Origin of the sequence: Nocardia sp. NPDC005366, from assembly GCF_040606855.1 — a bacterium.
Classification (GTDB): Bacteria; Actinomycetota; Actinomycetes; order Mycobacteriales; family Mycobacteriaceae; genus Nocardia.
Genome location: NZ_JBEXFQ010000014.1, coordinates 114,990 through 172,660 on the forward strand (window position 1 = coordinate 114,990; position 57,671 = coordinate 172,660).

Annotated in this window: 51 protein-coding genes and 1 pseudogene (2 of these 52 cut by a window edge); 20 read left to right on the forward strand and 32 right to left on the reverse strand. The window is 66.7% G+C overall.

All coding sequences use genetic code 11. The annotated features are described in order from the left end of the window. A protein-coding gene (locus ABZS43_RS18115) for a hypothetical protein (RefSeq protein ID WP_355037047.1) crosses the window boundary here: on the reverse strand, window positions 1-640 show its 5' portion. It extends 458 nt beyond the left edge of the window; only the first 640 of its 1,098 coding nucleotides appear in the window; the start codon lies at window positions 638-640; the stop codon falls past the left edge of the window. Beyond that, the gene (locus tag ABZS43_RS18120; RefSeq protein WP_355037048.1) at window positions 640-1,488 is read right to left on the reverse strand and encodes an SDR family oxidoreductase; all 849 of its coding nucleotides are present in this window, start codon (window positions 1,486-1,488) and stop codon (window positions 640-642) included. The genes ABZS43_RS18115 and ABZS43_RS18120 overlap by 1 nt, the downstream gene beginning before the upstream one ends. Before the next feature lie 113 nt (window positions 1,489-1,601). On the opposite strand from ABZS43_RS18120, the gene ABZS43_RS18125 reads away from it, so the two are divergent. From ABZS43_RS18125 to ABZS43_RS18135, 3 genes are all read left to right on the forward strand, one after another. Beyond that, complete coding sequence (locus ABZS43_RS18125; protein ID WP_355037049.1) at window positions 1,602-2,264, forward strand: TetR/AcrR family transcriptional regulator; 663 nt, start codon at window positions 1,602-1,604, stop codon at window positions 2,262-2,264. Between the two features lie 555 nt (window positions 2,265-2,819). Beyond that, entirely contained in the window at window positions 2,820-3,920 is a 1,101-nt protein-coding gene (locus ABZS43_RS18130; protein ID WP_355037050.1) for a hypothetical protein, read from the forward strand. Window positions 3,921-3,971: 51 nt separating this feature from the next. Next, window positions 3,972-5,429 carry a S8 family serine peptidase gene (locus ABZS43_RS18135; protein ID WP_355037051.1) on the forward strand — a complete coding sequence of 486 codons (1,458 nt, stop codon included), beginning with the start codon at window positions 3,972-3,974 and terminating at the stop codon, window positions 5,427-5,429. Window positions 5,430-5,504: 75 nt separating this feature from the next. Here the strand turns inward: ABZS43_RS18135 and ABZS43_RS18140 are convergent, their stop codons facing one another. After that, window positions 5,505-6,212 (reverse strand): SDR family NAD(P)-dependent oxidoreductase, encoded by a 708-nt coding sequence (locus ABZS43_RS18140; protein WP_355037052.1) that lies wholly within the window; start codon window positions 6,210-6,212, stop codon window positions 5,505-5,507. A gap of 95 nt (window positions 6,213-6,307) precedes the next feature. Continuing rightward, window positions 6,308-7,735: a rifampin monooxygenase gene (rox, locus tag ABZS43_RS18145; protein ID WP_355037053.1), complete on the reverse strand. Its 1,428-nt coding sequence runs from the start codon at window positions 7,733-7,735 to the stop codon at window positions 6,308-6,310. Between the two features lie 306 nt (window positions 7,736-8,041). Between rox and ABZS43_RS18150 the strand changes: the two genes are divergently transcribed. After that, window positions 8,042-9,874, forward strand: a complete 1,833-nt coding sequence (locus tag ABZS43_RS18150; RefSeq protein WP_355037054.1) for a hypothetical protein — start codon at window positions 8,042-8,044, stop codon at window positions 9,872-9,874. Between the two features lie 280 nt (window positions 9,875-10,154). Next, the gene (locus ABZS43_RS18155) at window positions 10,155-11,579 is read left to right on the forward strand and encodes a three-helix bundle dimerization domain-containing protein (protein WP_355037055.1); all 1,425 of its coding nucleotides are present in this window, start codon (window positions 10,155-10,157) and stop codon (window positions 11,577-11,579) included. Between the two features lie 16 nt (window positions 11,580-11,595). Here the strand turns inward: ABZS43_RS18155 and ABZS43_RS18160 are convergent, their stop codons facing one another. The 9 genes from ABZS43_RS18160 to ABZS43_RS18200 all read right to left on the reverse strand — a co-directional run bounded on the left by ABZS43_RS18160 (window position 11,596) and on the right by ABZS43_RS18200 (window position 21,414). Further along, window positions 11,596-12,876, reverse strand: coding sequence for an acyltransferase (locus ABZS43_RS18160; protein WP_355037056.1), 1,281 nt, complete (start codon window positions 12,874-12,876; stop codon window positions 11,596-11,598). Then, window positions 12,873-13,799 (reverse strand): SGNH/GDSL hydrolase family protein, encoded by a 927-nt coding sequence (locus tag ABZS43_RS18165; protein WP_355037057.1) that lies wholly within the window; start codon window positions 13,797-13,799, stop codon window positions 12,873-12,875. The genes ABZS43_RS18160 and ABZS43_RS18165 overlap by 4 nt, the downstream gene beginning before the upstream one ends. A 15-nt stretch (window positions 13,800-13,814) precedes the next feature. After that, complete coding sequence (locus tag ABZS43_RS18170) at window positions 13,815-14,201, reverse strand: hypothetical protein (protein ID WP_355037058.1); 387 nt, start codon at window positions 14,199-14,201, stop codon at window positions 13,815-13,817. Between the two features lie 345 nt (window positions 14,202-14,546). Then, window positions 14,547-15,158 carry a recombinase family protein gene (locus ABZS43_RS18175; protein WP_355037059.1) on the reverse strand — a complete coding sequence of 204 codons (612 nt, stop codon included), beginning with the start codon at window positions 15,156-15,158 and terminating at the stop codon, window positions 14,547-14,549. A 208-nt stretch (window positions 15,159-15,366) separates the two neighbouring features. Beyond that, window positions 15,367-16,362 (reverse strand): sigma-70 family RNA polymerase sigma factor, encoded by a 996-nt coding sequence (locus ABZS43_RS18180; RefSeq protein WP_355037060.1) that lies wholly within the window; start codon window positions 16,360-16,362, stop codon window positions 15,367-15,369. Window positions 16,363-16,378: 16 nt separating this feature from the next. Further along, entirely contained in the window at window positions 16,379-16,720 is a 342-nt protein-coding gene (locus tag ABZS43_RS18185; RefSeq protein WP_355037061.1) for an EthD family reductase, read from the reverse strand. Between the two features lie 156 nt (window positions 16,721-16,876). After that, the gene (locus ABZS43_RS18190) at window positions 16,877-17,215 is read right to left on the reverse strand and encodes a hypothetical protein (protein ID WP_355037062.1); all 339 of its coding nucleotides are present in this window, start codon (window positions 17,213-17,215) and stop codon (window positions 16,877-16,879) included. A 150-nt stretch (window positions 17,216-17,365) separates the two neighbouring features. Continuing rightward, window positions 17,366-18,358: a zinc-binding dehydrogenase gene (locus ABZS43_RS18195; RefSeq protein ID WP_355037063.1), complete on the reverse strand. Its 993-nt coding sequence runs from the start codon at window positions 18,356-18,358 to the stop codon at window positions 17,366-17,368. Window positions 18,359-18,477: 119 nt separating this feature from the next. Beyond that, window positions 18,478-21,414: a Tn3 family transposase gene (locus ABZS43_RS18200; protein WP_355037064.1), complete on the reverse strand. Its 2,937-nt coding sequence runs from the start codon at window positions 21,412-21,414 to the stop codon at window positions 18,478-18,480. Window positions 21,415-21,626: 212 nt separating this feature from the next. Here ABZS43_RS18200 and ABZS43_RS18205 point away from each other — a divergent pair, with 212 nt between their 5' ends. Further along, on the forward strand, window positions 21,627-21,833 hold the full coding sequence (locus ABZS43_RS18205; protein WP_355037065.1) for a helix-turn-helix domain-containing protein: 207 nt from the start codon (window positions 21,627-21,629) through the stop codon (window positions 21,831-21,833). A gap of 90 nt (window positions 21,834-21,923) precedes the next feature. On the opposite strand, the gene ABZS43_RS18210 is transcribed toward ABZS43_RS18205, so the two are convergent. Further along, window positions 21,924-22,754: an alpha/beta hydrolase gene (locus ABZS43_RS18210; RefSeq protein WP_355037066.1), complete on the reverse strand. Its 831-nt coding sequence runs from the start codon at window positions 22,752-22,754 to the stop codon at window positions 21,924-21,926. A gap of 14 nt (window positions 22,755-22,768) precedes the next feature. On the opposite strand from ABZS43_RS18210, the gene ABZS43_RS18215 reads away from it, so the two are divergent. After that, the gene (locus ABZS43_RS18215; protein ID WP_355037067.1) at window positions 22,769-23,359 is read left to right on the forward strand and encodes a helix-turn-helix domain-containing protein; all 591 of its coding nucleotides are present in this window, start codon (window positions 22,769-22,771) and stop codon (window positions 23,357-23,359) included. A gap of 91 nt (window positions 23,360-23,450) precedes the next feature. Here the strand turns inward: ABZS43_RS18215 and nuoN are convergent, their stop codons facing one another. The 15 genes and pseudogenes from nuoN to ABZS43_RS18290 form a co-directional block, all read right to left on the reverse strand. Beyond that, entirely contained in the window at window positions 23,451-25,076 is a 1,626-nt protein-coding gene (gene nuoN / locus ABZS43_RS18220) for an NADH-quinone oxidoreductase subunit NuoN (RefSeq protein ID WP_355037068.1), read from the reverse strand. Window positions 25,077-25,153: 77 nt separating this feature from the next. Beyond that, entirely contained in the window at window positions 25,154-26,800 is a 1,647-nt protein-coding gene (locus tag ABZS43_RS18225) for an NADH-quinone oxidoreductase subunit M (protein ID WP_355037069.1), read from the reverse strand. Beyond that, window positions 26,797-28,683: an NADH-quinone oxidoreductase subunit L gene (nuoL, locus tag ABZS43_RS18230; RefSeq protein WP_355037070.1), complete on the reverse strand. Its 1,887-nt coding sequence runs from the start codon at window positions 28,681-28,683 to the stop codon at window positions 26,797-26,799. The genes ABZS43_RS18225 and nuoL overlap by 4 nt, the downstream gene beginning before the upstream one ends. A 1-nt stretch (window position 28,684) precedes the next feature. After that, window positions 28,685-28,984 carry an NADH-quinone oxidoreductase subunit NuoK gene (gene nuoK, locus ABZS43_RS18235; RefSeq protein ID WP_063048808.1) on the reverse strand — a complete coding sequence of 100 codons (300 nt, stop codon included), beginning with the start codon at window positions 28,982-28,984 and terminating at the stop codon, window positions 28,685-28,687. Then, window positions 28,981-29,832, reverse strand: a complete 852-nt coding sequence (locus tag ABZS43_RS18240; RefSeq protein WP_355037071.1) for an NADH-quinone oxidoreductase subunit J — start codon at window positions 29,830-29,832, stop codon at window positions 28,981-28,983. Before ABZS43_RS18240 ends, nuoK begins: the two co-directional genes overlap by 4 nt. Then, window positions 29,829-30,428, reverse strand: coding sequence for an NADH-quinone oxidoreductase subunit NuoI (gene nuoI / locus ABZS43_RS18245; protein WP_355037112.1), 600 nt, complete (start codon window positions 30,426-30,428; stop codon window positions 29,829-29,831). Before nuoI ends, ABZS43_RS18240 begins: the two co-directional genes overlap by 4 nt. Continuing rightward, window positions 30,402-31,703 (reverse strand): annotated as a pseudogene (gene nuoH, locus ABZS43_RS18250) (NADH-quinone oxidoreductase subunit NuoH); the annotation flags it as partial. The gene nuoI and the pseudogene nuoH, both read right to left, overlap by 27 nt. Beyond that, window positions 31,696-34,179: an NADH-quinone oxidoreductase subunit G gene (locus ABZS43_RS18255; RefSeq protein WP_355037072.1), complete on the reverse strand. Its 2,484-nt coding sequence runs from the start codon at window positions 34,177-34,179 to the stop codon at window positions 31,696-31,698. The pseudogene nuoH and the gene ABZS43_RS18255, both read right to left, overlap by 8 nt. Continuing rightward, entirely contained in the window at window positions 34,176-35,510 is a 1,335-nt protein-coding gene (nuoF, locus tag ABZS43_RS18260) for an NADH-quinone oxidoreductase subunit NuoF (protein ID WP_355037073.1), read from the reverse strand. Before nuoF ends, ABZS43_RS18255 begins: the two co-directional genes overlap by 4 nt. Next, on the reverse strand, window positions 35,507-36,217 hold the full coding sequence (gene nuoE / locus ABZS43_RS18265) for an NADH-quinone oxidoreductase subunit NuoE (protein ID WP_355037074.1): 711 nt from the start codon (window positions 36,215-36,217) through the stop codon (window positions 35,507-35,509). Before nuoE ends, nuoF begins: the two co-directional genes overlap by 4 nt. Then, entirely contained in the window at window positions 36,214-37,545 is a 1,332-nt protein-coding gene (nuoD, locus tag ABZS43_RS18270; RefSeq protein WP_355037075.1) for an NADH dehydrogenase (quinone) subunit D, read from the reverse strand. The genes nuoE and nuoD overlap by 4 nt, the downstream gene beginning before the upstream one ends. Then, window positions 37,545-38,321 carry an NADH-quinone oxidoreductase subunit C gene (locus ABZS43_RS18275; RefSeq protein WP_355037076.1) on the reverse strand — a complete coding sequence of 259 codons (777 nt, stop codon included), beginning with the start codon at window positions 38,319-38,321 and terminating at the stop codon, window positions 37,545-37,547. The genes nuoD and ABZS43_RS18275 overlap by 1 nt, the downstream gene beginning before the upstream one ends. After that, complete coding sequence (locus ABZS43_RS18280; RefSeq protein ID WP_355037077.1) at window positions 38,318-38,872, reverse strand: NADH-quinone oxidoreductase subunit B family protein; 555 nt, start codon at window positions 38,870-38,872, stop codon at window positions 38,318-38,320. Before ABZS43_RS18280 ends, ABZS43_RS18275 begins: the two co-directional genes overlap by 4 nt. Window positions 38,873-38,927: 55 nt before the next feature. Beyond that, the gene (locus ABZS43_RS18285) at window positions 38,928-39,308 is read right to left on the reverse strand and encodes an NADH-quinone oxidoreductase subunit A (RefSeq protein WP_355037078.1); all 381 of its coding nucleotides are present in this window, start codon (window positions 39,306-39,308) and stop codon (window positions 38,928-38,930) included. A gap of 523 nt (window positions 39,309-39,831) precedes the next feature. Beyond that, window positions 39,832-40,281 carry a hypothetical protein gene (locus ABZS43_RS18290; protein WP_355037079.1) on the reverse strand — a complete coding sequence of 150 codons (450 nt, stop codon included), beginning with the start codon at window positions 40,279-40,281 and terminating at the stop codon, window positions 39,832-39,834. A 106-nt stretch (window positions 40,282-40,387) separates the two neighbouring features. Here ABZS43_RS18290 and ABZS43_RS18295 point away from each other — a divergent pair, with 106 nt between their 5' ends. The 6 genes from ABZS43_RS18295 to ABZS43_RS18320 all read left to right on the forward strand — a co-directional run bounded on the left by ABZS43_RS18295 (window position 40,388) and on the right by ABZS43_RS18320 (window position 46,362). Then, the gene (locus ABZS43_RS18295) at window positions 40,388-41,929 is read left to right on the forward strand and encodes a hypothetical protein (RefSeq protein WP_355037080.1); all 1,542 of its coding nucleotides are present in this window, start codon (window positions 40,388-40,390) and stop codon (window positions 41,927-41,929) included. 3 nt (window positions 41,930-41,932) lie between these two features. Beyond that, window positions 41,933-42,376, forward strand: coding sequence for a hypothetical protein (locus tag ABZS43_RS18300; RefSeq protein WP_355037081.1), 444 nt, complete (start codon window positions 41,933-41,935; stop codon window positions 42,374-42,376). A 56-nt stretch (window positions 42,377-42,432) separates the two neighbouring features. Next, window positions 42,433-43,713, forward strand: coding sequence for an FHA domain-containing protein (locus ABZS43_RS18305; RefSeq protein ID WP_355037082.1), 1,281 nt, complete (start codon window positions 42,433-42,435; stop codon window positions 43,711-43,713). 126 nt (window positions 43,714-43,839) lie between these two features. After that, entirely contained in the window at window positions 43,840-45,084 is a 1,245-nt protein-coding gene (locus ABZS43_RS18310) for a lipase family protein (protein ID WP_355037083.1), read from the forward strand. A 266-nt stretch (window positions 45,085-45,350) separates the two neighbouring features. After that, window positions 45,351-45,482, forward strand: coding sequence for a hypothetical protein (locus tag ABZS43_RS18315; protein ID WP_355037084.1), 132 nt, complete (start codon window positions 45,351-45,353; stop codon window positions 45,480-45,482). A 13-nt stretch (window positions 45,483-45,495) separates the two neighbouring features. Next, window positions 45,496-46,362 (forward strand): RNA polymerase sigma-70 factor, encoded by an 867-nt coding sequence (locus ABZS43_RS18320; protein WP_355037085.1) that lies wholly within the window; start codon window positions 45,496-45,498, stop codon window positions 46,360-46,362. A gap of 12 nt (window positions 46,363-46,374) precedes the next feature. Here the strand turns inward: ABZS43_RS18320 and ABZS43_RS18325 are convergent, their stop codons facing one another. Together ABZS43_RS18325 and ABZS43_RS18330 are read right to left on the reverse strand one after the other, a co-directional pair. Next, window positions 46,375-47,235, reverse strand: coding sequence for a haloalkane dehalogenase (locus ABZS43_RS18325; protein ID WP_355037086.1), 861 nt, complete (start codon window positions 47,233-47,235; stop codon window positions 46,375-46,377). 121 nt (window positions 47,236-47,356) lie between these two features. Further along, window positions 47,357-48,226, reverse strand: a complete 870-nt coding sequence (locus ABZS43_RS18330; RefSeq protein ID WP_355037087.1) for a LysR family transcriptional regulator — start codon at window positions 48,224-48,226, stop codon at window positions 47,357-47,359. Between the two features lie 142 nt (window positions 48,227-48,368). Here ABZS43_RS18330 and ABZS43_RS18335 point away from each other — a divergent pair, with 142 nt between their 5' ends. The 7 genes from ABZS43_RS18335 to ABZS43_RS18365 all read left to right on the forward strand — a co-directional run bounded on the left by ABZS43_RS18335 (window position 48,369) and on the right by ABZS43_RS18365 (window position 56,743). Beyond that, on the forward strand, window positions 48,369-49,811 hold the full coding sequence (locus ABZS43_RS18335) for a form I ribulose bisphosphate carboxylase large subunit (RefSeq protein WP_355037088.1): 1,443 nt from the start codon (window positions 48,369-48,371) through the stop codon (window positions 49,809-49,811). Window positions 49,812-49,821: 10 nt separating this feature from the next. Further along, window positions 49,822-50,244, forward strand: a complete 423-nt coding sequence (locus tag ABZS43_RS18340) for a ribulose bisphosphate carboxylase small subunit (RefSeq protein WP_355037089.1) — start codon at window positions 49,822-49,824, stop codon at window positions 50,242-50,244. After that, window positions 50,234-51,268 (forward strand): AAA family ATPase, encoded by a 1,035-nt coding sequence (locus ABZS43_RS18345; protein ID WP_355037090.1) that lies wholly within the window; start codon window positions 50,234-50,236, stop codon window positions 51,266-51,268. The genes ABZS43_RS18340 and ABZS43_RS18345 overlap by 11 nt, the downstream gene beginning before the upstream one ends. 15 nt (window positions 51,269-51,283) lie before the next feature. After that, a complete protein-coding gene (locus ABZS43_RS18350) occupies window positions 51,284-52,363 on the forward strand; it encodes a class 1 fructose-bisphosphatase (RefSeq protein ID WP_355037091.1) in 1,080 nt (359 codons plus the stop codon). A 39-nt stretch (window positions 52,364-52,402) separates the two neighbouring features. Continuing rightward, window positions 52,403-53,281: a phosphoribulokinase gene (locus tag ABZS43_RS18355; protein WP_355037092.1), complete on the forward strand. Its 879-nt coding sequence runs from the start codon at window positions 52,403-52,405 to the stop codon at window positions 53,279-53,281. A gap of 103 nt (window positions 53,282-53,384) precedes the next feature. After that, on the forward strand, window positions 53,385-55,409 hold the full coding sequence (locus tag ABZS43_RS18360; protein WP_355037093.1) for a hypothetical protein: 2,025 nt from the start codon (window positions 53,385-53,387) through the stop codon (window positions 55,407-55,409). 167 nt (window positions 55,410-55,576) lie between these two features. Next, window positions 55,577-56,743 carry a thiolase family protein gene (locus ABZS43_RS18365; protein WP_355037094.1) on the forward strand — a complete coding sequence of 389 codons (1,167 nt, stop codon included), beginning with the start codon at window positions 55,577-55,579 and terminating at the stop codon, window positions 56,741-56,743. Window positions 56,744-56,745: 2 nt separating this feature from the next. On the opposite strand, the gene dinB is transcribed toward ABZS43_RS18365, so the two are convergent. Beyond that, window positions 56,746-57,671, reverse strand: the 3' portion of a protein-coding gene (dinB, locus tag ABZS43_RS18370; RefSeq protein WP_355037095.1) for a DNA polymerase IV. 376 nt of this gene lie beyond the right edge of the window; 926 of the gene's 1,302 nt are visible here — the last part of the coding sequence; its start codon lies beyond the right edge, outside the window; it ends in the stop codon at window positions 56,746-56,748.

Genomic DNA, 57,671 nt, shown 5'->3' on the forward strand with positions numbered 1-57,671 from the left:
CGACATACCAGGCCCACTGCATGGGGTGCATGGACTCGAAGGTGCCCAGTTCCCGGCGGTGCACGAGCAGTTTGGCGTTGGGGAACAAGGGCTTGCGCGGTTCGGTCTCGCCTTCGATGGGCTCGCTGCTGCCCACGATCATGCGCGGGTCCTGGACGTGGAGGTGGTCGAAGCTGATGTAGTCCACGTCGTCGTTGGTCAACCCCAGACGCGGCAGCACCTGATCGGGGTCGTTGTAGTACTTGACGAACAGCGATTCCAGGCCGACGCGGCGGCTGAAGCGCTGCAACTGGCCGTAGAACGGGGCTTCCGCGGAACCGGCGGCTACGGTGGGTTCCCACACCAGGGTCTTCAGTTCGCCGTCGAAGCCCTCGAACTGGATCACGAACATGCGGTTGATGATCGAGATGAAGGGGTTGAGGTTGACCGAGTAGTTCTGGAACGCGTACTGCGCCGGATACGGCGCGGCGGCGATGTCGAAAGTCTTGACCGCTTTCACCTGCTCCTGGCGCAGAAATCGTTCCCGGTAGCTCAGTGCCGCTTCGCGAACGGCGTCGAGCCGCCGGCCCCGGGGCCAGATGTCGTGGACGCCGAAGAACTCCGGGATCGGGCGGACGGTGTCGGATTCGATGTTGGTCATCAGGATTCCTTCGGGTCGGTGGTCTCGGTCAGGGCGCGATGTTCGTAGCCTGCGCGGGTGTTCGAATTCCGTGTTGCCTCGACTTGGTTGGGCACCGTGCGGCGCAATACCTGGTCTCGGATCGACTGCGGTAGCACAGCGGTGATGCGGACCAGCAGACCGATCGAGGCCGGCACGGTGACCTCGAAACGTGGGCGGCGCAAGACCGCGACGACGGCGGCGGCGACGTCGCCGGGCTGCAACGGCGAGGTCGCGCCGCTGTCGGTGCCGATCGCGAGTTCGGTGTCCACGACGCCGGGCATGATCACCGAGATCTCGACGCCGCTGCCGCGCAGTTCCTCGCGTACGCCGGTGAGGTAGCCCAGGACGGCGTGTTTGGTGGCGGCGTAGGTGGATTCTCCGGGCGGGGCCAGTTTGGAGGCGGCCGAGGCGATGGTGACGATGTGACCGCGGCCGCGCTCGCGCATCGGCGGTGCGACCAAGCGCACGCCTCGGATCACGCCGTGCAGGTTCACCGCGAGCATGCGCTCGGTCGCGGTCTCGGGTTCGTCGTCGAAGGCCCCGACCCACATGACACCGGCGTTGTTGACCAACACGTCGAGTGGACCCCACAAGGCGGTGACTTCGGCGAGGAACCGGCGGAACGACCCGGTATCGGTCACATCGAGAGCGAACGCATGCACCTGACCCGGTAACGCCTGCGCGGTGGCCTCGGCGGCCTGGATATCGCGATCGCCGATCGCGACCCGGGCACCGGCCTCGGCGAGCTGGCGCGCGATCTCGCGCCCGATGCCCTGCGCACCGCCGGTGACGGCCACGATGCGCCCGGCCAGTGTCGTTTCCGTCATTGTGTGATGCCTTCCCTGCACGGCTCGACACAGCGATCAATGTTGGGCAATCGCGATTGTCAGAAATGGTTCGGCTAGTATTGCACTTCGTCGGCAGGAAGGAAAGGCCCCAAATGACCCGCCCGGGACCCTCCGGCCCGAAGCCCTCCGGCCGCAAGTACTCCGGTGTCGCTCCGGAGGAGCGAGTGCGTCAGCGCCGCGCGGCCATCCTCGAGTCCGCTTTGGAGCAGTACGGCACGACCGGCTACGCGGCCGCGTCGATCAAGCAGATCTGCCGCGGCGCCGGCGTCACCGAGCGGTACTTCTACGAGTCGTTCTCCAATCAGGAGTTCTGCCTGACCGCCCTCTACGACAACCTGGCCGAGGCCATGCGGGCGGAGACCAATACCGCACTCGAGCAGGCCGATCCCGATCTCGACGCACTCACCGCAGCCGGACTCGAAGCCTTCATCCACTACCTGACCAGCGACCCGCGCCGCGCGCGGGTAGTGCTCATCGAGGTCGTCGGGGTTTCACCGAACATGGAACAGCGCCGCCATCGGGTTCTGCGCGATTTCGTCGACACCGTGATGGCCATCTGGGCAACAGAGAGCCCTCGCTCGCTGACGCGAGGCCAGCGGTTGACCGCGACCGCACTGGTCGGCGGCGTCAACCACCTGCTGGTCGACTGGTTGATGGACGGTTGCCATGACGACCCCGCCGACCTCGTGACGGTCTGCGTGGACCTGTTCGCCGCCGCCCGCGCGCACTGGAACACCACCACATCGTCTTCATAGCCGCCCGCGACCTGCTCGACGCCGCCGCCGCCGTCGACGGGCACGGAACCGGCTGGGACCTGCACGAACTGCGCCACTCCGGCCTGACCCACCTCGGGGAATCCGGGGCCAGTCTGCTGGAACTGATGGCCAAGTCCCGGCACCGCAAAGCCGAGAACCCGCGCAGCTACTTCAAACCATCCCCGCAGGCAATGCGTGAGCTGACCTCGATCCTGGGCCCGGGAGCCGAACGCCGACGCTGACCAGCCGCTACGCCATATCCGTTGGTTTTTCGGCGGTTACTACCGGAACCCCACCTATCGCTAAGTGGTACGTACGTCCCATGGGGCATAGTTTTTCGGAGGTTTCGTCGTAATTTCGTTGCGTCACTACAAACCAAACGCAACAAAATAGATCCGCAGCGCAGAGGGCGGAGGCGGGATTCCTGACCGCCGATAATGTTCACTTATCGGCGGTCAGGACGATGGTGTCCGATTTCGAGCACCCCGGTGGCAGCGCCTATTTCGTTTCGTGTCGAATCGTTGGAATTGACGAAACCAACGTTACGATTCTCCGGTGTCCACTGTCTGTAACTATCCCGGCTGCGTTCGTCCCATCACCCGCGGCGGCGGTCCGGGTCGACCCTCCGAATACTGCGACCACCCCGAGCACACGCGATGGCGCGCTTGGCGGGAACGTCAACGGCAGCAGCAGGAATCGGAGCAAGGTGCTGCTTCCGTCACTGTGACGCCGCAGGGGCCGGTCACCGTCGCCCGGTTGCGGGCCGATGAATTGCTCGCGCAGTTCCGTACGCTGGCAGAACAATTGGGCGTCAACCTGAATGCCGCCGTCGCGGAACTGTCGGCGCTCGCAGATCCTTCTGTCGCCGAAGCGCAGGTGCAGGCGGTACAGGCCGACGCCGCGCGGCGGATCGCCGAGACCGAGATGGCCACCGTCGCGGCGGAACAGGCGCGGCGCGACGCCGAGGCGGCGCGTGAGGTGGCCGAATCGGTCGCCGATGACGCGGTGAATGCGGCCGAACAGGCCGAAGGCCGGATCGCCGAGGCGAATGCGGCCCGCGATGACGCGATGCGTGAGGTCGAACGCGTGACCCGCCAGGCCGCCGACGATGTTTTCGCCGCGCGCAGCGCGGCGGAAGCCGAGGTCCGCGCCGCGCGGCGCGAAGCGGCCGACGATATCGAGCGCGCGCGCCAGCAGGCTACCGAGGATGTGGAGTCGGCGCGCCGCAAAGCCGGCGCGGACCTCGAGCAGGCGCGGCGGGAGGCCGCCCAGCAGATCACCGCCGCGAGCGCCGAACGTGATCTGGCGGTGCAACGCGCCGCCGATGCCGAACGTGCCATCGAACGAGCCGAACACGCGGTGGCCGAACGGAATCAGGCCGTCACCGAAGCTCGCGACGAACTCGCCCGTCTCCGCGAGGAACTCGAACGCTCCCGTGCCGAACTCGCCGACCTGCGCCGTCACGCCGCGGCCGAAGTGGCGGCGGTGCGCGCCGAAGCGAACGCGGCACTCGAGCGTGCACGCGGCGAAGCCGCCGAACGACTCACCGCGCTCGATGACGCCCGAAGCCAAACCCTGGCGCGGGCCGAACGGGCCGAACGACAACTCGACGAGTTGCTCGCCGACGCGCGCCGGAGTCCGGATCCCGTCGGGTGAGGTGACCCGATTTGAGTGGCACCGGGCGCGCGCAGCGGGTTCACTATCTCTATGGCCCCCACCGATCAGGTTCGCAGCTCGGCCCCCTCGGTCCCGGGATCGCTGTGCGCCCCCGCGGAACTGATCGTGGTCACCCACGGTGCGGCGGCACCCCTCGCGCCGGACGTGTTGCGCGACAGCGTCGCCGCCGAGATCCGGCTCAGCGCATTGCTGCCGCCGGGCGCTCGGCTGTCCCGAATCTTCGGTCCCGCCGCCCGATTGCGGGGCAAGCTCGCCGCGACTCGACACGAGCCGGTCGCCGCGGAATTCCTGAACTACTTCACCGTGCGTGATGTGGTGGCCGATGTGGCGGAAGTGGCACAGCGGCTGCGTGATGACGACGCCGTGGACGGCGCCTATGTCAAACCGGCGGCCGAACCGCCGATCGCGCCGTTGCCGATCGCGCGCCGCGCCTTCGCGGAAGCGCCCCCGGTGACCCCGAATTTCGAAGCGCGCCAAGGATATCTGGAAGCCGCCCCGGGCGGAGTGGACGCACGATGGGCGTGGACGCGCCCCGGTGGACGCGGCGCGGGGGTACGGGTCATCGATATCGAAGGGGCGTGGCGGTTCAGCCACGAGGATCTCACCGGCAATCAGGGCGGGGTGATCGGCGGCGATCCGTCCACCGACGCGGGCTGGCGTAATCACGGCACCGCCGTCGCGGGTGCGATCAGCGCCGATGTCAACGCCTTCGGTATCACCGGGATCTCCCCGGAGGCCACCATCCGGGCGGTATCGATCTTCGGCGGCGGATCCGCCGCCGCGATTCGGACGGCGGCCGACGCACTCACCTCGGGCGACATCATCCTGCTCGAATTGCATCGCCCCGGTCCCCGCAGGGACTTCCAGAACCGCCCCGATCAGTCCGGCTATATCGCCGTCGAATGGTGGCCGGACGATCTCGCGGCCATCCGCTACGCGAACGCACGCGGTGTCGTCGTGGTGGAGGCCGCGGGCAATGGCGGGGAGGATCTGGACGACGCGATCTATGACATCCGGCCCGTCGATTTCCCGTCGACCTGGCGCAACCCGTTCCATGCCGACGACGAGGGCTCCGGCGCCATCGTGGTCGGAGCGGGCGCGCCGCCGCCGGGCACCCACGGCCGCGACCACGGCCCTGCCCGTTCCCGACTCGCCTTCTCCAACTACGGCTCCCGAGTCGACACCCAGGGTTGGGGTCTCGAGGTGACCACCACCGGTTACGGCGACCTGCAGGGCGGCAGCGACGAGGACTACTGGTACACCGATCAATTCAGCGGAACCTCCAGCGCCTCGCCGATCGTCGTCGGCGCCCTCGCCTGCTATCAGGGAATCCATGCACACGAGGTGGGTGCGCGCACCCCTGCCGAGATCCGGGCACTGCTACGCGGAACCGGATCACCGCAGGCAGCCGCGCCGAACCGGCCCACAAGCCAGCGCATCGGCAATCTGCCCGATATCCGTGCGATGGTCGGGGACGGCCGGCCGTGACACCTACCGCTGAGGGGCACCGCGCCTCGATGGACCCCGTCATCGGCTCGGTGGTCGCTCACGGGCCGGTTCCGTTCACCAGGGGAGCGGGCCTTCGGCGTCGAAGTAGCCGCCGGTGGGGCCGTCGGAGCCGATGTGCGCCATACACACGATGACTTCAGCGCCCCTTTCGACGGTCTGCGCGCCGGTATTCCCATTCAGATCGGTCTTGGTGAAACCGGGTTCCACCGCGTTGATCCGCATATCCGGGAACGCCTTCGCATACTGCACGGTGATCGCGTTGAGCGCGGTCTTCGACGCGGGATAGGCGACGCCCGGATAGGCGTGGGTCGCAGTGCCCGCCTCGGACCGCCGGGTCAGGGACGCAAGTGCGCTGCTGACATTGACGACGACCGCGGCGGTGGAGCGTTGCAGCAGCGGGAGGAAGGCGTGCAGCACGCGCACCGGGCCGAAGACGTTCGTCTCGAATGTCTGCCGCATCATCTCGGCGGTGACATCGGCCGCGCCGACGATGGCGCCGGGGCTCATCTCGACCTGGATACCGGCATTGTTGATCAGGACATCCAAACCTCCTTCTGCCTCGATGAATTCGACCGCGGACCGCACCGACGCGTCGTCGGTGACGTCGAGGTGAACCGCCCGAGCACCCAGTTGCTCGGCGGCCACGCGGCCACGTTCGGCATTGCGACTGCCCAGATACACGAGGTGACCCGCCGCGACGAGTCGGCGGGCGGTCTCGAAACCCAGCCCCTTGTTTGCTCCGGTGATCAATGTTGTTGTCATGCCTCGACGCTAGGAATTCGAGCGTGCTCGAAGTCAAGTCGACACCGCTGAACTCGAATGACCCGCAATTCTGCGGCGAGACCGGACAAACCTTTTCAGCCGACGGCAGCGCCGAACCACGTGGGCAGCCGAGCCGCCAGATCCTGCTGATCCTCACCGACCCAGGCCACGTGGCCGTCCGGCCGCAGCAGCACCGCGGGCACGTCCAGTTCCTCGCTGACGTCGACGACGTGGTCGACCCGATCCGCCCAGCCCGCCACCGACAGCCGCCCGGTCTGGTCGAGCAGCAGCCCGCGCCCGCCGTGCATCAGCTCGTAGAGGCGCCCTCGCTTCAACCCCACGTCCCGCAGTCGCCTGCCGAGCAGTTCATGGCCCTCACCGAAGTCGTAGCCGACCCCGATCGCGATGATCTTCTCGATCAGGTACCGGTTCACGTCATCGAAGTCCATCAGTTCCGACACCAGTCGGCGCACTGCCTGAGGGCCCGGTTCGAGGGACATCAACTCCATCTGCGCGCGGGTGTTGTTCAGTACGTCGGCGGCCACCGGATGTCGTTCGGTCTGGTAGGTGTCCAGCAGCGCTTCCGGCGCCCAGCCGTTGACCTCGGCGGCCAGTTTCCAGCCGAGGTTGAACGCGTCCTGGATGCCGAGGTTGAGCCCCTGCCCGCCCGTCGGCGGATGGATGTGCGCCGCGTCGCCTGCCAGCAACACCCGGTCGACACGGTAGCGCTCGGCCTGCCGGGTGGCGTCGCCGAAGCGGGACAGCCAGCGCGGTGAGTGCATGCCGAAATCGGTGCCCGCGAGCTCCCGCACCTGCTGCTCGAGCTCATCCAGGGTCGGCGGGACCGCGCGGTCCTCGGCCACGCCCGCGGCGGGCGCGACGACGCGATACACCCCGTCCCCGAGGGGCATTGCGCCGAACCGCAGCTGGGTCTTGCGGACTTCGGCCACCACGGCGTTCAACGTCTCCGGCTCCGCGGTCAGCTCCACCTCGCCCAGCAGCGTGTCCACTCTGCTCGGCTCGCCGGGGAAGTCGACGCCGAGCAGCTTGCGCACCGTGCTGCGGCCGCCGTCGCAGCCGACGAGGTAGCGCGAGCGCAACCGCGTGCCATCGGCCAACTCGACGGTCACCCCGTGCTCGTCCTGGCTCAGCCCGACCAGTTCGCAGCCGCGCCGGATCTCGACGCCGACTTCGATGGCGTGTTCGGTCAGCAGGCGTTCGGTGACGGTCTGCGGGATGCTGAGGACGTACGGATACGAGGTGTCGAGTCGTTCGGGCGCGGGCTTGGCGATGCCCGCGAAGAAACCTCCGAGCGGATACTGCCGGCCGAGCGCGAGGAAGCGCTCCAGCAGACCGCGCTGGTCCATTATCTCGACACTGCGCGCGTGCAGGCCGAGCGCGCGGACAATCCTGGTCGGCTCCGCGTCTTTCTCCAGCACGAGCGCGTGCACGCCGTGCAGCCGCAACTCACCGGCCAGCATCAAGCCCGTCGGTCCGCCGCCTGCCACGATCACGTCGATCATGAAAACCCCCATTCGATGAATTGCGTTCCGGCCAGCCACTTCGCTGGTCCCGGATTTCCGCAGGTACTGGCCTCGGCCCGCTATTCTGCGGCACGACCGGGGGCTTGCCGCAAGGCCCCGGGTGCGCTATATGTTGAGAGTGGCAAGGAGTGGATAACCTCCTTGCCTTTGCTGTGTGCCCCGCTGCTGTGTATTCCGCCGTGGACGGACGATCTCGTCCCGACATGGCAACGCGCCGAACGTCATTGGACCGCAGGCGGATCACTCCCGGCGCTCGGATGCCGGACATCGCTAGGGTGGAGTGCCATGGACACCGCGCTGGCCGCCCGTTCGGAGCACGTGCCCGGCCGGGACGCGACGTCGCAACCTCGGATGGCGGCGGGCGGGCGCGGGATCGTCATCGTGGCCATGTGCCTGGTCCTTGCGCAGTTGGGGTTGCGCTGGTGGGTGGCGGACAGCGGGTATTTCTATTGGGACGATCTCGTCGTGGTGAGCCGGGCCGCGCGGTTCCCGCTGCTGTCGCAGGATCTGCTGCTGTACGACCACGACGGGCATTTCATGCCGCTGGCCTTCGCCGCCGCCTGGGTGGTGACGGCGGTGGCGCCGCTGGCGTGGGCGGGTCCGGTGGTGACGCTGCTGATCATGCAGCTGGCGGTGTCGCTGGCTGTCCTTCGTCTGCTGATCGTGGTGGTCGGCAAGCGGTGGACGATTCTGGTTCCGCTGGTGTTCTTCCTGTTCTCCCCGCTGACCCTGCCCGCTTTCGCCTGGTGGGCGGCCGCGCTCAACGCGCTGCCCCTGCAATTCGCGTTGGCCTGGGTGATCGGTGACGCGATCCTGCTGATCCGCACCGGACGACGCCGGTACGCGGTGTCGGGCGTCGTTGTCATCGCGATGGCGCTGCTGTTCTTCGAGAAGGCGGTGCTGGTTCCGGTCGTCGCGTACGCGGTGGCAGTGCTCGCGCACTACGTCGACGGCAGCGGCGGTATCGGCCGTGCCGGACGGACGGTGCTCCGTCGCGGTGCGCCGCTGTGGATCGGTTCGGTGATCGCGCTGGTGTGCTGGTTCGCCGTGTACCTGACGGTCATCGACACCTCGTCGGTGCACTACAGCCCGAATGAAGTGCGCGGACTGCTGCCGGGCGCGACATCCTTCGGCATGGTGCCGACCCTGCTGGGCGGGCCGTGGAGATGGGAGCGATGGCTGCCGTCGACGCCGTGGGCGGATCCGCCCGGCTGGGCGGTCGCGACGGCATGGGCCGGGGTGCTCACGCTGTTGGTGTGGTCGCTGCGTGCCAGGAGGCGGATGGGGCCGGTGTGGTTGCTGGCGGCGGGTTATGTGGTGGTGGCGCAGTTGCCGGTGGCGTTGGCGCGCACCGGGCCCAATACCGCGAATGAACTCATGCAGTCGCTGCGCTACTTCGCTGACGTGACGGTGGTGCTCACCGCGGCGGCGGCGCTGTTCTCGCGTGCGCGCCCCCGCGATCGGGGGGCCGCGCCACCCGTGCGTACGGTCGCGGCGGTGACGGTGGTATTCCTGGTGAGCAGTCTGTGTTCGACCTACACCTTCGTCCGCTCGTGGCGGGTGACGCCGACCGAAACCTACATCACGAATGTGGCTTCGGCACTGGAGGATTGGGACGGTGTGCCGCTGCTCGAGCAGGAGGTGCCGTGGAATGTGCTCAATCCCCTTGCCTATCCGGAGAATCTCGCGGACCGGGTCCTCGCGCCCATCGCGCCACCCGGCGTCTTCGCGGATTCGACTCCGCGACTACGCATGATCACCGACGACGGCGCTATCGTCGACGCGGTCGTGTGGTGGAATCGCAGCATCGTGCCCGGACCGGAACCCGCGTGCGGTCACCGGATCAGCGGCCCCCGACCGGTGGACGTGCCCCTCGACGGCCCGATGCTCGAACACGAATGGACCGCGCAACTCAACTATCTCGCCAGCGGCGACGGTCGTATCACCGTCGCACTGCGGTCGGGAACCACCGTCGTCGCACCGGTTCGACGGGGACCGAACACCGTTTTCGTCCGGATCGTCGGCAGTGGTTCCGCACTTCGGATCGGCTCCGCCACAGCGGGGCTCGACGTGTGCGTCGGAGTCGGACCCGTGGGTGTCGCCTCCTACGATTTCTGAGTCGAGCCGTAAACGGCTGGGCAACAACCGATGACGGACAGTCGAGACCATCTTGAACTCTGCGCGGCGGTCAAGGACAGGTGATGCGCACCGGCGTGAACCCGGAGACCTGGTCTGACCTGCGGCCGATCGCTTGCTGAGATACCAACGGACACAGCTGAATCGGTAGGCGAGACCACGCACTGCCGGGTGTCGTCGCGACGGCGATGGCGGTATGGTTCGGCGCGCGGACAGCCCGGGTGCTGTCGTCGAATCCGAGGTGTGAGGTCGAGGAGAAGTAGTGGCTGTCGATACCGTTCGCGAGGAGAAGGCGATCGGCCGGTTGACCGATAGCCTGCTCGACACCTACCGCGACATCCATTCCGCCGAGCGGGTGGAAGCCGAGATCAGTGTGGCCAGGCAGCGATTCGCCGGTAATCCGGTCCGGGAATTCGTCCCCATCCTCGTCGAACGGGCGGTGCGCAGGGAGCTCGAACCCGACACCGCGTCCGTCGACACCGCGTCCGTCGACACCGCGTCCGACGACACCGCGTCCGACGGCGCGGCGGCCGACGCCATCGCCGCGCCCGTTCCGGAACGCCCGGTTCCTGGGCAGCGCGCGGCGACGCGTGCCGTCCCGCTGTCGAGCCGGCGCAACGCCATACTGCTCGGCGGCGCGGCGGCCTTGGTGGCGGTCGTCGTGGTTTCCTTGGCGGCGCGCGAGCCCGCCCCGGTCGCGGCGGGGGGAGGCTCCGCGCTCACCGTCGTGCGCGGCGTGGTCGGTTCGGAGAAGATGCCTTTCTTCCAGGATCCGCGGGTGATCGACGCGCTGGCCGCCCACGGTGTGCGGGTGGAGGTCGAGGCGGCCGGATCGCGGCAGATCGCCACGTCGATCGATCTCGCCGCCTACGACTTCGCCTTCCCGTCGAGCGCTCCCGCCGCCGAGCGAATCCAGCGCGCCCGCGGAATCACCACCAAATACACCCCGTTCTCCTCGCCGATGGCGATCGCGACATTCCAGCCGATCGTGGATCTGTTGACCCCGGCCGGGGTGGTGAAACCGGGAGCGACCCCGACCATCGACATGGCCCGCTATCTGGAACTGGTGCGCGCCAACACCGAATGGGCGCAACTACCCGATAACACCGCCTACCCGGTGCGCAAGAACATCCTGGTCACCACCACCGATCCCAGGACATCGAATTCGGCGGCCATGTACCTGTCCATCGCCAGTTTCGTCGCCAATGACAATGCGATCGTGCAGGGCACGCCCGCCGAGCAGGCGGTGCTGCCGACGGTGGCCAAATTGTTCGTTGGCCAGGGCTACACCGAGAACACCACCGAGGGCCCGTTCCAGGAGTACCTGACTTCCGGGATGGGCGCTTCCCCGATGGCGCTGATCTACGAGGCGCAATTCGTGGAGGCCACCGCCCGCGGACAGATCAAACCCGGCATGGTGCTGGCGTACCCGTCGCCGACGGTGCTGTCCAAGCACACCCTCGTCCCGCTGCGCGGCGGTGGCGACACCATCGGACGCCTGCTCACCGACGACCCGGCCCTGCGGGAACTGGCCGCCCGGCACGGTTTCCGCACCGGCGACGCGGCCCAATTCGCTTCGGCCACCCGTGGCGTGCCGCTGGCGGCCGAACTCATCGACGTCGTCGAAACTCCCACCTACGAAACCCTCGAGCATCTACTCGACGGTGTCACCAAGTCCTACAACTGAGGCAATGGCCGGGGAGTCACGGTGATGGCGTCGCCGTAGGCCGGACCTGCGTAGGCTGGACTTGCGCGGGCGGGGCCGAGCGCCCGGCGAACCGGTTCATCACCGGCACGTCGACCCAGTGGTAGAGCGCCGCCGCGGCCGCGGTCGCCAATATCAGTACGAGCAGGGCGAATCCCGTCCAGCCGAGGATGCCGAAATGCCTACCGCCGATGAGGAATCGGGTGACGAGCACCATCACCGGAAACTGGATCAGATAGAACGCGTAGGAGATGTTGCCCAGCCACACCATACGCGGATGCGCGTTCAGCCCGCCGATGCCGTGTAGGTCCCGGGCCGCGAGCGTGGCCACCACCGCCGCCATGGGCGCGATCAGCAGGGCCGACATCTTGAAATCGACCGGCACCACCCAGGTCGCGGCATAGGCGAGCACCAGGGCCAACATCGGTGGCGCGAGACGGGTATTGCGCCACCGCCCTTCGAGTACCATCCGGGCGGTCAGCACACCCAGGTAGAACTCCGGCAACCGCGACAGCGGAAAGGTGTATCCCAGCCAATATGACTGTGCCACCGGAATATTCGGCTGCGCGAACCATGCCTGGGAGGCGTGTAGCTCGAAATACGGTGAGTTGTCGCCGGGAACCAGCCGAGGCGCGAAGGCATTCGCGATACCTTTCGGGCCCGGCACCCACAGGTAGTAGGCCGCGTGCAACGCCAGTACGGCCACCACCAGCACCGCGGCCGCGAGCAGCAGCCGCCGCGTCGGGATGCGCCGCACCACTGGCAGCAGCAGCGGAAAGCTCAGGTAGAACAACAGTTCCGAGGCCAGCGACCAGGACGGCACGTTGAGCCCGCCGACAGTGCTCCATTTCGGCACCCAGGCGTGTATGAGCAGCAGATTCGGCAGCCACACCACGAGCCGGTGCAGCGGCACTCCGGCCACGAGCACGAACGCGGCCGCCGCCACCAGATGCGTCGGATAGATCTTCAATATCCGCCGTCGATAGAACAGCCGCACCGGCATGCCCGGCCGGAACGACCAGTAGATGATGAAGCCCGACAGGACGAAGAAGAACGTGACCCCCGCGGCACCGAGCTGCATCGGTATCCACTGATGGATTCGCCGGAACAGTTCGGACTTCTGGAACGGGTACACCGGCAGGAATACCAAGGCGTGCAAAACGAATACCGCGAATGCCGCCCACCAGCGCGCGCCGGTCAGCGACGGCAACGCGGGACGCCGCTGATCGGGGGCGCTGGTCGCCACCGGCGCGGGCAGTACCTCCAGTGGGCGGGTCACCGAACGTATCTGTCGTGCAAGGCATTCGCGACGACCGCGTCACCACGTGCGGACGGGTGCAGCGGCAACCCGGCGATATCGGTATGCGGATCGAACACCCCGTTGATCCACGGCTCGGCGGAGCACAGTCCGTGTCCGGTGGTCAACGCACGGGTGTCGAAGAAGTCCAGTCCCAGCAGTTGGGCGGCCTCGCGCTGGGCTCGGTCCATACGGTCGAAGTACTCCACGATGGCGCGCCCCCGCGGCTGGATGAACGGCGCCACGCCGAGGATGCTGAAGCAGGCTGTGCCCTGCCCCGGCGGCAGGATCTCCGGGTATCCGACGATCACGATGCGCGCGGCGGGCGCGTAGTACCGGATGTATGTCACTGCGGCGCGGATTCTTTCGGCGTACGCGGCACCGGTCACCCCGCGCACGTCGGGGATGCGGCCCTGCTCCACCGCATCCAGATCGCAGCCACGGACCAGGTCGAATACACACTGCTGCATCGCGTACCAGAGCGTCTGGTCGGTGTCGCCCCAATGGTCGTCGAGGCCCAATTGCAGGGTCACCAGCCTGGTCGCCGGGCCGAACGCCCCGTCGTGGTCGGCCTGCAGTGCCTGCATGGCCAGGGTATAGCCGGGACCGCTGTCGATGGATGAGCCCGAACAGGACGGATTGGCCACCTGGTCGGAGCCCCGCGGCCCGATCAGGCGGCCCAGTTGCGCGGGCCACGCCGTGTCGCCGCGCACGCAGACGTCCCCCAAGCTCAGCGGATCCCATCCATTCGCGGTGTACGAATCTCCCAGGACCACGACCTTTTTGCCCTCGGGCGCTGAATCCGCGTGCGCTGCGGTGACTCCCGCCGCCGCGGCGGCGATCGCGAGGGCGGCCGCGCACGCCCCGCGCAGTCCTTTGCCGATACCGTCGGCTGCCGATCGCATGGCGACTCCTGTTTCTCAGTAGCCCGCGCGTGGCTCGAAGCCGGGCGCGTCCAATGTCGGCGGCGCAGGCTTCGGTTGCTCGGCAGGCTTCGGGGCGACCGGTTGCGGGGCGACCGGTCGCGGGGCGGTCGCTTCGGCTGCGGGTGCCGGCGCGGGTGCCGAAGCGGTGGGCTCCGGGTCGGGTACGGTCACCTCGGCCGGGGCCGGCGCGGCACTGCTCACCGGCGCGGGTGCCGCGGCCGGTGCCGGGGTCGTCGGCGCGGGGGCAACAGTGCTGCTGCCGGGGCTATGCTGCTGGTCCGTGGTGTTGTCGCCGCAGGCCGCAGCACCTAGTAGGCACACTCCGGCGACCAGCGCACCCGCCGCCCGGAGAAGGAAGATACTCGAGGTGCGAATCTTCATGGAACCTCTCGAATCATAAACTGAAACAGTGTTACTTCATTTTCGCGGACTCTAGCATGGCGTTGGTCACACTCGGCAACAGTCTCGAAATTGAGGTGCCGTCGGGCATCACTCCGCGAGCCTGACGCGGACCGCCCGCGCCAGGCAGACAGCCCGCGATGGATAGGTGCCGCGATGAACGTTCTGAGTCGTCGTCGGATCGCGGGTCAGGGGCGGGCAGCGGTGTGCTGCTTAGTGCTGCCGTAGAGCACGTCTCTGAGTCCTTGCTGGCGCCTGTCCAGGGGTGCCGTTAACGATCGTGTCACCCGGTACATGAAGCCATGTTCGGCCGGGTAGCCGCCGCGATCACTGTTCTTGTTCGGCCGCTGGCGTGAGGTAGCGGTGCAGTGAGGTCTTCGGGATGCCGGTCTTGCTCGTGATCTCGCCGAGGCTGTTTCCTTGTTCGCGGAGCAGTCGGGCGTAGTCGATTTTGTCGTCGGGCCAGGCGGTGGGTCGGCCGATGTGGCGGCCTTTGGATTCGGCGACGGCGCGTGCGTGGGCGGCGCGTTCGGCGGTGAAGGTGCGTTCCATCTCCGCGAACAGCGCGAGGAGCAGGAAGGCGATGCGGGCCATGCCTTCGTCGGCGGTGTTGATCGGGATGGGGTCGGCGAGGGTGCGCACGCCGATTTCCTTCTCGCCGAGGTCGTGGACGAGGTTCAGCACTTCGCGCAGGTTTCGGCCGAGTCGGGCGAGGGTGTGGGCGACGACGGTGTCGCCGGGGCGTGCGTATTCGAGCAGTTTGGTCAGGCCGGGCCGGTCGACGGTCGCGCCGGTCTTCTTGTCGACGTAGATCCGTTCGTCGGGCAGTCCGGTGTCGGCGAGGGCGTCGAGCTGGCGTTCGAGGCTCTGCTTGGTGGTTGAGACTCGGGCGTAGCCGAGTTCGAGTCCGCCGGCCGGGTGTGCTGGTGTGCTCGCCATTCCCGAAATGTACCGGAATTCGTCAGCGTACGGGTCTTCCGGAACGCTTTCGGTGGAACGAGTTCCGGAACGGATGCCGTTCCGGTTCGCCCAGGTCGCCAACCGCCATTCTCGACTTGGTCCGCGCGGAGTCGTGTTGTTCCACTTCCTTGGAAGTGGAACAACACGCAGTCGCGGCCGTCGCCGCCAAGGGCTGAGTATCGGCGGGTCAGTGCGTGAGCGCGTCCGGGAAGCCGAACGTTGCGACCAGTGCCGGATCGTGGAACTTGATCACACGGGAGACGCCGGTGGCGGTGGCTGCCAGGACCACAACTCCGTCGGCTCGCAGCGTGCCGTCCGCGTCTCGGTGGTACACGACGGCGGCCGGTTGTCCGTTGGCGGTGGTCGCGATCATCCGCCAATCGCCGGGCGTGCCCAGCACGTACGCGTCGAGTATGTGGATACACATCGCCCGGCCCGACTGCCAGTCGCCGAACGGCGTCGCCTCCAGGGTGGCGTCGACGCGCAGCACTTGTTCGAGCAGGCTCGCGTCGGAGCGCTCGAATGCCGCGATATAGCCGTCGAGCAGCGCCCGCGCCCGCTGGTCGGCCGGCTCGAGCAGTTTCTCCGGCTCGGGCTCCAACTCGTCCAGCCGGGCGCGGGCCCGCTGCAGGCTGCTCTTGACCGCCGCGGTGGTGGTGTCGAGGATCTCCGCGGTCTCGGCTGCCGAGAACGCCAGCACTTCACGCAGGATGAGGATCGCTCGCTGGCGGGCAGGCAGATGTTGCAGGCTCGCGATGAGCGCCAGCCGCAGCGATTCGCGTTCGACCACCACCGCGGCCGGATCGCCATCGAGTGGGGCGATCTGTGCGTCCGCAAGCGGCTCCAGCCACGAGACCTGCTCCGGTGCAACGGGACTCGGCGCACGATCGGGTCCGTCGTACGGGCTGGCCAGACCTGACGGCAACACCCGAATGCGACGCCGCTCCAACGCCTTCAGACAGACGTTGGTGGCGATCGTGTAGAGCCAGGACCGAATCGACGCCCGGCCTTCGAATCCGGAGTAGGACCGCCACGCCCGCAGATAGGTCTCTTGCACCAAGTCCTCGGCGTCGTGCGCCGAGCCGACCATCCGGTAGCAGTGCGCCAGCAGCTCCCGGCGGAACCGTTCGGTCTCGACGGTGAACTGGTCTCGATCCGGTGCCGCCCGCAGATGCGATGTCACGCCGTCAGCCTAGCGATCAGACTTCGTCGAGCTGTAGAATCATGCCGCGGAAGCTCGTGTAGCGGGCCAGGTTCGCTGCGGCGTCCTCGGCGGTGCGCCGGCCGATGTCGGATCCGAGCGCGGCTTCCAAGGCAGCTGTATCGTCCCAGTCCAGCATCACGACCATGTAGCATGGCTCACCGATCACGGCTGCCGGCTCGTGACTGCGCGTGTAGCGACGCAGGCCCGGATACTGCTTCGCCAACGGGATGTGGATATCGGTGTAGTGACGTTCGAACGCGTCGATGTCGGTGGGAGTGTCATACATTACGACGAATCGCGCCTTCTGTTTACTGGCCGGTTCACGGGTTGCGGTCATCGGTTTTCAACTCCTGTCATGGGCATTTCCGGTGCGGGGTCACCCGACTCGGTATTGGAGGATGGGCTGGAACGTGGCAGCGTTGTCGACCGCTGCGCGTTTATGACGGGCCGAACGTTGGCGCGGACAGGCATCGAATACGGATTGGGCATCGTCCTATGGCCTTTCCTGCTTCGCCGGCCGCGCCGGGCAGCGGGGGTTTCGGTGGTAGGAACCGACCAGGACCGCACGCGTTGCCGTGACGGGTCCCACGAGGCGGCCTCCGATTCCGTCGTGGAGGGCGCGGAAGGCGGGCGATTGCGCGAACGGGTCTGTCGTGCCGTCGAAGGCGGCCACGTGCAGAAAACCGATACCGTCTTCGAGACGGAGCACATGGAAATGCAGTCCACCGGGATCTAGGAGGGCGAGTTCGGCACATGCCTGCTCGGCGAGCCACTGGTTGCGATCCGCGAGGTCCGCCCGAGTCCGGTATTGCACGACAACGGCACCGGTCATCGTGATCACCTCCAAGCCGACCCGGCAGGTCCGTCCCGCAGTCGGCAGCAGTCGTCGTGTTCGGCGAACGTGCCGCTACGGTGGCCCAGCTGTGCTGCGTATCTGGTGACCGAGCCGACACGATCTCCACCGGCATGAGATTCGGGGTTTTCAGGGCAGCAGGGCCAGCTTGCCGACGGTGGCCCTGGTCTCCAGTTCCGCCAACGCTTTCGGTCCGTCGGCCAAGTCGTAGCCGGTGGGCTGGACGGGGGCGAGCACACCGGCGGCGATCAGCGTGGACAGCTCGCCAATGACCTCGCCGAAGATCTGTGGTGCGGCCTGGATCAGCACGCCGATGTTGAGACCGATGAGGTGGACCTGATGCTTGTATACCAGATCCCAGTTGGTGATCGCGGCTTCACCGCCCGCCAGGCCGTAGACGACGACCCGACCGGTGACCCGTTTGGCGGCGGCCAGACTGGCCTCGAAGGTGGCGCCACCTGCCGATTCCAGCACCACATCGACGCCGGCTCCACCTGTCAACTGCAACACCTCGGCGGCGAGATCGTCGCGGCGGGAGTCCACAACGTGGTCGGCGCCCAGAGCCAGCACGGTCTCGTGCTTGGCCGGCGAGGCGGTGGCGACGATCGTCGCTCCATAGTGCTTGGCGATGGCGACCGCGGCCTGGCCGGTCGCGCCCGCCGCGGCGTGGATCAGCACGGTCTGCCCGGCGGTGATGCCGCCCAGAGGCTTGAGTGCGGCCAGCGCGGTGGGCCAGTTGACCATCAGCCCCAGCGCCTGCTGCTCGGTCCAGCCAGGTGGCACCGGCACCGCCGCGGCCGCGGGCAGTACCATGTACTCGGCGAAAGCGCCGTCTCCGACGCCGACGACACAAGTCCCTGGCTGTGGGCTGGTCACGGCCTCGCCCACCGCAACGACCTCGCCGGCGGCCTCGAAACCTGCCACAAATGGTGGCTGCGGGCCACCTGACGACGTGCCGTGGGCCTGCATCACGTCGCGGAAATTGACACCGGCTGCGGCGACGCGGATAAGAACCTGGCCCGGCCCGGGGCTTGGCACCGACGCGTCGGTGATCAGGCGCATGTCTTGCGGGCCGTTGAGGGAGGTCTGCTGCAGCACGCGCATGGTCGCGGGGATGCTCATCGGTGATCAGCCTTTCTTTCTCGGCGTACATGATCGAGACCGGCCTGTCACGCGGGCCGCGTCTCTACCATGTAGACCCCGGCCGCCGTAGAAAGGAATCGGCCGCTGCCGAATCTCGTTCAGCTTCCGCTGAGGGTGAGCCGGCTGGTCATGTTGAGCTTGACCTCGCCGTAGGGCAGGACGTGTTCCCAGAACAGCGGTGTCACCCCGCGTTTGTCGGCGGCGGTGACGAGGACCTCGCCGGTGTCGGGGTCGTCCATCAGGTCCTGGATCATCAGGGTGTTGATATAGACGAGGGATGCTTGGACGATCCGCAGGCATTGCACGCTCAGTTCCTGCTCGTCGGCCCGGTTGGATGACAGTTCGCCGGTCTTGCCGTAGTAGATGACGCTGTTGGCCCGGTTCCAGGACTCGATGACGTTGAGCCCTTCCTCGATCTCGCGCTGCAATTCCCGACTGCGCAGGTACCGGCACAGAAAGATCGTCTTCTGCGCTCTGCCGAGTTCGATCATCGCCTGATAGGTCGGGTGGGCGGTGTTGGCCTTCATGAACCGGCGCAGGATCGCCTCCGTCGAGGCGGTGCCGGTGCGGATCGCGGTCGCGTACTTCATCATCTGGTCGTACTGCTGCGCGATCAACTCCCACCTGATAGGGCGTGTCATCGCCGGTGCGAGATCTGGCCACAGTCCGGGCTCGCCGGCCGCGGGCCGGTACAGCTTGCACTTGTTGATTCGTTTGATCCTGGGGAGTAGGTCGAAGCCGAGCAGTTTCGTGATTCCGAACCCGATTTCGGACTGGCCATGTGTGTCCACATAGTTGGCTTCGACCTTCATCTCGGTGCCGTGGCGGACCGCGCCTTCGACCATCGCGTGAACTTCGCTGGCCGAGCAGTTGATCCGCTGGGAGTGGATCACCACCGAACCCTTCTCCACGCTCCAGTAGATCAGCACGCCGCGCCCGCCGTAGCGGGAGTGCCACTCGGTGAAGATGTTCTGGTCCCACGACCGGAAATGCGTCGAATCGCTGGCCACGGCCGTGGAACCCTCGCCCCACACGCTGGCCCGCCGAACCCGGAACGTCGCGTTGGCGATCTCGATCGCGACCTGGTGCGCGGCCTCGGGCGTCAGATACCGGCGCCGCACGTAACGGATGTCCTCCTCGCTGTGGCCGTGATCGCCGCCGGCGACCGACCGAATGCCGGTGTTGGTGCCATAGGCGTACAGGCCCAACAGGAGCCGTTCGGCGAGAACGTCCTCAGCCATGACGCCCCGGTCCGCGACCGAGGTGACCGACTTCAGGCACCCAGTGCGCAACACGGTCTCCTTGACGATGTCGATCAACGGCACCTGCCCCCACCTGGTGCGGATCGCTCTTTTCATCTTGCGCAGGTTCGTCGGCTCGGGCTGCTTGGGCACCGGCGTCAGCTTGATCGCGCCAGATTTTCGTTCCTTGATCTCCAACCAGTCGCATTTCGGCAACGCGGTGTGCAGGGCGTCGAGTTCGGCGCGCATCTCGGCCTGCATCGCGACGATGAACTCCGACCCGTCCAACGGCTTGCGAAGCGCCTGGTAATGCTCGACGCGGCGTTCCTCGAAGTCGATGGGCAGATCCTCGGCCGGGTTGCGCCACTTGTCCGCGCCGAGGACCCATATCTCCTTGCACCGCAACTGATCCCGCAACGCCTGGAACGTGGTGACCTCGTACACCATGCGCACCACACGGGTCTTGCGGTGCTTGTCGGTCTGATACACCAGCTCCCGCCAGTCCCCGCTCACCCCGCGATGAGCCGGGACCGTCTCCTCCACCGGGTAGTAGCGCAGAGCACCCGCAGCGTGGCGGCCGATCAGCTCCAGCGCGTCGAGCACCGGACGGTGGGCGGTGTTGTTGGAACGGAACTCCAACACCGACAGCAGCTTGATCAGCCCGGCCCGGTAGTGGTTGGTGTAGGAGCCTTTCAGCGTCGCTTTCACCGTTCGCTGGTACATCGGCCCAGAGGTCTTGAATTCGGCCACCAGGTCGCGCAGCACCTGCTGCGGTGCGACGGGGAACAATGTGTCACGCATTAGCTTGTCACCGGCCTCGACCGTGGCCTCAGCGACGCGGAACAGCAGGTTCTCCTTGCCGGTGACCTTCTTGAACTCCTTGATCAGCTGGTTGGTCACCCGAACCTCAGCGCGGGCGTTGATGCGATGCACCGTCGCAATCAACAACTCCACCAGCGTGTCAGTCAGCTCCCGCCGACGGCAATGCAGCAACGCCGCCAACAGCGTCAACACGACTTCCGGGGCATGCCGGCGCAGGTGGCTCGGCGACTCCACCGACGCCCGGCCACGCCAAGCCGCGACGATCTTCGGTAAGACGCCGGCGAACACGTCAACGGGCAGCCCGACCGCCCGCACCGCCTCCAACTTCGCTATCTCCGACCGCATCGTGTTCAAACTGACCGTGCCCGGATCAGAGCGAATCGCGGCGAACATCGCCGAACCATCTTCTTCGGCCTCCACGTCACCGATCAACGCGAACATCCGATCAGCCACCTCGCCGGTCAGCCGGGAGGAGACCCGCTCGAACAGCAGCTGCTCGCCGAGACTCAACGCCGAGCGCACGATCCGGTCCACCCGGCCACCGGTCGGCGGCTCGATCTTCTGCTCCCGGCATCGGGCCAACACATGGTCACGGACCACATCGACACCCCGCTGAGCCTGCGTGATGTTGTCCACCAGCCACCCGGTCAAAGCCTCGGCGTCGGCGACGCTGCACGCACGAAATCCCAGCGCCTGGCGGATCTGAGCTCGGTGAGCCTTGCTCGTGCGTCCGGTGAAGTCGTAGAACGCGATCTCGGTCCGGTCGACTCTGATCTGCCGGGCCACGTACTCGACCGCGTCGTCGTGGATCTCCGACCGGCCACGCGGGAACCGGCCGTTCTCGGTGTAGAACCGCAGCATCAGCGCAAACCCGATTTTCGCTGCACCCCGCTTGGCGGCAACCAACTCCGGCTCCTTGCCGATCAGCGTCCACCGGTCGATCAGCTCATCCTGGTCGAGCTCCCTCTTCACGCGCGAAAACTACACCGCGCCAACCTCCCCCGACCGGGTTTCAGGAGCGTTCATGTACCGGATGACACGATCGTTAACGGCACCCCGTCCAACCAGGCAAGTGGTCTTTCGGCTCGGCGAGAAGTGGACCCTGTTGGTCTTGTACGCCCTCGACACCGGGCCTCACCGGTTTCGTGAGCTGCAAACGCGCCGTCGAAGGAATCAGCCAGCGGATGCTCACTCAGACCCTGCGGAACCTCGAGCGAGACGGGCTGGTCCGGCGGTCCGTGGCGACCACGATGCCGCCCCAGGTGACGTACTCGCTCACGCCACTCGGCGAATCTCTCAGCGAGGCGATCTCGAACATTCGGGTCTGGGCATACAGGCACATCGACGATATCGAGACGGCCCGCGTCTACTACGACAGCGCCTCTGGATGACCAGTCCGCAAGGGGCACCATGTCGAGCTCGGGTGAATGTTGTTGCGGGTCCTGGGCTTTGCCCGGTTTCTCGATAGCTGATCCTGAAAGCTATGCGGTGACCAGTCGGCGAACCGCGGCGGCGACCTGTTCGGGTTGTTCGGCGGGGATGATGTGGTCGGAGACCGCGTCCTCGTATTGCCCGCCGACCTGTTCGGCATATCGACGCTGGTATTCGCGCATGATGTCGAGATTGCGGGCCTGGTAGCGGGCGGCGTGGGTCGCGGAGATGACGATGACGCCGGATTTCGGCGGTTGCGGTGGGCGGTGTCGGAATTCGGCGATCGCCGCCGAGACGGCCGCTATTTCATGCCGGGTCGCAGCGAGGCCGGCCGGGGTGAAGTCCTCGGCCAGCATGGTCGCGTAACTGTCGGCGGGGAACTTGCGCCCGTAGGAGCCGGTCAGTAACCGCATAAGCGGCGGGCAGCGGCTCAGCGCCTGCTGCGCGGCGAGGATGCGGTCGGTCTTCTTCGCTGTCGGTGCCCAATCGTCGTAGCTCGGAGCGGCTTCCGGTGTCGGGTCGATGAGGACGAGCCCGGCCGGCGACAGCGTTTCCGCGGCGCGGCGCGTGATCAGCCCACCCATGCTGTGGCCCACCAGGATCACCCGGCCCGGTGCGAGTGTCTCGACCAACGCCACCAGGGTGGCCGCCATGTCATCGATGGTCTGCGGTTCGGCGGCGCTGCCACTGCGGCCGCGACCGGCCCGGTCGTAGGCGACAGTGTGCGCGACGTCCGCCAACAACGGCACGACCCGATCCCAGAGTGTCCGCCCGGCGCCCGCGCCGGATTCGAACACCACCCAGGCGTCCCCGGCGCCGGACTCTTCGAAGTAGATCTCGGTGCCGTTCACCATCAGTCGGCGCCCCGGAACATTCCGCATCGCAGGTACCTCTCGTGCAATCCCAATTTTGGGAACGGTACCAGAAATGGGATAGTTACGGTATGGGCCCCACCGAGTTGCTGCTCCACCCGGTGCGATTACGCATCATCCACGCGCTGTCGGGCGGCCGGTCACGCACCGCCGGCGAGTTGTGCGACCGCATGCCCGACGTGCCCCGGACCAGCGTCTACCGGCACCTCGGCCTACTCACGGAGGGGGGCATGCTCGAAATCGGTGACGAGCGACGAGTGCGCGGCGCGGTGGAACGCTCCTACCGGTTGCGGCCCGACCGCCCGACCATCTCCTCCGACGCGAGCGGCGAGATGACCACGGACGACCACCGCCAAGGGTTCGCGGCCGCCATGGCCGTCCTGATCGCCGAGTTCAACGCCTACCTCGATCGCTCGGACGCCGACCCCGCCGCAGACTCGGTCGGTTACCGCCAAGCCACCCTCTGGCTCAGCCCCGACGAACTCGACACCATGCTCACCGGCTTCCGCGACATCGTCACACCCCTCGCCACGAACAAACCCGGGCCGCGCCGCAGACCGTACTTGATCAGCCCGATCCTCTTCCCGAGCGAGGAACCACCATCGCCGAGCTGACAGCGCTTCCACACGTGCACCGCACCCGCCGCCGGCATTCGACACGGTCCGGCCGCGAGAGTATTCGCTCTCGCGGCCGGGGGGGCGGTGCTCAGCGGGTGAAGGTCGACGCTCGTTCGGCAAGATCGAGCAGGGGTTGGGGCAGGATGCCGAGGACCAGCGTGGCGGCGGAGGTGCCCGCGACCACGATGGAGGTCAGCACCGGTGTGATGACCCGGGGGGCGTCGGCGGGTGGATCGGTGAAGAACATCAGGACGATCACGCGGATGTAGAAGAAGGCGGCGATCGCGCTGCAGATGACGCCGACAATCACCAGGTAGATCGCGTCAGCGCCGGCCGCCGCGCCGAACACCGCGAACTTGGCGACGAAACCGCTGGTGAGGGGCAGACCGGCGAACGAGAGCAGGAACAGGGCGAACAGGGAGGCGAGCAGCGGACTGGTGCGGCCGAGACCCGCCCATTGCGACAGACCGGTGGCCTCACCGCCGTCGACGCCACGGACGAGGGAGACCGCGGCGAATGCGCCGATCGTGCTGAGCCCGTAGGCGACCAGATAGAACAGCACCGCGGCGACACTCGCGTCGTCGGCCGCGGACAGCCCGGTGAGGATGAAACCCGCGTGGGCGACCGACGAATACGCGAGCATGCGTTTGATATCGGTTTGGGTGATCGCCATGACCGCGCCCGCCACCATGGTGGCGATGGCGACGGCGGCGAGTATCGGACGCCAGTCGTCGCGCAGTCCCGGCACCGCCACCTGCAGCACGCGCAGGAGCGCACCGACTGCCGCGATCTTGGTGGCGGCGGCCATGAATGCGGTGATCGGTGTCGGCGCACCCTGGTACACATCGGGGACCCACGACTGGAAGGGCACCGCGCCGATCTTGAACAGCAACCCGACGGCCAGCATCGCGGTGCCGAGCAGCGCGAGCATGGCATTCGACGGATTCGCGGTGATCGCCTCGGCGATACCGTTCAACTCGACGGTGCCGGCCTGGCCGTAGAGCAGGGCCACGCCGTAGAGGAAGAACGCGGAGGAGAAAGCGCCGAGCAGAAAGTATTTCAGCGCCGCTTCCTGCGAGAGCAAACGATTGCGCCGGGCCAGTCCGCACAGCAGATACAGCGGAAGCGAAAGCACCTCGAGGGCGACGAACATCGTCAGCAGATCATTGGAGGCGGGAAACAGCAGCAGACCGCCGATCGCGAGCATGGTCAGCGGGAACACCTCGGTGGTGACGGCCCCGGCGCGGTTCGCCGCCGCTTCGTCGGCGCTGCCCGGCACCGCCGCGGCCTGTGCGGTGAAGGCGTCGACGCCGCGCCCGATGGTCGCGGCGGCCAGACTCCATGTGCCGGGACCCGAACGCGGGGCGGCCGTGCGTTCGGTGCCGCGCTCGGCGATCAACAGCAGACCCAGGATCGACACCACCAGAATCGTGCCCTGTAGCAGCAGTGTCACCCCGTCGATCGCGACCGCCCCCGATACGGCCGTCTCCGAGGTGCCCGCCAACAGGATGACCGCCGCCAGCGCCGTCGCCGTCCCGGCAAGGCCGAGGAGAACCTGCGTGCCGTACCGGTAGCGCCGTGGCGCGAACGCCTCGACGAGCACGCCGATCACGGCCGCGCCGAAGACGATCAGCATGGGGGACAGGGTGCTGTATTCGATACTCGGCGCGGGCACGGTGGCGGCGAGTACGGTTCCGTAGTCCTGGGAAGTCACTTATGCCGTCCTTGTCAGGGAGACCCGGGTCGCGAGGTTGATCAGACCGACCACGAGCAGCAGGAAACGCAACGGCCTCATCGGTGTTCACCTACCTGCTTCTTCGGCGCGCCCGCCACGGGTGCCGTGGGCACGGATGGCACGGGATCGTGTTTGCCGATGGTGGTGAGGGTCTGGCTCACCGCGGGGTTGATGAAGTCCAGCACCGGTTTCGGGTAGACGCCGAGGAAGATCAGCGCGGCGATCAGCGGCGCCACCACGACCATTTCGCGCGGCACCAGATCGTAGAGGTGTTCGTTGCCCTTCTTCACCGGGCCGGTCATCATCCGCTGGTAGAGCCACAGCACATACAGCGCGGCGAGCACAAGGGCGACCGCGGCCACGACCGCCGCCGCCCGGTACCGGGTGAAAGTGCCGATCAGGACCAGGAATTCGCTGACGAACGGAGCCAGACCCGGAAGCGAAAGGGTGGCGAGTCCGGCGATGAAGAAAGTGCCTGCCAGGACCGGGGCCACCTTCTGCACACCGCCGTATTCGGCGATCACCCGGGTTCCCCTGCGCGACACCAGGAATCCGGCGATCAGGAACAGCGCCGCGGTGGAGATGCCGTGGTTGACCATGTAGAGCGTCGCCCCCGACTGTCCCTGACTGGTCATGGCGAAGATGCCGAGGATGATGAATCCGAAATGCGAGATCGAGGTGTAGGCGATCAACCGCATCACGTCGGTCTGCCCGATGGCCAGCAGCGCGCCGTACACGATGCCGATCACGGCCAGGACGATCACCAGTGGCGCATAGGTACTCGCCGCGTCGGGGAACAGCAGCACGCAGTAGCGCAGCATGCCGAAGGTGCCGACCTTGTCGACCACCGCCATCATCAGTACCGCGCTGGACGGGGTGGCGGCCACCGCGGCGTCGGGCAGCCAGGTGTGCAACGGCCACAGCGGCGCTTTCACCGCGAAGGCGAACATGAAGCCGAGGAACAGCGCGTTCAGCACCGCGGGCGCGGCGCCGAGTTGCCCGGAATTCGCCGCGGCGATCACATCCCGCAGATCGAAGGTTCCGCCGCCGCCCGCGCCGAGGCTCTCGCGTGCGGTGAGCGCGTACAACCCGATCACCGCGGCGAGCATGATCAGTCCGCCGAACAGGTTGTACAGCAGGAATTTCACCGCGGCGCGTGATCGTTGCCGCCGCAGCGCCGCCGCACCGGTGCGCGGGCCGAAACCGCCGATGAGGAAGTACATCGGGATCAGCATCGCTTCGAAGAACACGTAGAACAGCAGAATGTCGAGTGAGACGAACGAGATCAGCACCATCGCCTCGACGAGCAGGGTCAATGCCACGTAGATATGCGTGTGTCGGGTCGGGGCCGAATCCGAACCGGACCCGGCGTCGAACTCCCGGTCGTCATGCCAGCCCGCCAGGATCAGCAGCGGTACCAGCGCGGCGGTGAGCAGCACCAGAACCATCGCTATGCCGTCGACGCCGACGGTATAGCCCGCGCCGAAGGCCGGAATCCATTCGTGCGCTTCGACGAATTGGAATTGCTCCCCACCCGGTTCGAAGCGTACGGCCACCACGATGCCGACCACGAGGACCGCGATCGAGAAGCCGAGCGCTACCCAGCGCGCCAGGGCGCGTTGGGCGGCGGGCATCGCCAGCGTCGCCGCCGCACCGATCACTGGCAACACCCACAGCGTCGTCAACCAGGGAAAGTCACTCACCAGAGCCTCACTGCCAACAGGGCGGCGGCGACCAGGGCCGCACCGGTGAACATGGACAGGGCGTAGGACCGCACGAATCCGGTCTGTACCCGGCGGACGCGAGCCGAGATTCCGCCGATCATCGCGGCGGTGCCGTTGACGATGCCGTCGATGCCGCGGCTGTCGAGAAATACCAGCGACCGCGTCAGATACTGTCCCGGACGCATGAAGACACCCTCGTTGATCGCGTCGCCGTAGAGGTCGCGCCGTGCGGCGAGGGTCAACGCGTTCACCGGTTCCGGCGCGGTCTCTGGCACCCGGCGTCTCGCGTACTGGAGGTAGGCGAAGGCCACACCGACCGCGACCACCGCCAGCGCCAGTGTGGTGACCACACCCGCGGGGACCGTCTCCGCACCGTGATGCGCGCCGACGACGGGTTCCAGCCAGTTCTGCAGCGAGGAACCGAGCACGAACAGCAACCCCGATGCCACCGATCCGAAGGCGAGCAGGATCATCGGCCCTGTCATCACGGTCGGGGATTCGTGCGGATGGGTATCAGGTTTCCACCGGCGTTCGCCGAAGAAGGTCAGCAACATCACCCGCGTCATGTAGAACGCGGTGAGGCCCGCGCCGAGCAGGGTGACCGTCCCGAGCGCGAGACCGCCGACGCCGCCCTCGTCGAACGCGGTTTCGATGATCTTGTCCTTGGAGAAGAAACCCGCGAACGGGGGCACTCCGATGATCGCGAGATAGCCGAGTCCGAAGGTGATGTAGGTGATCGGCAGCAGTGTGCGAAGACCGCCGTAGCGGCGCATATCCGTTTCGTCGTTCATCGCGTGCATCACCGAACCCGCGCCGAGGAACAGCCCCGCCTTGAAGAAGCCGTGGGTGAGCAGATGCATGATCGCGAAGGCGTACCCGGCGGGACCGAGTCCGGCGGCCAGCACCATATAGCCGATCTGGCTCATGGTCGAGGCGGCGAGCGCCTTCTTGATGTCGTCCTTGGCGCAGCCGATGATCGCGCCGAAAAGTAGTGTTACCGCGCCGACCAGCACCACGGCGAGCCGGGCGTTCGGCGCCAGGTCGAAGATCGCGTTGGAGCGCGTGATCAGGTACACGCCCGCGGTGACCATGGTGGCCGCGTGGATGAGCGCCGACACGGGGGTCGGGCCTTCCATCGCGTCCCCGAGCCACGACTGCAGCGGCACCTGCGCGGATTTACCGCACGCGGCGAGCAGGAGCAGCAGGCCGATCGCGGTGAGCGTCGCCTCGCTCGCACCGGGCGCCGCGTCGAATACGGGGCCGAATCCGACGGATCCGAAGGTCGCGAACATGACCATCATGGCGATCGCCAGCCCCATGTCACCGACCCGGTTGACCACGAAGGCCTTCTTGGCCGCCGTTGCCGCCGAGGGCTTTTCGCTCCAGAAGCCGATCAGCAGATAGGAGGCGAGGCCGACGCCCTCCCAGCCCAGGTACAGGACCAAGTAGTTGTTGGCCAGCACCAGCAGCAGCATGGCCGCCAGGAACAGGTTGAGGTAGGCGAAGAACCGCTGCCGCGCCGGATCGTCGGCCATGTAGCCGATCGAGTAGATATGGATGAGCGTTCCCACACCGGTGATCAGCAGCGCGAAACAGATGGACAGCTGGTCCAATTGGAGTCCGAAGTCGACCTGCAGCCCCGCCGCGGGCACCCAGCGGAACATATCGAGATGCACCGCGCGGTCGGCGCTGTCGCGGACGAGCATGGCGAAGAACGCCACCGCGGCGACTCCGAACGAGGCAAGCGCGGTCGCGCAGCCGAGCAGATGACCCCATCGGCTGCCGTGGCGCCCGATCAGCAGCAGGACGACCGCCCCTGCCAACGGCAGGGCGGGCAGCAGCCAGAGCGTTGCCGTATCCACGTCAGAACTTCAGCAGGTTGGCGTCGTCGACCGAGGTCGAGCGACGGGCGCGGAAGATGGTCATGATGATCGCGAGTCCGACGACGACTTCGGCCGCGGCGACCACCATGGTGAAGAACGCGAACACCTGCCCGTCCAGATCGGCATGCATCCGGGCGAAGGTGACGAATGCGAGATTCACGGCGTTGAGCATCAATTCGATGCACATGAAGACCACGATGGCGTTGCGCCGCAGCAGCACGCCCGCCGCCCCGATGGTGAACAGCAGGGCGGACAGGAACAGGTAGTTCTCGGGATTCACCGGTTGCCTTCCTCGTCAGCGGGCTCTCGAGGGGGTGGAGCGAGTGTGCCGTCGGATCCGTTCGCCGGACTTCCCGAGCCGACCGAGAGGACGGCGGCCTCGGTCGATGCCCGGTTCCTGCGGTGGCGCAGAATGGTGCTCACCGAAAGCTCTTCGAACGAACCGTCCGGCAACCTGGCCGGGATGTCGACGGCGTTGTGGCGCGCGTACACGCCCGGGGTGGGCAGTGGGGTGGCGCGCCGGTCGCGGTCGCGGAAGCGACGGCGCGACATCTCGCGTTGATCCGGCTGCGGCTCGAACCGTTCCCGGTGGGCGAGCACCATCGCGCCGATGGTGGCGGTGATGAGCAGCGCGCCGGTCAGTTCGAAGGCCCACACGTAGCGGAGGAAGATCAGTTCGGCCAGTTCCGCGATCACGTCACGACCGGGGAAACCGGTGGCGGGGAAGGCGATTTCGGAATCGCGGACCCCGTTGGCGATACCGCTGATGAGCAGCAGGCCGAATCCGATCCCGACCGCGGCGGCGGCGAGGCGCTGTCCGCGCAGCGTTTCCTTCAACGATTCCGTGGAGTCGACGCCGACCAGCATCAGGACGAACAGGAACAGCATCATCACCGCGCCGGTGTAGACGACGATCTGCACGACGCCGAGGAACAGCGCGTCCTGGGCGATGTAGAACGCGGCGAGGGTGATCATGGTGGTGGCCAGGCACAGCGCGGAATGCACCGCCTTGGTGGCGAAGACCATGCCGAGTGCGCCGAGTACGGCCACCGGGGCGAGGATCCAGAACAGTACGGCCTCATCGGTGGAACCTCTGGTCAGCGGTTCGGCGGCCAGCAGAAGTGTCATCGCGCAGGTCCTTCCGCGCCCACCGTCGCGGGCTGGTCGGCGGCGCCGGGGTCGTGGCCGCCGGGAATGTCACCGCGGTAGTAGTCGCCTTCGGTCGTGCCCGGATACATGGCGTGCGGGGGTGCGGTCATCCCGGGCCGCATCGGCGCCAGCAACCGGTCCTTCTCGTAGATCAGGTCCGCGCGGTTGTCGTCGGTGAGTTCGTATTCGTTGGTCATGGTCAGCGCCCTGGTCGGGCACGCCTCGATGCACAGCCCGCAACCGATGCAGCGCAGGTAGTTGATCTGGTAGACCCGGCCGTAGCGTTCACCCGGCGAGAAGCGTTGCGCCTCGGTGTTGTCCGCGCCCTCGACGAAGATGGCGTCGGCGGGGCAGGCCCAGGCGCACAGTTCGCAGCCGATGCACTTCTCGAGTCCGTCCGAATAGCGATTCAGCTGATGACGTCCGTGGTAGCGGGGCGCGGTCGGCACCTTCTGTTCCGGATAGGACTCGGTATTGGGCTTCTTGAACATGGTGCGCGCGGTGACGGCGAAACCCGCCAGCGGTTCGAGCAGGCCCGCCCTGGGGATGTCGCGTGCGTCGGCGCGCGCGGGCAGCGGCGGGGTCGGGAATCCGAGGAACACACCGGAGCCGGTCGGCTCGGGGTCCGGCGCGGGCGCCGGTATTCCGGCGGCCCGGCCCGCGCGCAGGAACCGCCACACCATGAGCGCGGTGATCACCAGGCCGCTGACGACGAGTGCCGGGGTCTGAATGTGGACGCCCTCGATGTCGAGGACCCGGATACCGGCCACGATCATCACCCACAGCAGCGAGACCGGGATCAGCAGTTTCCAGCCGAGCGCCATGAACTGGTCATAGCGCAGCCGGGGCAGGGTGCCGCGCAACCAGATGAAGACGAACAGGAAGGTCCACACCTTGGCGGTGAACCAGAGCAGACCCCACCAGCCGGAATTCGCGCCCGACCACATGCTGATCGGCCACGGGGCGTGCCAGCCGCCGAGGAACAACGTGGTGGCCAGCGCCGATACCGTGACCATGTTGATGTATTCGGCGAGCATGAACATGGCGAATTTGAGCGAGGAGTACTCGGTGTGGAATCCGCCGACCAGTTCGCCCTCGGCCTCGGGCAGGTCGAACGGAGCCCTGTTGGTCTCGCCGACCATGGACACGCAGTAGATCAGGAACGACGGCAGCAACAGGAAGACGAACCAGGTGCCGTACTGCGCGGACACGATGCCCGATGTCGCCATGGTGCCCGCGTGCAGGAAGACCGCCGCGAAGCACAGCGCCATCGCGATCTCGTAGGAGATCACCTGCGCGGTGGAGCGCAGACCGCCGAGCAGGGGGTAGGTGGAACCGGAAGCCCAGCCCGCCAGCACGATTCCGTAGACGCCGATCGAGGTGATGGCGAGGATGTAGAGCACCGCGACCGGCAGGTCGGTCAGTTGCAGTGCCGTGGCGTGCCCGGCGATGGAGACCTCGCCACCGAACGGGATCACCGCGAACGCCATATACGCCGGGGTGATCGCGATGATCGGCGCCAGAATATAGATCGGCTTGTCGACGATGGCCGGGATGATGTCCTCTTTGAGCGCCATCTTCACACCGTCGGCGACCGCCTGCAGTGATCCGCCCGGGCCGACCCGGTTGGGTCCGAGGCGCATCTGCATGCGCGCCACGATCTTTCGTTCCGCGACCACCGCGATCATCGGAGTGAGCAGCAGGAACGCGAAGATCGCCAGGGATTTCGCGATGATGAGCCACAGCGGGTCGTGACCGAACAGAGCGAGCGAGCCCGGCCCGTAGTCGGCGGCTCGCGTCACCACCGACGGGTCTGCGGGAGCCGTCGCGAACAGCGCGAGATCACTCATGACGGTGCTCCTTCATCCGTTCGTCGGCGCGCCGGATCCCGACGACGTCGCCGGGTTGCGCGACGAGTTGCTCGTAGACGGAACTGCCGGGCGAATTCATCGGCAGCCAGACCACCCGATCGGGCATCTCGGTGATCATCAGTGGCAGCGTGACGATTCCCCGGTCGGTGCCGACGGTGATCGCGTCGTCGTCGGCGGCGCCGATCTCGGCGGCGGTTGCGGCCGACAGCCGCACCACCGGTGGTCGCGCGAGCCCGGCCAGATTCGGCTCGCCGTCCTGCATCCGGCCCTGGTCGAGCAGCATCCGCCAGGAGGCGAGCACCGCGGTGCCCTGATCGGGCCGCACGACCGGACAGGCGCCGTGCGTTGGCGGCGCGACGGGCATGCCGTCCCAGGTGCCGAGACGGGCGAGTTCCGCGCGGGCCGACGCGGCGTCCGGCAGTCCGAGCGGAGCCGACATCTCGTCCGAAATCGCGTGCAACACGCGGTGATCCGACAGGGGCGCGGCCTGTCGCAGCACCATCGAATCGCCGAGCGCGGCGTCGAACCGGCGTGGTCTGCCTTCCCAGGTCAGGAAGGTGCCCGTCTTCTCCATGGCGGTCGCCACCGGGAAGACCACGTCGGCCCGGTCGGTGACGGGACTGTGCCGAAGTTCCAGACTGACCACGAATCGGGCCGCGTCGATGGCCGACAGGGCAGCGCTGGGATCGGGCAGGTCGGTGATGTCGATGCCGCCGATGACCAGCGCGCCGAGTCCGGGGGCGGCCTCGAGGATCGCGGCGGTATCACGCCCGGGGGTGGCGGGCAGGTCTTCGACATTCCAGCAGCGCCGAACCTGTTGGCGCGCAGCCGAATCAGCGATGGGGCGACCTCCCGGCAGCAGACCGGGCATCGCACCGGCTTCGAGCGCGCCCCGTTCACCCGCCCGGCGGGGCACCCACGCCAGGTCCGCCCCGGTCTGCTCGGCCAGCCGGACCGCGGCCGACAGCGCGCCGGGAATCGCCGCCATCCGTTCACCGACCAGGATCACCGCACCGGGCTCGTGCAACGACCGCGCCGCCGCGGCCAGTCGCTCGGGATCGGCGTCGGCCAGGCTGAGGTCCTGGGTGCGCAATGCCTCCAGCACACGCGGTTCGGCGCCGGGTACGGCGGATAACAGCGTGCCCGCCATCCGTTCGAGCCCGCGCGTCGCGAAAGGCGCGATCGAGTAGACCCGCAGGCCGCGCGTGCGCGCGGATTTGCGCAGCCGCAGGAAGACGATCGGGGATTCCTCCTCCGGCTCGAATCCGGCGAGCAGCACCACCGGCGCGCGGTCGAGCATGTCGTAATCCACGGTGACGCCGTGACCGGCTACCCGGGAGGCGAGGAAATCGGCCTCCTCGGCGGAATGGGCGCGGGCGCGGAAGTCGATATCGTTGGTGCCCAACGTGATTCGAGCGAATTTGGCGTAGGCGTAGGCGTCTTCCTCGGTGACCCGGCCGCCGACGAGAACGCCCGCGTTGCCGTAGGCGGCGGCCAGTCCTTGCGCGGCGGCGTTCAATGCCTCGGACCAGGACGCCGGGTGCAGGGCGCCGTCCCAGCCGCGCACCAAGGGCGTGGTGAGCCGGTCGCGTTCAGTGGCGTAGGCGAAGGCCCAACGACCCTTGTCGCAGTTCCATTCCTCGTTGACCTGCGGATCGTCGCCCGCCAAGCGTCGCAGCACTTTTCCGCGTCGATGATCGGTGCGCTGGGCGCAACCGGAGGCGCAGTGCTCGCAGACGCTCGGACTCGACACCAGGTCGAAGGGCCTGGCCCGGAATCGGTAGCTGGTGCCGGTGAGCGCGCCGACCGGGCAGATCTGGACGGTATTACCCGAGAAGTAGGAGTCGAAGGGTTCGGCCTGCGCGGTGCCGACCTGCTCGAGCGCGCCGCGATCCATCAGTTCGATGAACGGATCGCCCGCCACCTGCTGGGCGAAACGGGTGCATCGGGCGCACAGCACGCAGCGTTCGCGGTCCAGCAGTACGGCGGTGGAGAGCGGGATCGGTTTGGGATATGTGCGTTTGACGCCTTCGAACCGGGTTTCCGGGCGTCCGGAGGACATCGCCTGGTTCTGCAACGGGCATTCTCCGCCCTTGTCGCAGACCGGGCAGTCCAGCGGATGGTTGATGAGCAGCAGTTCCATCACACCTTCTTGCGCCCGCTCCGCGACCGGGGAGGTGAGCTGGGTGTGCACGACCATGCCTTCGCTGACGGTCTGGGTGCAGGAGGCGACCGGTTTGCGCTGGCCCTCCACCTCGACCAGGCATTGGCGGCAGGCCCCGACCGGGTCGAGCAGTGGATGGTCGCAGAATCGGGGGATCTGGATGCCGACGAGTTCGGCGGCCCGGATCACCAGGGTGCCCGCGGGCACGCTGACGGAGGTGCCGTCGATGTGGACGGTGACCAGGTCGGCCGGAACGAGCCCGCTGGTACCGGCGTTCACGGTGGCGGTCATCGCACCCCTTCTTCCTCGCTACGCGCCGCGTCGGCCCATACGGTGGACCGCGCCGGATCGAACGGGCAGCCGCCCAGCCGCAGATGGTCGAGGTATTCCTCGCGAAAGTATCTGAGCGAGGACAGGATCGGGCTTGCCGCGCCGTCACCGAGCGCGCAGAACGACTTGCCGTTGATGCTGTCGCTGATGTCGAGGAGTTTCCGTAGATCCGCCTCGGTACCCCGGCCCTGCTCGACGCGCTTCAGCAATTGCACGAGCCAGTAGGTGCCTTCGCGGCACGGCGTGCATTTCCCGCAGGATTCGTGCGCGTAGAACTCGGTCCAGCGCAACACCGCGCGGACCACGCAAGTGGTGTCGTCGAAGATCTGCAATGCCTTGGTGCCCAACATGGATCCCGCGCTCGCGACACCTTCGTAATCGAGCGGAACATCGAGGTGTTCGTCGGTGAACAGCGGGGTGGACGAACCGCCCGGGGTCCAGAATTTCACGCGATGCCCGGTGCGCACCCCGCCCGCGTAGTCGAGAAGTTCGCGCAGGGTGATGCCGAGGGGCGCCTCGTACTGGCCCGGCCTCGCGACATGCCCGGATAGCGAATAGATCGTGAAACCGGGCGATTTCTCACTGCCCATGGATCGGAACCAGTCGGTGCCGCGCCGGATGATCGGCGGGACGCTGGCAATGGATTCGACATTGTTGACCACGGTCGGACAGGCGTACAGGCCCGCGACGGCGGGGAACGGCGGACGCAGCCGCGGCTGGCCGCGGCGCCCCTCGAGCGAATCGAGCAGTGCCGTCTCCTCGCCGCAGATGTAGGCGCCCGCGCCCGCGTGCACGATGAGGTCCAGGTCGTAGCCGGAGCCGAGGATATCGTTGCCGAGCAGTCCGGCCTGGTACGCCTGGGCGACGGCGGCGTGCAGCCTGCGCAGCACCGGTACCACCTCGCCGCGCAGATAGATGAACGCGGTTTTCGCCCGGATCGCGTACGCCGCGATCACCACCCCCTCGATGAGGGTGTGCGGGCTCGCCAGCATGAGCGGAATATCCTTGCAGGTACCGGGTTCGGACTCGTCGGCGTTGACCACGAGGTAGTGCGGTGTGGCGTTGCCGCCCTGACCGGGCCCCTGCGGGATGAAACTCCATTTCATGCCGGTCGGGAAGCCCGCGCCGCCCCGGCCGCGCAGGCCCGCGTCCTTGATGGTCTGGATGATCTGGTCCGGTTCCATCCCCAGCGCGACGCGCAGCGCCTGGTATCCGCTGTTGCGGCGGTAGGCGTCGATGGTCCAGGAATTCGGGTCGTCCCAGTGTTCGGTCAGGACGGGCGTCAATATCATCGGGTGCCCTCCGAATTCGACTGCGGGGCTTGCATGTTCCGCTCCCGTGCGATGCGCAGTCCGGCGAGGGACGCTTCGCCCGCCGCGCCGTCGACCGCGCCGGGACGCTCGTCGGGAAATCCGGCGAGTATGCGTGCTGTCTCCTTGAATGTGCACAGCGGCGCACCCCTGGTCGGGACCACCCGCTGACCGGCGCGCAGCGCGTCCATCAGCGCCCGCGCGGATTCCGGGGTCTGATTGTCGAAGAACTCCCAGTTGATCATCATCACCGGTGCGAAATCGCAGGCGGCATTGCATTCGACGTGTTCGAGGGTGACCGCGCCGTCGTCGGTGGTCTCACCGTGTCCGATGCCGAGGTGTTCTTCGAGGGCGGCAAGGATGGCGTCGCCGCCGAGTACCGCGCACAACGTGTTGGTGCAGACCCCGACGTGGTATTCGCCGGTGGGAGTGTGCCGGTACATGGAGTAGAAGGTCGCGACGGCGGTGACCTCCGCTCCCGTCAATCCCAGTTGGTCGGCGCAGAATTCGATGCCGGCGCCGGTGACGTGACCTTCCTCGGCCTGCACGAGATGTAGCAGGGGGAGCAGGGCCGAGCGCGGGTGCGGATAGCGGGCGATGATCGCCTCGGCGTCGGCCTGGAGCCGTTCCCGCACGAATGGGGGATACGGTTCGGGCCTGGTCGTGAGTTTGAGCAGGATTTCGGTCATCGGTCGACACCACCCATCACCGGGTCGATGCTGGCGACGGAAGCGATGACGTCGGCGATCATGCCGCCCTCGCACATCGCCGCCACCGCTTGCAGATTCGTGAACGAGGGATCGCGATAGTGCACCCGGAACGGGCGGGTGCCGCCGTCGCTGACCATGTGGACGCCGAGTTCGCCGCGTGGCGATTCCACCGCCGTGTACACCTGGCCCGCCGGTACCCGGATACCCTCGGTGACCAGTTTGAAGTGGTGGATGAGCCCTTCCATGGAGGTCCCCATGATGCGTCCGATGTGGCGGGGGGAATTGCCGAGTCCGTCCGGGCCCAGTTCGAGATCGGCAGGCCAGGCGATCTTCTTGTCGTCCACCATCACCGGTCCCGGACGCAAGACGTCCAGGCACTGCTCGACGATCTTGAGCGATTCCTTCATCTCCTCCACGCGGATCCAGTAGCGGCCGTAGCAGTCGCATCCGGTGGTGGTCGGGATGTCGAATTCGTAGTTCTCGTAGCCACAATAGGGCTGGGATTTGCGCAGATCGTGCGGTAGACCGGTGGCGCGCAGTACCGGTCCGGTGATGCCGAGTGCCATACAGCCGGTGAGGTCGAGGTAGCCGATATCCTGAGTGCGGGCTTTCCAGATGGGGTTCTGGCTCAGCAGATGTTCCATATCGCGCAACCGCTTCGGCATGAGGGCGAGCAGTTCGCGGACCTTGGTGACACCGTCGTCGGGCAGATCCTGCGCGAGTCCGCCCGGACGCACGAACGCGTGGTTCATGCGCAACCCGGTGATCGTCTCGAAGACATCGAGGATCAGCTCGCGTTCGCGGAAACCGAACAGCATCGGGGTCAGTGCGCCCATTTCCATACCGCCGGTGGCAAGCGCCACCAGATGGGAAGAGATGCGGTTGAGTTCCATCAGCAGGACCCGGATGACGGTGGCGCGCTCCGGGATCTGCTCGGTGATGTCGAGCAGTTTCTCGACACCGAGGCAGTACGCCGTCTCGTTGAAGAAGGGGGACAGGTAGTCCATCCGGGTGACGAAGGTGACGCCCTGCGTCCAGTTGCGGAATTCCAGATTCTTCTCGATGCCGGTGTGCAGGTAGCCGATGCCGCACCGGGCTTCGATGACGGTTTCGCCCTCGATTTCCAGGATCAGCCGCAGCACGCCGTGCGTCGACGGATGCTGCGGTCCCATATTGACGACGATGCGCTCTTCGCCTGAGCCGTCGAGTATTTCGGTGACCTGGTCCCAGTCCTGGCCGGCTACGGTGACCACGGTCGGTTCGGGCCCGGCATCATGCGCACCGGGCCTGGCATCGATGTCGTTCACTAGCTGTACGCCCTCCGCTCGTCGGGCGGCGGAATGCGCGCGCCCTTGTATTCGACCGGGATCCCGCCGAGCGGGTAGTCCTTGCGCTGGGGGTGGCCACGCCAGTCGTCCGGCATCGTGATCCGGGTCAGCGAGGGGTGGCCGTCGAAGAGGATGCCGAAGAAGTCGTAGGTCTCCCGTTCGTGCCAATCGACGGTGGGATACACCTCGTACAGCGAGGGGATGTGCGGGTCGGCGTCGGGCACCGACACCTCCACGCGCAGCCTGCGATTGTGCGTGATCGACATGAGCGGATACACCGCGTGCAGTTCGCGGCCCGCGTCGTCGGGGTAGTGCACGCCGCTGACGCCGAGGCAGAGCTCGAAACGCAGCGCCGGGTCGTCGCGTAGCGCGCAGGCCACCGCAACCAGATGTTCGCGCCGCACGTGCAGGGTGAATTCGCCGCGGAAGACGACGATCTTCTCGATCGCGACCTGCAGGAGCGTGTCGACCGCCGCGAGCGCGGCCCGCAGCGATTCGACCACCTCGTCGAAGTAGCCGCCATACGGGGCCGGTGAGCCGCCCGGCATGGTGACCGGCCGGACGAGTCGTCCGTATCCGGAGGTGTCGCCGGTGCCGGAGATGCCGAACATGCCGCGCCGCACGCCGATGACCTCGTCGCCCTCGGGTTGCGGGTTCCGCGGGGGCAGGGTGCCCTCGGGTCCCGCGGTGGCCGCCGCGTCGGTTTCGGCTTGCGATGACCGGGTTTCGGTGTTGTCGGGGGTATCGAAGGTCATCGCAGCAGACCTTCCATCCGGATCGTCGGGGTCGAGGCGAGGGCCGCTTCTTCGGCCGCCCGCACCGCTTCCTCCCGATTCACCCCGAGGGGCATCTCCTGAATCTTCGCGTGCAGCGTGATAATGGCGTTGAGCAGCATCTCCGGACGCGGCGGGCAGCCCGGCAGGTAGATGTCGACCGGAACCACGTGGTCGACGCCCTGCACGATCGCGTAGTTGTTGAACATGCCGCCCGAGGAGGCGCAGACGCCCATGGCGAGCACCCATTTCGGCTCGGTCATCTGGTCGTAGACCTGACGCAGCACGGGCGCCATCTTCTGGCTGACGCGCCCGGCCACGATCATCAGATCGGCCTGGCGCGGCGAGGCGCGGAAAGCCTCCATGCCGAAGCGGGCGATATCGAATCGACCGGCGCCCGTTGCCATCATCTCGATGGCGCAGCAGGCGAGGCCGAAAGTCGCGGGCCACAGTGAACCCTTGCGGAGGTATCCGGCGAAATCTTCCACCGTGCTCAGCAGGAAGCCGCTGGGCAGTTTTTCTTCGAGACCCATATCCGACTACTTCTCACTCTCGAAACGTGGGGCTGGGGGAACCGGTTCGGCGTGGTCAGTCCCAGCTGAGACCGCCGCGTCGCCATTCGTAGGCGTAGGCCACCGACACGTTGACGATGAACAACGCCATCGCGGCGAAACCGAAGAGACCGAGTGCGTCGAAATGGACGGCCCACGGGTAGAGGAACACGATCTCGATGTCGAAGATGATGAACAGCATCGCGGTGAGGTAGTACTTCACCGGAAAGCGCTGTCCGGTAACGTTTCCCGGCCCACCCGCCATGGCATGCGGGGTGGGTTCGATACCGCACTCGTACGCCTCGAGCTTGGCCCGGTTGTAGCGTTTGGGCCCGATCAGCGACGCCATCAGGACGGAGAAGATCGCGAACGCGGCGGCGATCGCACCGAGGACGAGTGTGGGGAACTCCATGTTCACGACTGCGTGTGCCCTCCCTACGAGCGGGCCCCTGTTCCGTGAGCTGGGGCTCGGATGACGGCTGATGACAGCTTCCGAGGCGGCTGACGTCGTTGTCCGCCCGGCCAGACTCGCCCCATGGCCTCGCTCGGCGCGGCGTGGGTCGGCGGAATCCTGGCACCCGAATTCATACCGAGCTCGCGCTCGTGTGAGCTACCGCACAGCCTACAACCGACCGGCGGGCCCGTGACTTCCTTTTACGGGGATATTTGATCGAATTCGCGACTGCTATTTATGACTGAAACGGGGGTAATCGGCCGAGGTTGTCACGTGACGCACGACGAGAGGGACGTGCGGATTGTGTTCGCACCGTTGCTACTGGCCGGTATGCACGTTACCGATGAGTTCGGTCGCGAGAACGCCTGGCACGCATGGGGCGCCATCGTAGGTCGGGGCGCAGCACCGTCATTCGTGACTGCTGCTCATCGGTCGCGAGAAGTTCGCGCGAGCACCCACTCGCGCGTTCATATCGAAAAGCTATGAATCAGGCGGCGATGCGGCTGCGTAACAGGGCCACGACGGCTTCGGTCAGCCGTATCGGATCGATCGGATGCGCGACCGCCGCCTCCGCCCGCGACCAATTCGCCAGCCAGGCATCGTCCGGGCGGCCGGTGAGTACAAGAACCGGCGGGCATTCGGCGATTTCGTCCTTGAGCTGTTTGGCGATCCCGAGTCCGCCCGCCGGCGTCGATTCGCCGTCGAGGATCGCGAGATCGATACCGCCCGCGTCCATCTGCTCGATCACCACCGGGGCGGTGGCGACCTCCTGGTACTCCAGCGCGGGAAGATCCGGATGTGGATGCCTGCCCAAGGCCAGCACCACCTGACGACGAGTGTCGGCGTCGTTGCTGTAGACCAGCACCCGCAGCGGGGTGGAACGATTCGAGTCGGCCACGCTGGGATGGTACGTCCGCGAGGGCGCGGCCCGTGGCATGTTGGCTCAGAAGGATTCCGCGCGTCGCCGATCCGTCCCGAATGCGGGTGCCACTGCAAGGCGATCATCCGGCCGACGACAAGAATCCGTCGGTAGAGTCCGGGAAATGCGGGGAGATATCACGACCGGTCTCGTCGAAACCGGCGTATGGACCGACGAGATGGTGGGCGGCGCCGGAATTCCGGTGGTAGACGTACCTTTTGTCACGATCGGCAGCGGGATCGGATCGTTCGTCACCTATGACACCCTCCGGATCTACGGGGTGTCCGCACAGGCGATGGCGGTACTCGGTCCGCAGAAGTATCCGTGGTCCTCCTACGAATATCTGACCAGGGTGTCGCAGATACCCCGCGGCGAACGCCTGCGCAGCGATTCGGCCTCGACGCCGGACAATATCTGGGGTTTCCCGTCCTACGCCGTGCGCGAGGCTTTCGCCGACAAGAGGCTCGCGCCGCTGTGGAATATCCTCGTGGAACCCGTCTTCGCCAATTACTACACGCCGCGCGCCGGGCAGGCCTTCGCCGGGATGGAGCGAGAATTCCATCGCATCGGATACGCGAACTCCCTGCACAACGGGCATGTTCGCATGGTGCGCAAACGTCACGGCGGCGGCTATTTCACCATCCTGACGCCACCGGCGGGTTCGGCGCCGACCAAGCGGATCGCGTTCCGCAGCACCTATGTTCACATCGCCGTCGGGTATCCCGGTCTGAAACTGCTGCCGGATCTCCAGGAGTATCGCGAACGGTATCGCGACCCGACCCGCGTGGTGAATGCCTACGAACCGCACGAACACGTCTACCAGGCGTTGCGACGCAGACCCGGCACGGTGATGATCCGGGGCAGCGGCATCGTCGCGAGCCGCGTCCTACAGCGACTCATCGATGACCGCGACACATTCCATCTGGACACCAGAATCCTGCACCTGTTCCGTACCTACGTGGCAGGCGCGCACGGCAAGAATCTGTTCAATCGTCGTAGAGGCGGCGACGGCTGGGCCTATCAGGGTTTCAACTATCCGAAATCGGTGTGGGGCGGACAGCTCAAGCAGAAAGTGCGCGGACTGCAAGGTGAGCGACGTGCGCGGGCGTACCAGGAATTCGCCGGAACCAATACGCCGATCCGCCGCGGCTGGCAGGAACAGTTGCGACGTGGTCGACGCCAGGGGTGGTACCAGGTGATGGCGGGGACGATGCGGGCGCCGCGTCCCGCACGCGGAAATCAGGCGGTGGTCGCGACCGTCGTCCCCGACGCCACCGCGCCGCTACCGTTTCCGCCGCCCGCCCAGCCGTTCGACGTGACAGTCGATTACATCATCGACTGCACGGGCCTCGAAGCCGATATCCGGGAGCACAGATTGCTCGCCGATCTGCTCGATCACTCGGGTGCGGGCCGCAATCCGCTCGGGCGGCTCGATGTGGACACCACATTCGAACTCATCGGCACCCGCAGCGGGAGCGGCCGCGTCTACGCCTCGGGTAGCGCGACCTTGGGCGGGCCGTTCGTCGGCGTCGACACCTTCCTCGGATTGCAGATCGCCGCGCAGGAAATCGCCGACGACCTGGCCGCGGTCGGCTTCTGCCGAAGGATGGGCCCGATCCGCTCGACCCGGCAGTGGTGGCTGTGGATGACGGACACGAAGATCTGAACGATGCTTCCCACTCTCCTCGGACGTCTCCAGACCCGTCTGTTCGCGCTCGGCGCGGTCGGATTCCTCGTCGCACTGCTTCTCACGCCGGTGCTGCCGACCGGCTCCTCGAGCACGGGGCAGGCGTATCGCGCGACCATGTCCGTCCTGCTCGCGACCGTTCTGGTCGGTCTGCTGTGGGAACTGCTCTACCACTTCCTGCAGCAATTTCGCTGGGAGAAGGACTGGCCGACGATATTCGGGCTGCTCACGATCGTCAACGAGGGTTTGCTGATCTGGCTGCTGCTGCGCACCACGACACTGATCGTGCCCGCGCACCTGCGGCCGTCGGCGACCGCGTTCGCGATCCAGTTCGCGATCACCTGGCTACTGTTCTGGATACTGGTCAACGGGCCGATACGTGTGGTTTTCCATCGGTGGCGATACAACGGAGGCAGATTTCTGTAGGTGCGCCGCGGCGGCGGAGACCTCCGTCGCCGGAGCCTGAGTCAGGGAGGGTGGCCGTGCCGGATCCGCAGGTCGAGGTACTCGCCGGGACGCATCTGGTGGCGCGCAGCGCCGGGGTGCTGATCGTGGTCGCCAACCGCGACGATGTCGCGGCGACCCCGGATTCGGCCGTCGGTTCGACACTGCTCGCACTCCAGGGTTTGATCGCGGACGCGGCACGTCAGGAGCAGCCGCGCAGTGGGCGCGCCTTCGCGCGTCTCGCGACGACCTGGTTGATGGCGCGAGACGACGAGCGCGCCGTCGAATTCGGGGTGATCACGCCGTCGGACGCCGGGGTGGCGGTTTTCCTGCACGGCGCGGTGACAGCGGTGCTGATGACGAACGCGCGGCGTCCGGAGATCCTGCGCGGTCGGGACGCGGGTTTCACCGTCGACCGGGTCGTCGTCCCCGCCCCCGCGATCGGCGCGGGGATTTTCGTCGACGAGGCCGATCAGCGATTCGACCTGCCCCGTGCGCGCGGTGTGTGCACATTGGCAGAGGGTGCCGTACCGGGATCCGGGGCCGTGGCCTGGTATGGCGAACCCGCGAGTGATGTCGCGACCGCGAGACCGAGCCGGGAGCCGAATTCCGCGGTAACCGACGACGTGTCACCGTCTGCCCGCATGCCCGACCTCGATGACGACCTCGACCTCACGCTCGCGCCGGGTGTGCCGCCGACCGCCGAGACCCCGCCGGTTCCCGCGCACCGCTCCGATCTCCGCGAAAGTGATCTGCCACCGCCCCCTTCGTCGCGGCGCGAGCCCGAAACCCCGGCTCCGGACCCGGGCCGAGCGAGAACAGCATCGCCGACGAGACCCGCCGACGAGGTGATCGTCGCGGGTTACCGATGCGCCCGCCGACACCACAACGATCCACGGGTCTCGTTCTGCGCGGTGTGCGGCATCCGGATGGATCAGCTCACCTGTGTGCTGACCGACGGTGTCCGCCCACCGCTGGGTCTGCTCATGCTCGACGACGCCACCTCGATCATCCTCGACACCGACTGCGTACTCGGCCGCGAACCCGAACTCTCGGGCGCGGCCCGACGCGGCGCTAGACCGGTCCGGCTCGACGACCCCTCCGGGGGAATGTCGCGGACCCACGCGGAGATTCGTCTCGTCGACTGGGACGTCACCGTCGTCGACTGCGCCTCCGCGAACGGCACGCATATTCGTCAGCCCGGATATCAGGGGTGGTCGCGCGCCACCCCAGGACATCCGGTGGTCCTGCAGCCCGGCGCGCAGGTGCAACTCGGCGGCCGGACGCTGACCTTCGACTCGCAACACGGTCGGCTCTAGACCGCCGGTTCACCGATGTGGCGTGAATCACGCAGCCGACTGTCACGCGGCCGGGCGCTGTCCCGTCCAGTAGCCGGGAATTCGAGCCGAAAGGCTCACCACTCCGGCAACTCGAGGTGAATCGACATGCGTTTTCTGGGTTATTCGGCTATGGCACTGACCGCCGCGGCCATGATATCGACCGGATCGGTCGCGCCGGCCCATGCCGGCCCGGCCTCCTGCGACCCGACCTGCCAGGCCGCATTCGACCAGCAGCACCGCAACGGGTTGTCGCGCACCGATTTCTATGACCCGCCCGCTCCACTGCCGTTGGCTCCGGTCGGCACGCTCATACGCCGCGAGACCACCGACGACTATGTGGTCGACGGCGAACGAATCCGGGCCGATCGAATCCTCTATCACTCCCGCACGTCCGGTGGCCGGGATATCGCGGCTTCGGGAGTGTTGCTGGTGCCGCCCGGTACCCCACCCGAGGGTGGGTGGCCGGTGGTGGCCGACGCGCACGGAGCCAGCGGCAGCGGTGTGGACTGCGCGCCGTCGCTGATGCGAGACCTGTACCACGGCAACCAGATCGCGCGGTTCGTGGCGCTGGGCTACGCGGTAGTGGCGCCGGACTATGCCGGGCTCGGCACTACCGGCGAGACCGAGCTGGGCAACAAGACCGCCGAGGCCGACGACGTGATCGGCGCGGTGCGCTCCGCCGGGCAGGCCGTGGCCGACCTGTCGGACCGGTGGGTGCTGTGGGGGCACTCCCAGGGCGGTGGCGCCGCGCTCGGTGTCGCGGAACGTCAGGCCGTCCGGCCGGACCCGGGTTACCTCGGTGCGGTGGTCACCTCACCGGCCGCCGATCTGACCGCACTGGTCACCCACACCGCCGAAACGCCTTCTCTGGGTGGGTTCTTACCGTTGATCGCGCGGGGAGCCGAGGTCGGTGACCCCGGCGTCCGATTGGACCGGATCCTCACCCCGCGGGCGCTGGATCTGCTCGACAGCACCCGAACCGGCTGCCTCGACGTGGTCTCCGCCGTGTACAGCGGATTGTCCGGCAGCGACCTGGTCCGCCCGGACTACCTGTCCGAGCCGGGTTTTGCTCGCTTCCTCCGCGAGAACAGTACCGGCACCGCGCCGGTCGGAGGTCCGGTGCTGCTATTGCAGGGCGGTGCCGACGCATTGGTCACCCAGTCGGTCACCGATACGGTCGCGGCGTCACTGTGCGAGACCGGTTCGGAGATCGACTACCGCACCTACCCGGCTCTCGGGCACGACACGTGGGGCGGGCAGATCGGCATCGATGACGGCGCTATGCCCGACATCCTGTCCTGGACCGCGGATCGCTTCGCGGGCAAACCGGCCGGTTCGACCTGCCACTGAGCGGCGACGGCGGCGGGCGCCCCGGGTGAGCGCCCGGTCCGTGCCCGCGGGTGTCGACGGCGCGTTCGGCGAGGCCGACCCATCGGCATGACGCGGATCACATCGAAAGCTGTCACACCGGCCATCGCGGGCTCGTCCACCAGTTACCCATTGTTACCCCGGTCTCACCGGGCCAGCCACAGGAGCCATCATGCGAGTTCTGGTCGCCGGGGCTACGGGCGTCATCGGACGCCGAGTTCTCCCACTGCTGTCAGCGGTCGGCCACGATGTCACGCTTCGACGAACCGGCTGCGGTGTTCTCCTTCACCCACGCCCACGACGCCGCCACCTCGGTCGCCGGGGCGCTGGACAAGAACATCAGCGGGGTGCTCAACGTCGTCGAATGGCGAACCACCTGAGGAAGAAGATGTCATGCAGGACCCGACCGAGGTGTTCGAGCAGCACCGCCCCTTGCTACTCGGGCTGGGTTACCGGCTGCTGGGCAGTATGTGGAACGCCGAGGACATCGTGCAGGACGCATACCTGCGGTGGACGGGCACCGACCGATCGGAGATCAGAGAGCCGAGAGCCTTCCTGGTGACGATGGTGTCCCGGCTCGCGCTCGACCAGCTCCGATCGGCGCGGGTGACCAGGGAGGCATACACCGGCCCATGGCTCCCGGAGCCGGTGTCCAGCAACGAGTTCGGGCCGCAGGAAACGGCCGAACTCCGCGACACGCTGTCCTACGCGACCTTGTACCTGATGGAGCGGCTGTCGCCGCCCGAACGGGCGGTGTTCGTGCTGCGCGAGGCATTCGAGCTACCCTACGACGACATCGCCGAGATCGTCGGTTCCGCTGCGGCGACCTGCCGTCAGCTACACCACCGGGCGACGAAACGGCTGGCGCAGGGACGTGCCCGGTTCACGTCGTCGACGGTCGACCACGCCGCGCTGCTGACGCGTTTTCTCGACGCCGCCCAGGGCGGTGACCTCGCCACTCTCACCGACCTGCTCAGCGAAGACGTCATCGCGTGGAACGACGGCGGCGGCAAGGTCCGCGCCGCGCTGCACCCGGTGATCGGCCGCGACCGCGTGTTGGCGTTCGTCAATGGTCTGACCTCGCGCTACTCGATGGGTGATGTCCGACTGGTCGAGGCCAACGGTGCGCCCGCCATCTGGATGAACATGGGAGGCCTGCGACAACTCGTCGCCTTCGATATCCGCGACGGCCGCATTCACAACATCTTCGGCGTCCTCAACCCCGACAAACTTTCCCGAATCACTGACGGGAGCATCTGATGTCGATCGAACTTACGGGAATCGCTTCGCGATCGCCGCTATGATCGCATCCGGTGCGTGTTCCTGAATGAAGTGCCGCGCGTGTGGCAGCTCGGCAATATCGAGATCGGTGAAGGCGGCACGCATTCGCGGGATACAGGCGTTCGGACGGAACACCATGTCCCGCATTCCCCACACCAACAGGGTCGGCTTGTCGCCGAGGAGGGCTGGCACGTCTTGGGCGAGTTGGTTCAGCAGCGGGCGCGCGGCACGAATTTCTCCAGGCATCACGGCGAGTCCGCGCCGGGCTTCCGCAGTGGGCTGCACCGCGCGGTAGTGGTCGGCCTCGGCCGCGGTGAGCGTGTGCCCCAGCTCTGCGAGCAGGACACGCTCGACGAGGAAATTCTGTTCGAGTATCCGCCGCTGCATCGGACGGCTGCTCATGATCATGCTGAAAGCCCGATTCGCCATCGCTTCGATCGGCCAGAACACGGTGTTGCCCAGCACGATCCCCCTCACCCGGTCCGCGCGCGAGGTGACCGCGCCCAGACCGATGGGGCCGCCCCAATCGTGTCCCATGAGAACGAAGCCGTCGAGCTGCAGGTGATCGATCAGCTCGCCGAGGACCGCGGTGTGCTCGGCGACGGTGTAGCCGAAATCCGCAGGGCGTTCCGATAATCCGAAACCCAGGTAGTCGACGGCGACACACCGGTACCGATCGCGCAGGTCCTGCACGATGTGACGGTAGAGGAAACTCCACGCCGGAGCACCGTGACAGAACAGGATCGTTGGTCCGGTTCCCTCGTCGATGTAGTGGACCCGGCCGACGGAGGAGTCGAACCAGCGCGACTCGAATGGGTACAAACTCTCGTCGGGAACAAAGTCGATCAGCATCGGGCCCTCCCTCGGACACGAGGCTACATGTGGTGCCCGTTGCCCTTTTCGTCGCCGTGAACGAGGGCTGCGGTCGCCTGGCCCGTGTGCCGCAGCGAGACCCGTGAAGTTCCAGTCCGGATCAGCCGGGCTGGAACGCGTCGTGCCCGACCTCGGCGGGATCGAGGATATGGGAGACGAACAGACGCGTCGTCGGGGTGGGAGTGCGGGTGGTGATCGCGTGCCACGGCCGGTCCAGTGGTGTCCCGTCGATCGAAAGTATCAGCAGCGCACCGGATTCCAGATCCTGTTCGATCGCGTCGCTGTGGATCAGCGTGACGCCGAGACCTGCGCGCGCCGCGGCCAGCACCGCGCCGTGCGAGCCGAGGGTGAGTGTGGGCGGAATGATCTGGAGTTGATCGAGCAATCCGAGGGTGGCGTCGCGGGTGCCGGAGCCGCGTCCGCGTAGCAGCCAGGTGGCGCGCAGCGGATCGTGGCAGCATCCCGGTGCGCCGACGACGACGAGCTTGCTCGGCCGCCGGGCGCGGGTGACGAGTCCGGCGTCGCGCGGCGGACGGCCCGCGATGACGAGATCCGTTTCGTGGTGGTGCAATTCGAGGAAGAGCACGTCGCGGGGGTGCACGGAGAGGCTGAGTTCGATATCGGGGTAGCGGTTGCGGAAGGCGGCCAGCGGGCGCAGGAGTACGTATTCACCGGCGGTGGCGACGACACCGATGCGCAACCGTCCGGTTTCGGCCCGCCGCACGGCTGCCTGCGCCTCTTTCATCAGGCCGAGGATGCTGCGGCAGTACTCGGCGTAGACGCGCCCGGCTTCGGTGAGCGCGATTCCGCGTCCCGCCCTGGCGATCAGCTTGGCGCCCAACTGTTTCTCGATATGGGCGACGGCCGCGGAGACCGCGGCCTCGGTGATGTGGAGCTGGGTAGCGGCGCGGCGGATGCTGCCCTGGCGCGCGACCGCCAGGAATGTTTCCATCCGAGTCGCGCTCACCATACCCACTACTCGACGGTAACAAACTCTACGGAAAGGTTGAGCTTTCCCAGGAACAATCAAATTGTCCGTGGTCGGTCCTGCCGTCATCCTGGAAATCCCAAGGCGCACAACAGCCCCCGGTGTTCTACCTCCAGGAGGAACGATGGCCGAAGAAATCGAACGCGATCGGTGGGATCCGGGCGTACAGTCCTACGCCTCGATGGGGTACTGGGCGCCGGACTACGAACCCTCGCCGACGGATGTGCTCGCCGTCTTCCGGGTGACGCCGCAGCGTGGGGTCGATCCGATCGAGGCCGCGGCGGCGGTCGCCGGCGAATCCTCCACGGCGACATGGACAGTGGTCTGGACCGACCGGCTCACCGCCCACTCGCAATATCAGGCCAAGTGCTACCGGGTCGACGAGGTGCCGGGCCGGTCGGGGGAGTACTTCGCCTATATCGCCTACGATCTGGATCTGTTCGAGGAAGGGTCGATCACCAATCTGACCTCGTCGGTGATCGGCAACGTCTTCGGTTTCAAACCGCTGCTCGCGCTGCGGCTAGAGGATATGCGCATCCCGGTCGCCTACGTGAAGACCTTTCAAGGCCCGCCGCACGGCACCGTGATGGAACGCGAATACCTCAACAAATACGGCAGGCCGCTGCTGGGCGCGACGGTGAAGCCCAAACTCGGTCTGTCCGCGCGCAACTACGGTCGCGTCGTCTACGAGGCGTGCAAGGGCGGACTGGATTTCACCAAGGACGACGAGAACATCAACTCCCAGCCGTTCATGCGCTGGCGCGACCGGTTCCTGTTCGCGATGGAGGGCGTCAACCGCGCCATGGCCGAGACGGGGGAGATCAAGGGCCACTACCTCAATGTCACCGCCGCGACGATGGAGGACATGTACGAGCGGGCCGAATTCGCCAAGGAACTCGGCAGCGTCGTCATCATGATGGATCTCACCGTCGGCTATACCGCGATGCAATCGATGTCGCACTGGGCCAGGCGGAACGGGGTGCTGCTGCATCTGCATCGCGCGGGTCACTCCACCTTCACACGGCAGAAGACACACGGCGTGAGTTTCCGTGTGCTGGCCAAATGGTGCCGCCTGATCGGCGTCGACCATCTGCACGCGGGAACGGTGGTCGGCAAACTGGAGGGCGATCCGGCCACCACTCGCGGCTTCTACGACACATTGCGGGACAACCACATTCCCACCAACCCGGGTAACGGCATCTTCTTCGACCAGGACTGGGCCAGCCTGCCCGGCGTGATGCCGGTGGCCTCCGGCGGTATCCACGCGGGCCAGATGCATCAACTGCTGGATCTGTTCGGCGATGACGTGGTACTGCAATTCGGCGGCGGCACGATCGGGCATCCGCTCGGCATCGCGGCGGGCGCGGAGGCCAATCGGGTGGCGCTGGAAGCGGTGGTGAAGGCGCGCAACGAGGGTCGCGATCTGCTGAAGGAGGGACCGGATGTGCTGCGTCAGGCCGCGCAGTGGTGCCGTCCGCTCGATGTCGCGCTGTCGACCTGGGGTGATGTCACCTTCGATTACATCTCCACCGACGCGCCCGACGCGGTGCCGACCGCGAGCCACTGAGGAGACAGCCATGTATCTGCGTCACGGAACTTTCTCCTACCTGCCGGATCTCACCGACGCGGAGATCGCCGCCCAAGTGCGTTACGCACTGCTCAACAGTTGGCCGGTCTCGATCGAATACACCGACGACCCGCACCCGCGCAACGCGTACTGGGAGATGTGGGGGCTGCCGCTTTTCGATCTCGATGAACCCGACGGCGTCCTGGCCGAAATCGACGCCTGCCGTGTCACCTTCCCGCGTCACTACGTGCGGGTGCTGGCCTACGATGCCCGCTACGGCAGGCAGACCACCGCGCTGAGTTTCCTGGTGCAGCGCCCGGCCGACGAGCCGGGTTTCCTGCTCACCCGCACCGAGGGTTCGGATCGGCAACAGCGCTACGGCCTGCACTCCTATGCCACCGGCAGCCGCCAGGGACAGCGGTATGGCGGCTGAGGGCAACGGATTCCGCCTGCACCGGCCGGGTGTCGACGACTCCCGGCCGGTGCGGGGGCAGGCCGAGGAGCCGGCGCCGATCCTCGACGCCGACGCACTGCTCGATCTGTCCACCGATATCGCGGGAAACGATGTGGCCGAGACGCTGAGCAGGCTCGACGCCGAACTGATCGGGCTGGCGAATATCAAACTCCGGGTGCGCGAGATCGCGGCGCTGCTGCTGATCGATCGAGCCAGACAGCGTTTCGGGCTGACATCATCGCGCCCGACCATGCATATGAGTTTCACCGGGGGCCCCGGCACGGGTAAGACGACGGTGGCCCTGCGCATGGCGCAGATGCTGCACGCGCTCGGCTATATCCGAAAACCCGCGGTGCACACCGTGACCAGGGACGATCTGGTCGGCCAGTTCATCGGGCATACCGCGCCCAAGACCAAGGAGGCGTTGGCGAGGGCCGCGGGCGGTGTGCTGTTCATCGATGAGGCCTACTACCTGTTCCGGCCGGAGAACGAACGTGATTACGGACAGGAAGTGATCGAGATCCTGCTGCAGGAGATGGAGAACGAACGGGCGAGCCTCGTGGTGATCTTCGCCGGATATCCCGATCGCATGGAACGGTTCTTCTCCGCCAATCCGGGACTGTCCTCCCGAGTCGCGCATCATCTCGAATTCGCCGACTACACCCACGCCGAACTGCTCGCCATCGCCGAACTCATGGTGGTCGGGGAGAGTTTCCGCTTCGACGACGCGGCCTACGCGGCATTCTCGGACTATCTGTCGCGCCGGATGACCCGACCGCGTTTCTCCAATGCCCGCAGCGTGCGCAATGCCATCGACCGCTGCCGGTTGCGGCAGGCCAAACGGCTGCTCGAATTGGGCAGGCCGCTCTCGCGCGACGACCTGATCACATTGACCGACCGGGATGTGTTCGGCAGCAGCGTTTTCACCGACGGCGCGGACAGCGGGACACGGCAGAACACCGATCAGCAGGACGGGCCGAGCACGAGGGCCGAACCCGCGTGAGGAGATCCAGACACCATGCCAGACGGACTCAAGACACTCACCCGCTACACGATCGAGGAAGAACACCGGCATCCCGGATCGTCGGGTGAGTTCTCGGCCCTGGTGAACGTGCTCGCGACCGCGACCAAGATCATCGCCAATCAGGTCACCCGCGGCGCGATCGTCGGTTCCCTCGGCGCGGCCGAACCGGATAACCTGCCGCCGACCGTCCATCGCAAACTCGACGCCATCGCCAATGACATCATGTTGTCGCAAACCCAATGGACCGGACATCTTTCGGCCCTGCTGTCGGAGCAGATGACGCACGTGCATCCGGTGCCCGACGCACACCGGCGCGGAAAGTATCTGCTCGCCTTCGATCCGTTGGACGGATCGAGCAATATCGATGTGAATCTGCCGGTCGGCACCATCTTCAGCGTACTGCGCGCGCCCGGTCCCAGCGGGGCCGAACCGACCGACGCGGATTTCCTACGTCCGGGGGTCGAACAGGTCTGCGCCGGGTTCACCCTCTACGGGCCCGCGACCATGCTGGTGCTCACCACCGGGAGCGGGGTGGACGGGTTCACCCTCGATCGCGAAATCGGCGCGTTCGTCCTCACCCACCCGCGCATGCGCATCCCCGAGGACACCTCCGGATTCGCGATCAACGCCGCGAACGACCGGTTCTGGGAACGTCCGGTGCGCCGTTACGTGCACGAATGCCTGGACGGGGCGGAGGGTCCGCGCGGGCGCTATTTCAATATGCGCTGGGTGGCCTCGCTGGTCGCCGACACTTTTCACATCCTGACCCGCGGCGGGGTGTATCTCTACCCGTTCGACAATCGGCCGCCGGCGCGACACGGCCGCGTCGCGCTGCTCTACGGCGCGAATCCCATCGCGTTCATCGTGGAGCAGGCGGGCGGGGCCGCGACCACCGGCACCGACCGGGTGCTCGAGGTGGCACCGGATTCGGCGCATCAGCGGGTGCCGCTGATCTTCGGTTCCCGCAACGAAGTCGAACGTATCGAGCGGTACCACCGCGAGCCCGACGCCGGGCCCAGTTTCGACCGATCGCTGTTCGGCAGTCGCTCGCTGTTCCGGCCCGCTGGACCCTGACGTATCCGATTTCCCTGTCCGGCCATCGAGGAGGTGCCCATGTCGGTCAAACATCCCGTCGTCGCGATCACCGGTTCATCCGGTGCGGGTACGACGAGTGTCACCCGAACGTTCCAGGAGATCTTCCGCAGGGAAGAGATCACCGCCGCCATCGTGGAGGGCGACTCCTTCCACCGCTACGACCGCGACGAGATGAAAGTGGCGATGGCCGAGGCCGAACAGCGTCACAACCGGACGTTCTCGCATTTCGGGGAGGAGGCGAATCTGCTGAAGGAACTGGAGAACCTGTTCCGCGACTACGGTGAAACCGGCGTTGGTTCGGTGCGCAAATATCTGCACGACGAGGCGGAGGCGAAACCTTTCGGTCTGCCGCCAGGCACGTTCACGCCATGGGAGGATCTGCCGCCAGGCAGCGATCTGCTGTTCTACGAGGGTCTGCACGGCGCCGCGGTCACCGAGAGCGTCAACGTGGCGCAGTACGCGGATCTACTGGTCGGGGTGGTGCCGATCGTGAATCTCGAATGGACCCAGAAGGTGATCCGCGACAAGACCGAACGCGGCTATTCCAGCGAGGCCGTGATCGATACGATTCTGCGGCGGATGCCCGATTACGTGAAGTACATCTGCCCGCAGTTCTCCCACACCTACGTCAATTTCCAGCGGGTGCCGACGGTGGATACCTCCAACCCCTTCATCGCCCGGTCGATTCCGACGGCCGACGAGAGTTTCGTCGTCATCCGGTTCGCCGATCCGAAGGTGATCGACTTCCCCTATCTGCTGTCGATGCTGCACGACTCCTTCATGTCCCGTCCGAACTGCATCGTGGTGCCCGGCGGAAAGATGGATCTGGCAATGCAACTCATCTTCACGCCGCTGATCCTGCGGCTGATGGACAAGCGGCCCCAGCGCTCGCGTTGAGCGACGGCCGAGACGGGCGAGCTTCGATATTCGGGCTCGCCACCCTCTCGGTCGAGGCTAGAATCGCGCCCACTGCTGTCGCGCGTAGGGGGTCGGGGATAGCGTGAGTGTCCAATCAGAACAATACTTTTCCGCGCTGCTCGCCGACTATACCGCCACACGCGATGACGAACGCGAACTCATGAACCAGCAGGCCGCCCTGTTCGGGGTGGTGATCGCCGCCCTGGGAGTCTTCGCGGCTCTTTCGGTGAGCGAGAACGAGGGAAAGCTGGCCATCCCGCCTCTGGTTCTCGCGGGATTGCCCATGATCCCGATGTCGCTGATTTTCCTGCTGCAGCTGATCGGATCGCAGGCGACCGCTCGCTCTTTCTACGCTCGCTCCCTGGAGCGCGAGATCCGCGCGCATATTTCCTCCAGCAGCACCGTCGGCGGCTATCCGTCGCTCCGGCCGATGCTCTATCGCGAAATGATGGATACGCTCTCCTCGCTGTCGGGTGGCCGCCGGATACCCCGATTCCTGACGATTCTCATCATCCTCACCATCGCGGTGACATTCATTTCGCTGGTGGTCTGGACCGCCTGGGACTTCAGCGTGTTCCTGAAACTCGCCATGGCGGGCTTATACATCCCGTTGCTGACGATGGTCACCGTGGAAGCGGTCAGCGCGACTATTTATGGTCGAACCTATTTCAAGCGACTGATCGCCGAAACCGGAGTGCGCAGCCGACGTCCACTGACACCGCGCACGCAACCGCCCGGCAGTCCCGATCGTGGGCGCAGCCTGGTCTCGTATCTGATACTTCCGCGGCCCCTCGACCTGCCCAAGGCCGCGTTCTTCCTGATCGGCGCGCTGCTGATCGGCGCGCTCGACCGCGATGTGTCGCGATATCCGAATTTCTGGTGGCAGGTCGCGGTACTGGCATTTCTCGGGGAATTCATCATCTACCAGTGCCGATACCAGCTCAACGATATTCGCGGCCTGTGGGAGGACATCGCGTCGCCGATGGCCGCGCAGCGCGGAAGGATTCCAGGCGTGCGGTCAGGTACGCGACCGACATGGATCGTCGCGGTGGTGATGACGGCGATGGTCGTCAGGCTCTACCTGGGTGTGCTGATCTGCGCACTGCCGTTCATCTCCTTCTTCCACCACTTCGTTCCGATGCTGGCGTCGATCTTCGTCCTCGCGGCGTTGTACGAGACTCTGCGCGGTATCGAAAGGCGTTCGACAACTGTATCCGGCATCGGATTCGTCACCACCTGCCCGAAATGGGTGGTGTACGCCACTCTGGCGCTCGTGAGCCTGGGATATCCGCTGCGCACCCTGCTCGGAATGCTGCTCCCGGGCACGGGCACCTACCCGGATCGTGATATTCCGGGTTCGTGGACGAGCGTCGCGCTGCCTGTCGGGTGGTCGCCGATGGTCACCGTCGTCCTGTACGCCGCATCGATAGGCCTGATCTTCGTCACGATGACGTGGTGCTTGGAAGGAGGCGGCTACGTCACGGCGAAGATCACTACCGCTGTGCCACCCGTGCACCTCTACCGCAGCGATATCGTCCGCAAGCCGCATCTGCTCGTCCTCCTCAGACAAACCGGTTCGACGTTCCAGCCGACCGCCTCGACCCAGCCCGGCGACTTCGACGGCAAGGCGGAGAAGTGGCTGCGACATCCCGGACGTGCCACCGCGGCATGGAAACTCGCGCTGGTCTTCGCCTCCGCGCTCGGTGCGGCAGTCGCCGCGCAGATACTGGATGACAAGCTCCTCGGCGTCGACTCCGTGCTCCTGTCGCTGTCGGCGATCGTGTCCGCGGTGTCCTACGCGATCATCCGCCCGAAAGTGACCGCGACCTGGCTGACATGGATCGCCGTCCTGGCGACCCTGGTCTCGGCCGCCGTGCAGGTCTATCTCGCGATCGCCATCGGGCAGGAAACCGGAGCGGCGGTCAACCGGATCTGTTTGGCCATCGCCGCATTGGCCGGTCCGGTTCTGGTGTACCTGTTCTTCGAGCACCAGTCGCATACGACCCTCAAGACGGTGCCGCCGATCTTCACGGGGCGCTTCTGGAAGAACGTCGGGAAGGCCCTGCTTCGAGTCCTCATCGGCCGGGAGACGGCCGATACGTTGTAGAAATTCGAATCCGCGCGCGTCGGGCGGGGCAGCGCGCGCCGGCTTCGCCTCGCTGACCCTTCCGCGCCTTCGGTAGGGGTTTGCCCAGGGCGGCATCGTTGCGCGTACACTCACATAAGTTAATCACCATTCGCATGGTGGTCATCGGCTTGGATAGGGAGAGAACCATGATTTCCGCGGTTATCGTCGACGCCGTTCGCACACCATCGGGCAAAGGGAAAGCCGGTGGTGGACTCTCGGAAGTGCATCCGGCCACGCTGCTGTCCACGGTGCTGAAGTCGCTGATCGAGCGCAATGACCTCGATCCGGCACTGGTGGACGATGTGATCGGCGGTTGCGTCACGCAGAGTGGTGAGCAGGCGCTCAATATCTCGCGGACCGCCGTGCTGGCGGCCGGATTCCCGGATTCGGTGCCCGCGACCACCGTGGATCGGCAGTGCGGCTCGAGCCAGCAGGCCGCGCATTTCGCGGCCCAGGGCGTGATCGCAGGCGCCTACGACATCGCCATCGCCTGCGGTGTCGAATCGATGAGCCGCGCGCCGATGTTCTCCAACGCCCAGGGCAAGGATCACAATCGAGGCCCGCTGGCGCACCGATTCCCGGACGGGCTGATCGGCCAGGGGATCGCGGCCGAAATCATCGCCGCGCGATGGAAATTGGACCGTGACACCCTCGACGCGTTCGCCGCGCGCTCGCACCGTCTCGCCGCCGAGACCGCCGCGGCCGGTGGGTTCGACAACGAACTCGTGGCCGCGGGGACATTGACGGCGGACGAAACCATCCGCCCGACGACCACCCCGGAGGGGCTCGCCGGCCTGCGCGCGGTCTTCGCCGACGACGAACTGAAGGCGCGGTTCCCCGAGATCGAATGGTCGATCACCCCCGGCAACTCCTCGCCGCTCACCGACGGCGCGTCCGCCACGTTGATCATGAGCGAGGAGAAGGCGAATCAGCTCGGCCTTCGTCCGCGCGCGCGTTTCCACTCCTTCGCCGTGACCGGCGACGATCCGTTGCTGATGCTCACCGCGGTCATCCCGGCCACCCGCAAGGCGCTCGCCAAGGCCGGCCTGTCGATCGATGACATCGACGTCTACGAAGTGAACGAGGCTTTCGCCCCGGTTCCGCTCGTCTGGCAGCATGACCTCAACGCCGATCCCGCCAAACTCAATCCGCGCGGCGGGGCCATCGCCCTCGGGCATCCGCTGGGCGCCTCCGGCACCCGCATCCTCACCACGATGCTCGCGCATCTGGAGCAGACCGGCGGTCGCTACGGTCTGCAGACCATGTGCGAGGCGGGCGGGCTCGCCAACGCCACCATCATCGAACGGCTGTGAGCTCAATCCGGTAGCAGCGGCACCGACATACCCTCGCCGCGATTGATCAGCGCGGCGCGGGTGACCGCGGCGGAACCGAAGCGACGACGCAGGTCGTCGAGGGTGGCGTCGAGGGTGGCGGTGGCGCGCGGTTCCAGTGGCAGGGTGAGTTGGACGGCGTCGGCGTCGTCGAGGTTGGTCAGCGCGAGGCCGAGCAGCGTCAGACCGCGCTGCTGGATCATCGGCATCGCCGTCGCGAGCAGAACGCGGGCCGCGCGCAGGATGGTCTCGGTGTGGTCGCAGGCTTCGGGCAGGGTGTGCGAGCGGGTCGCGCGGGTGAAATCGTCGAAACGCAGGCGCAGCACGACGGTTCGGCAGACCCGGTCGGCGGCCCGCAACCTGCGCCCGAGGCGGTCGGTGAGGCCGTGCAGGAATGCCTCGATCTCCTCGGGTTCGCGGGAACGTCGTCCGAGGGCGCGCTGTGCGCCGATCGAACGGCGGCGTTTACCGGTTTCGACGCGACGTGGGTCCCCTGCCATCGACAGTGCGAACAGATGTCGCGCGGCGGCGGGGCCGAGGATCGGGCGCAATCCGGATTCGCCGTGTTCGGCGAGATCCCCGATCCGGGTGATGCCGCGCTCGTGCAGTTTCGCCGCGGTGACATCCCCGACGCCCCAGAGCCTTTCGACCGGCAGCGGGTGCAGGAAGTCCAGCTCGCCCTCGGGCTCGACCAGGCGAAGTCCGTCGGGTTTGGCGACCGCGCTCGCTACCTTCGCCAGGAATTTGGTACGCGCGATGCCGACCGAGATCGGGAGGCCGACCTGGTCGCGGACGGCCGCGCGCAGCCGTCGCGCGATGTCGACGGGTTCCCCCGCGATCCGCCGCAGCCCGCCGACGTCGAGGAACGCCTCATCGATGGAAATACCCTCCACCACCGGGGTGGTGTCGC

Excerpts from the sequence above, each read along its gene's own strand:
- ABZS43_RS18325 (WP_355037086.1), bottom strand. The coding sequence starts at position 47,235 with ATGCTGATCGACTTTGTTCCCGACGAGAGTTTGTACCCATTCGAGTCG.
- ABZS43_RS18190 (WP_355037062.1), bottom strand. The coding sequence starts at position 17,215 with ATGACCGGTGCCGTTGTCGTGCAATACCGGACTCGGGCGGACCTCGCG.
- ABZS43_RS18300 (WP_355037081.1), top strand. The coding sequence starts at position 41,933 with ATGCTTCCCACTCTCCTCGGACGTCTCCAGACCCGTCTGTTCGCGCTC.
- ABZS43_RS18295 (WP_355037080.1), top strand. The coding sequence starts at position 40,388 with ATGCGGGGAGATATCACGACCGGTCTCGTCGAAACCGGCGTATGGACC.
- ABZS43_RS18185 (WP_355037061.1), bottom strand. The coding sequence starts at position 16,720 with ATGACCGCAACCCGTGAACCGGCCAGTAAACAGAAGGCGCGATTCGTC.
- ABZS43_RS18320 (WP_355037085.1), top strand. The coding sequence starts at position 45,496 with ATGCAGGACCCGACCGAGGTGTTCGAGCAGCACCGCCCCTTGCTACTC.
- ABZS43_RS18330 (WP_355037087.1), bottom strand. The coding sequence starts at position 48,226 with ATGGTGAGCGCGACTCGGATGGAAACATTCCTGGCGGTCGCGCGCCAG.
- ABZS43_RS18140 (WP_355037052.1), bottom strand. The coding sequence starts at position 6,212 with ATGACAACAACATTGATCACCGGAGCAAACAAGGGGCTGGGTTTCGAG.
- ABZS43_RS18275 (WP_355037076.1), bottom strand. The coding sequence starts at position 38,321 with ATGACCTTCGATACCCCCGACAACACCGAAACCCGGTCATCGCAAGCC.
- ABZS43_RS18310 (WP_355037083.1), top strand. The coding sequence starts at position 43,840 with ATGCGTTTTCTGGGTTATTCGGCTATGGCACTGACCGCCGCGGCCATG.
- ABZS43_RS18135 (WP_355037051.1), top strand. The coding sequence starts at position 3,972 with ATGGCCCCCACCGATCAGGTTCGCAGCTCGGCCCCCTCGGTCCCGGGA.
- ABZS43_RS18350 (WP_355037091.1), top strand. The coding sequence starts at position 51,284 with ATGCCAGACGGACTCAAGACACTCACCCGCTACACGATCGAGGAAGAA.
- ABZS43_RS18290 (WP_355037079.1), bottom strand. The coding sequence starts at position 40,281 with ATGCCACGGGCCGCGCCCTCGCGGACGTACCATCCCAGCGTGGCCGAC.
- ABZS43_RS18175 (WP_355037059.1), bottom strand. The coding sequence starts at position 15,158 with ATGGCGAGCACACCAGCACACCCGGCCGGCGGACTCGAACTCGGCTAC.
- ABZS43_RS18315 (WP_355037084.1), top strand. The coding sequence starts at position 45,351 with ATGTCACGCTTCGACGAACCGGCTGCGGTGTTCTCCTTCACCCACGCC.
- rox (WP_355037053.1), bottom strand. The coding sequence starts at position 7,735 with ATGATCGACGTGATCGTGGCAGGCGGCGGACCGACGGGCTTGATGCTG.
- ABZS43_RS18170 (WP_355037058.1), bottom strand. The coding sequence starts at position 14,201 with ATGAAGATTCGCACCTCGAGTATCTTCCTTCTCCGGGCGGCGGGTGCG.
- ABZS43_RS18150 (WP_355037054.1), top strand. The coding sequence starts at position 8,042 with ATGGACACCGCGCTGGCCGCCCGTTCGGAGCACGTGCCCGGCCGGGAC.
- ABZS43_RS18205 (WP_355037065.1), top strand. The coding sequence starts at position 21,627 with ATGCTCACTCAGACCCTGCGGAACCTCGAGCGAGACGGGCTGGTCCGG.
- ABZS43_RS18340 (WP_355037089.1), top strand. The coding sequence starts at position 49,822 with ATGTATCTGCGTCACGGAACTTTCTCCTACCTGCCGGATCTCACCGAC.
- ABZS43_RS18365 (WP_355037094.1), top strand. The coding sequence starts at position 55,577 with ATGATTTCCGCGGTTATCGTCGACGCCGTTCGCACACCATCGGGCAAA.
- ABZS43_RS18355 (WP_355037092.1), top strand. The coding sequence starts at position 52,403 with ATGTCGGTCAAACATCCCGTCGTCGCGATCACCGGTTCATCCGGTGCG.
- nuoF (WP_355037073.1), bottom strand. The coding sequence starts at position 35,510 with ATGATATTGACGCCCGTCCTGACCGAACACTGGGACGACCCGAATTCC.
- ABZS43_RS18335 (WP_355037088.1), top strand. The coding sequence starts at position 48,369 with ATGGCCGAAGAAATCGAACGCGATCGGTGGGATCCGGGCGTACAGTCC.
- ABZS43_RS18195 (WP_355037063.1), bottom strand. The coding sequence starts at position 18,358 with ATGAGCATCCCCGCGACCATGCGCGTGCTGCAGCAGACCTCCCTCAAC.
- ABZS43_RS18345 (WP_355037090.1), top strand. The coding sequence starts at position 50,234 with ATGGCGGCTGAGGGCAACGGATTCCGCCTGCACCGGCCGGGTGTCGAC.
- ABZS43_RS18210 (WP_355037066.1), bottom strand. The coding sequence starts at position 22,754 with ATGCGGAATGTTCCGGGGCGCCGACTGATGGTGAACGGCACCGAGATC.
- ABZS43_RS18280 (WP_355037077.1), bottom strand. The coding sequence starts at position 38,872 with ATGGGTCTCGAAGAAAAACTGCCCAGCGGCTTCCTGCTGAGCACGGTG.
- ABZS43_RS18255 (WP_355037072.1), bottom strand. The coding sequence starts at position 34,179 with ATGACCGCCACCGTGAACGCCGGTACCAGCGGGCTCGTTCCGGCCGAC.
- ABZS43_RS18165 (WP_355037057.1), bottom strand. The coding sequence starts at position 13,799 with ATGCGATCGGCAGCCGACGGTATCGGCAAAGGACTGCGCGGGGCGTGC.
- ABZS43_RS18125 (WP_355037049.1), top strand. The coding sequence starts at position 1,602 with ATGACCCGCCCGGGACCCTCCGGCCCGAAGCCCTCCGGCCGCAAGTAC.
- ABZS43_RS18240 (WP_355037071.1), bottom strand. The coding sequence starts at position 29,832 with ATGACACTTCTGCTGGCCGCCGAACCGCTGACCAGAGGTTCCACCGAT.
- nuoE (WP_355037074.1), bottom strand. The coding sequence starts at position 36,217 with ATGACCGAAATCCTGCTCAAACTCACGACCAGGCCCGAACCGTATCCC.
- ABZS43_RS18120 (WP_355037048.1), bottom strand. The coding sequence starts at position 1,488 with ATGACGGAAACGACACTGGCCGGGCGCATCGTGGCCGTCACCGGCGGT.